Below are 57,671 nucleotides of genomic sequence, written 5' to 3'. Positions count from 1 at the left end.
CCTCGGTGCCGAAAATGGAGGCAGAGCCTCGGAATCTGCGTTACCATGCTCCAGCCTGGTAACGAGTAATTTTCTTGTGCAACAGGCCGGAGAGCCTGTTCACTTAATAATCGCCTCCAGCGCCGTATTGCCACGCTTCAACTAATCGGTGAAAATAGTATTGCTGTTCCGGTGCTAAATTTTTTACCTGCGGTTCTACTGCTTTCCCCAAAGGCTGCAATCCCGTATAAATTCCTAAATTTACATAATGAACCATCCAATCGAGCAAATTAGCTATTCCTACCTGCGGGATAATTTTCATAACTAATCCGGGATGGCTAATTGCTGTTTTAAACAGAGTTTGTGACAAAGCCGGAAACAGCACGATATCTTGAAGAAACGGTTTGAGTACGGGTTCTCCCAACTCTTCCATAACCTGAAAGACGGCAGCCAAAAGTTGATTGATTTGATTGGGGTCTATTTTTTGATTCATTGCAGCACTCATCGAACGCTGAAACAACCAGGTAACTGATAGATTCGGCTGGTAGGGTTGCAAAAGTGCGAGGGAATTTTTGCTGAGACTGTCGCTTGTCAAAGCTTCGTCAATTCCTAGAGTCAATCGTTTGAGGTGGCGTACCATTGCCCCGAAACCGCCGAAGCTGAGGGGAGATTGGCTACCGCTGCTGTCTCCGACTGGAAGTATGCGATTCCAAGGGGTTTTTAGAGGACTTTGGCGATAGCAGGGGAAGAATCCGTAGAGTGCTCTTTGGAATTTTAACTGTTCGAGTTCGACGTTTTGATATTGGGGAAGCAAGCGCAAATAGTCTTCAAATAATGTTTCTAAACTGAATCTTTCTGTGTCGGCGTCTATGTAGGTAAATAAGTAGGTGGTGCGGCCGTCTCTGGCTGGAAATGCTTCCCAAAAATATTGGCACTGATTTTGCATGGGGGTGAAGGATGCAAATATATCCCCAGTGTCGTTTTTGGGGTATCCTTGAGCGCAACTGCCGACTACTAAACATACGGCGTCGGGTTTTTTGCCTTGTCTTGCTTGGCGATCAATGGGCGAAAAATGTCCCATTGCGTCTAATAATAATCGGGTTTTAAATAAAGTTTTAGCAGCTTGTGCATCGGTATTTTCCGATTCTACAAGAACTCCATCTGGGTGAATTGTTGCTGTTTTAAATGGTGTATTTTCAAATAGTTGTCCTCCTGATTTTAGAAATCGCTGCTTGAGGGTTTCGAGGAGGTAAACTGGGTCTATTCCGATGTTTAGTACGTCGCGTACCCAAATGTCTGGGGTGTTGGCAAAGCTGATGCGGGCTGGGTTGTATTCGGTGGCTATTGCTTGTTCTATCTCTGCAACAGATAGCAAATTTAGTTCTAAGAATGCGTCTAATTCTTTGCGAGAAATGTTCCATTCTTGCTCGCGTCCTCTCAGGATGCCACGTTCGAGCAAGGCTACTCGCCAACCCCGCAGGACTAAGGCTGTACCGATTAATATTCCTAGGGTTCCGCCGCCGATAACTATGTCGAAGTCGAGGTTTTCGAGAGGTTGTTGGCTGTGCTTGACTGCTTGGGGTGCTGGTGCGGTGTTTTGTTTGAGGTTTTCCCAAAGTCGATCGACCTTTCGCAGGCCTCCGAGGGCGTCTCCTGGCATTTGGGAGAGGATTTGTTCGGTGAGGGACATCGGGTTTTAGTATTAAACAGTGGTGGATTTTTTATAATTTAGCTTAGATCAACGTTTCCGACAGTTTCAGGGCTGAGGCATGGGTGGCGAGAATCACGGAGTTTTTATAATCATACAGAGAAACCCGCTTTCTGAAAAAAACCGGGTTTCTACCTCTCGTTGGTAAGTCTGGGGAATTATCTTCAATCAGCCGTGCTTAATTCTTCAACTCGCAGCCGATCGCACAAAATTCGCTCGCACACTATACCACCCGTCTCCGCACTCCTGCAAACTTCTAACTGAGCTTCCGGCAGCGCTTCAAACAAAAAACGTTCCCCCGGAAACACCGTCCGCTCAAAATACCAATTAGGAATATTTGTAATTCTAGCGATTTGCACTTTGCTAGTATTATTAAGATACCAACACAAAATGCGGGATTGAGGTTCTGAAATTACCTGATTCAGTGTCAAATTCATGTTTTTAACTTGTTTGGGAAAGTGTGCGATCGAACAACCAGTGGCCTAAGCTTACTCTAGCATATCACCAGTTCAAAAAAAATTTTAAAACCTTTTTTTGAGTTAATTAATAAAGACCCCCGAGGCAACCTTGACGCCTTCCACCTGCTCCCAAGTAGGTGCAAAAGGCGGCATTGCTAAAGCGCAAGATTTCCATCCTCCCCGAACAGGTGCATTCAACAATTGACAGTGACCGACTGAACCTCTTTGCACTTTATAGTGACCGCAAAAATTACACTGAGAAGTCGGATTGCAGCCGCGCTCCTTAATTACCAGATTCGGCTTGCTGTGGATGTTGTTGCGTTCGAGGGTTAGAGTTTCCATCAAAGTATTTTTTAAATCTTCGCTCTCAAGTATGACAGCCGCATCTCAGTCCCTGCGTCTATCTCAAGGCTTAGTTCGCCTTTAAGATTTGTTTAGGGATCGATAGAAAATAGAGCATTTTTGACAAAATAAAGCTAGGGAGCAATTGAATTTGTTTCGGGTCGCATTGGCGGCCCCGGCTTTAGGAATGCTCGCGCTTGCCTGGGGATATACTTCCTCAGACAGAGCTAATTATCCTCGCCTAACTTGCTGAACAAATCGGCTAAAATTGTATTAGAAAATAAAAAACCTTCGGGATCGCTCAACCTCAAATTTCCCGACAATGGCAGTTTCGCGCCCTCACCTAAAGTTGCGTGAAGCGGAGCTATCCCGTAGGGAATAGCCCCATCCTCCGTCCTAATTTCCACCCATCCTTGCCGCCAGTAGGGCTGCAAACAACGCCAAATTTTATCAACCGTTTGCTGAGTAAACTTTTGAGTCAGCGCCGACAGGCTAACTCCTTCTGCTAAACGCAAACCTAGCATCAGCGTTTCTAACAAAATGTCATTTTCTGAGACTTGAAAATTTTGCTCAATTGCTGGGTAAATATCCTGCTGGGTTTCCCCCCCAATTTGAGGAGTAGCTGGGGAATTGAGGCCAGAGATCGATCGCACCCACTGATAATATTCTTGAGTTTTGCGAGGCCTTGTCAACCTGCGGCCTTCCACGTAACTCGCCGCCCCCATTCCCAAACCGTAATAAGGGCGATTTTCCCAATAAACGCGGTTGTGGCGGCACTGATAGCCATCGCGAGCGTAATTAGAAATTTCGTAATGTTCGTAGCCAGCCCCCGTCAGAATTTCCCTTGCTAAACGGTACATTCCAGCAGCGGTCTCATCTGCTGGTAGCGGCTGTGCGCCTGCTTCAAAGTTGCGCCCGAAAGCCGTTCCCTGCTCAACAATTAAGTCGTAACTCGACAGGTGAGTCGGGCTAATTTCCACCGCCGCTTTCAGGGAAGCTTCCCACTGTTCTAAAGTTTGGTGCGGCAGTCCCGAAATTAGGTCTAAACTGAAATTGACAATACCAGCCGATCGCACTATTTCTACTGCTTCAAAAATATCAGCGACTGAGTGCGATCGCCCGCAAGCTTGCAGCAATTCATCTTGAAAAGCTTGCACTCCCAAACTAACTCGATTTACTCCCGCCGCTGCATATCCCCGCAACTGTTCTAAAGTAAACGTACCCGGGTCTATTTCTATAGAAATTTCCGCCTCAGCAGCAATCCCAAATTTGCCGTCGAGAGTCTCTAAAATATTGCTCAACTGACTCACAGAAAGCAGCGAAGGCGTGCCGCCACCAAAAAAAACTGTTTTCAGAGATGCGCCTAAATTTGGAGTTTCTTCAATTTCTTGACACAGTACAGCCACGTATTGGACGATGGTGCCGGAATTCTCGCCATTTTTGCGATCGCCCACCACAAAAACCGGAAAATCGCAGTAGTAACAGCGGCGACGACAAAAAGGTATGTGCAGGTAAGCCGAACTGGGAATGCCGGAATTTGTCGCTTGCACACTTTTTTTTAATTCAAATGTTAAATAATCGGTGGTAGGGTTCATTACATTTCAAGCCGAAAGCGCCACTTCAAATCTAAAGTTTTAATTAAACAATCATGAATAATTATGTATATTATGACATTTTATTACCAAAAAAGCGCTGCGAACGATCGGCTCTTTTAATTTAACCTCGTACCAGTTTTGAGCGGCCAAAATTCCCCAACAGCCCGCAGGGCGGTCTATTCGCACCTCGTGCCTGCTTTCGGCGGGGCGCGCTAGATGCCGCTCGACTCCCTCGCACATCCCCCAAAGGGTACAACGGGTAAATATAAGTTTATAAAAATCCCTCAGTAAATATAGCGATATCCGACCAAAAGATGAACACAAGTATCAGCACTGGAAAGATATAATGTGAACAAATTCATTAACCTAGAACAATGTTAGATGCAATCATAATTATCTCATTCGTAATCGCAGGCGGAGGCATTGGCTATTACGGAGTCGAACTCCTGCCAAGCAACCTGCTGCTGCAAGTTACAAATATACAAGGTTTAAGTTCTGTACTAGGTTCCTTTGGAGCATTAATCGGCTTCGTGATGGGATTAGTAGCTCAAACAACCTACCGCCGGGTGGAAAAACAAGTCCGCGATATGCCAGTGGAGATGCTGCTGACGCGGGCGATCGGCTTAATCATCGGACTGCTAGTAGCGAACTTAATGTTGGCTCCGCTTTTCCTGCTGCCCATTCCCCGCGAGTTCGGCTTCATCAAACCTCTAGTCGCAGTCTTGGGAAGCGTAATGTTTGGCTTCACAGGCGTCAGTTTGACCGACACCCACGGCCGCGCTTTCTTGCGACTTATCAACCCCAAAAGCTTAGACACGGTGTTGGTAGCCGAAGGTACTTTCAAACCAGCAAGTGCCAAAGTTGTCGATACTAGCTGCATTATTGACGGCCGGATTGAAAACCTGCTAGAAACAGGTTTCCTCGAAGGTCAAATTATCGTGCCGCAATTCGTTCTCCAAGAACTGCAACTGGTAGCTGATTCCGGCAACGATCAAAAGCGAGTGCGCGGGCGCCGCGGCTTAGATGTACTCAACCGCATCAAAGAAACATATCCAGAACGGATTCAAATTCACTCGGCTGACTACGAAGATATTGCCACAGTCGATGCAAAATTAGTCCGATTTGCTTTGGATATCGACGGCATTTTGCTCACCAACGATTACAACTTATCGAAAGTAGCTACCGTCCAAAAACTGCCGGTTTTGAATATCAACGATTTGACTCATGCGGTGCGCCCCACTTATTTGCCCGGAGATACGATCGAACTAAAAATCCGCAAAGAAGGCAAAGAACCCTCTCAGGGAATCGGTTACTTAGATGACGGCACAATGGTTGTCGTAGAAGCAGGAAGCAGCTATGTCGGCGGCGAAGCCCGAGTCGTAGTCACCAGCGCCCTGCAAACTAGCGCTGGCCGCATGATATTCGCCCGCCCTCAAGAGTCCGTTATTGTTTGAAACTGAGTAACAATGGCCAGGGCAATCAGAATCAAATATTGCGATCGCTGTTCCCAATCTGCCCCGACTCTCTACCGCGCCCGGTATGACGAGTCGGGGCAGTGGTTTTTTTTGTGTCTTAAATGTTGGGGATCGGTAAGTAAAAACAATCCTTTTTACTTCTACGGCGGCACTTGGAAAGCCAGCAAGAAAAAATAGCAATTACCAGCTTCTTCTTCTTTTCTCTTCCTTCGCGTCCTTAGCGTCTTCGCGGTTCAATCATCTCAATATCTAATTCCGGATTATTCCATTGATTCTGGAGTAATTAAAATCAACTAATCTCGATCGCCTCTTCATACAATGTCTCGATCGCACAGCTAAAATTAACGCTAGCAAACTGAACTTCTTGCCCTTGAGTGTAAGGATAAAGCAGCCACAAACCCTCTACATTCCGTCGAAAACACTCTACACTAACTCTTTCTTGATTGATTAATACATACTCTTGCAAACTTTCAGAAGTGCGGTAATCAGCAAATTTATCGCCTCTGTCAAAAGCCGCTGTTGTCGCCGATAAAACTTCCACAATTAAGCGCGGGTAGCGAATGAAATCTTCCGCAGAATTTTTGTCTCCTTCATAACAACTCACCGCTACATCGGGATAGTAAAAAAAATTTGATGTCTCATTCCGAACTTTCATATCTGCCATGTAAGGCATACAACCACTTCCCCGAAGATGGTTTCTCAAAAGTACAGATACGTTCCCCATAATAATGACATGAGGTTTGCTTTCCCCTGCTTTTGCATAGATTTTCCCTTGCCTGTACTCGTGTTTGATGGGTCTGACTTTCTCGGTTGCTAAATAATCTTCAGGAGAGACGTAGGTGTCGCTTTTACTTGCAACCATATAATTTTAAGGTTGGTGAGGATTACACAATTATAGCCCAATACGCTTGGGTTAGCGCTTTCAGACGAATTTCATTTCACGCATTTATGAGAGTTCCAGACGTGTGAAAGAAAATCAGATTATTCTTATCTGAACCGTATTGTTTAATGTGTAGGTTTTCTCGCCACACATTCGATTCATGGGGAAATTGAATGCGATCGCAGAACCATCAAACAAACAACCTTGTGGGATTAAAAAATTTCTGTCAATGCGTAAATCCTAGCTTTGTTGATAACCTGAACTAATAAGTCTTATAAGAAATTCTGTATCTAAATATACACTTTTTGTATAAATCATGACATTTGTCAAGTTATTCTGACATTAAGGGCTATATTCCACAGCTTAGCTACAAAATTTGTAACCTCCAGAGTTGAGAAGGTACTCCAAGCTTTTACCAGGCTATGGGCTTTGGTTGTTGGCGTTGAGACTCCAGCTAAGTTCTCAGATTTTAGTCGTCCGTGAAATGTGATATGAGTTGAAATCTCTTAAATCCATGCCGAAATTAAAAGAATCTTTTAATCCCCCCCATACCGAACCAGCCGATTCCGCGATTCGTCTAAAGCAGCATAAAGACCTGTTTTCCTGGCTTTCGATCGCTGCGGGGCTAATTTTTCTACAGGGGTACATGATTGCTCCCCTGATTCCACGTTTGGCTGAAGTTTTTAATGTTCCGGTTCAGGAAATCGGCTTTATCGTTCCAGCCTATATGCTGTCCTATGCACTGATGGCATTATTCTTCGGTCTCCTGTCCGATCGCTTTGGTCGATGGTCTATTATTCGCATCTCGCTTGCTCTTTTTGTCATTTTCACCGCTTTAACTGCCACTGCTCAAAATGCTTCGCAGATGGCAAACTGGCGGCTATTAACCGGGATTGGAGCAAGTGGTGTGATTCCCCTTACGTTCGCCTTAATTGGCGATTTATTCCCGTTTGATCAGCGAGGTGCCAAGCTAGGATTGGTGTTTGCAGCAATGGAAGGGGGAATGGCAGCAGGCTCTGCGGGGGGAGCGATTCTTGAGCCATTTGTAGGTTGGCGATCGCTCTTTCTAGGTACTGCTGTGCTTGCTGCTGTTGTGCTTTGGCGACTTCATCCTTACGGCTCTTTATTTGATACACCAAAAGTCACCAAATTACCGCCTATTCGCCAAATCTTTAGGGGATACAGCCAGATATTAGCAACCTTTCGGGGAAAGCGTACATATGCTTATGTTCTGTGGAATGGTATCTACCACTCAGGGGTCTATACATGGCTAGGGTTGTATTTATCGCAACGGTACAGTATGGATGCCTTGAGCATTGGTTTAAACATTCTTGGGTACGGCATTCCCGGTTTATTGCTGAGTTCTTTCATTGGTCAAGCTGTCGATCGGTGGGGACGGCGTTGGCTCGTTCCAGCAGGGTTGGTCATGGCTGCTGTGGCTGGGATTGCAATGATTTTTGAGATTCCGCCAATGGGAACGACGATCGCAGTTCTTATTTTGTCTTTAGGGTATGACCTGACTCAACCGTTATTTGTCGGAATTGTGACCGATCTCGGAGATGACAACAATTTGGGCCAAACGATGGGACTGAAGGTATTTACTCTCTTTACTGGATTTGGTGTAGGCAGTCTCATATTTGGAGAGCTACTGCGCTTTGGGTTTGGGCCTTCTCTCGCTATCTTTGGTGGCATTCAGTTGATAACTGGTTTGATTGCAGTCCCACTATTCTGGCAGGAAGTCCCCTCTCGATTACGGGGTTAGCGACTGTTGCCCAAACCAATGTTGCATACATTAATACTGCTCAAATCATTGCGCTCACTGTTCTGTTGTAGACCATCTATAGAGCAATACGCTTGGGTTAGCCCTTTCAGACGAATTTCATTTCACGCATTTATGAGAGTTCCAGACTTTTGAAACACTCACCGCGCCTTCAGGCGCGGTGAGTATTTCAACTTTCCCCCAAAGTTTCAACGTCGCCGCGGGGCCGGAAGCCTCGCACTATTGCCATTTTGCGGTTGCGGTTTTTCTTGCAACTTCATCGTCAAACTAACCCGCTTTAACTTCTCATTCACCTCCAAAACCCGCACTTTCACAACTTGCCCGACTTTAACAATCTGTTTGGGGTCATCTACGAATCGATCGGCTAATTGAGAAACATGAACCAAACCATCTTGGTGCACTCCCACATCAACAAAGGCTCCAAAGTTAGCTACATTCGTGATTATGCCTTCTAATTCCATCCCAACTTGTAAATCGGAGATTTCTTTGATTCCTGCTTGGAAAGTGGCATATTTAAACTCGGCTCGCGGGTCTCTCCCCGGTTTTTCTAGTTCGGAAATAATGTCTCGGAGTGTTGGTTCACCCACTTTTTCTGTGACATATTTCTTGATATTTACAGTCTTGATTTTTTCCGATATTTGTGTTATTCCAGTCAGCGGCAAGTCTAAATCCTTGGCGATCGCCTGCACTACAGGATAACTTTCGGGATGAACTGCGGTATTGTCCAGGGGGTTTTCGCCGCCGCGAATGCGGAGAAACCCGGCTGCTTGCTCAAAAGCTTTTGGCCCGAGTTTGGGAACTTTCAGGAGTTGGCGGCGATTTTTAAATGCGCCGTTTTCGTTGCGGTAATTGACGATATTTTTGGCAACTGTTGCCGTCATTCCTGACACAAATGTCAGCAGTTCCTTGGAGGCTGTGTTTAAGTCAACTCCGACATAATTAACGCAGCTTTCGACTGTTTCGTCGAGTTTCTTTTTGAGCAGTTTTTGGTCAACATCGTGCTGGTATTGACCGACTCCTATTGATTTCGGGTCGATTTTCACGAGTTCGGCGAGGGGGTCTTGCAAGCGCCGTCCGATGCTGACTGCGCCGCGAACGGTGATGTCGAGGTCGGGAAATTCGGCGATCGCCACTTCGCTTGCTGAATAAATCGATGCACCGGATTCATTCACCATGACTTTAATCGGTTTTCTTTCCATTGCTGCCAAAACTTCCGAAACAAATTCGTCTGTTTCCCGGGAAGCTGTACCGTTGCCGATCGCGATTAATTCAATTTTATATTTTTCAATTAGATGCTTGACAATTTTACCAGCTTGCTGTCGCTGAGCCGCTGCTTGGTGGGGGAAAATTGCTTGATATTCTAAAAATTGCCCGGTTTCATCGAGGGCGGAAACTTTGCACCCCGTGCGAAATCCCGGATCGATCGCCAGTGTCGGTTTCATTCCCGCCGGCGCCGACAGCAGCAACTCGCGGAGGTTGGTTTCAAAAGTGGCGATCGACTCGATATCAGCGACGGCTTTGTTGTGCGATCGTACTTCCGTGATTAACGAAGTCTTCATCAGTCGGTTGAAGGCATCCTTCAAGGTCGATCGATAAAACTCTTTAACTTCCGGTATCCTAGTTCTAATTTCCTGAGATTCCAAATAAGCCATCACTGCGGATTCATCAAACGCCAGTTCCAAATCTAAAACCCCTTCCGTTTCCCCGCGAAACAGCGCTAACATATTGTGCGACTGAACGCTTCTCGCTGCAACTTGGTAATTGCGGTACATTTCAAATTTAGTGCTTCCTTCCGGGAAATCATCTTTAATTTTTGATACAAAAACTCCTGTTTTCATCAAAAATTCTCGCAAATAAGCCCGCAATTCTGCTTTCTCCGAAACCGCTTCCGCCAAAATATCCGCAGCACCTTTGAGAGCTTCTTCTGCTGTCTTCACTCCCTTTTCTTCCGAAATGTATTTAGCTGCTTCCGCCTCCAAGTCTGCTGGTTTAGCCGTCGGTAAGTTCAGACTTTTGATAAAATTTGCCAGCGGCTCCAAACCTTTTTCCCTAGCAATTGTCGCTCGCGTCCGCCGCTTGGGTTTGTAAGGCAGATAAAGGTCTTCTAGTTCGTTTTTTTGCAAACACGATTCGATTTTAGCTTGCAGTTCTTCAGTGAGTTTCCCCTGAGAGCTAATCGTCTCTAAAATCGATTTTTTGCGTTCTTCAATTTCCGTCAGATAGGTGAAGCGATCGGAGATGTCCCGCAACTGAATTTCATTCAGCAAATCCGTGCGTTCTTTGCGGTAGCGGGCAATAAACGGAATAGTTGCTCCCTCTGCGAAAAGTTCCAGAGCATTATTGACTTGAGACAGATTAATGGAAAGTTCTTGAGCAATCAGTTGAGGAATGTCGATCATAGTGCAGAATTTCGGAGCAGTCAATTTTAGATTTTAGATTTTAGATTTTAGATTAACTTCACAGACGAGAGGAAGAACAGGGATCATTCCGATTTTGTTAAAATCGTTTTCTAGGAGTGCGACAGTCCCGCACAGCAAAGCCGATATATCTCCCTTATAGCTCTCCGGCTTGCACTCCCGTGAAAGCCTCTTTGGGATGTTCCCGTGATGTTAGCATAAATGCAGTCATTTCTCAATATTATATGTTTCCTTTTAAATATCCTGTGCCGCAAACCGATCCGCCGCGATCGCCCAGAGAAACGCTGCCGACGATGTACGATTTACCCAGCGAAGACCCGGAGGAACCTGGTTTGCCTGACGAATTTCACGATTTGCAGCCGCAGTTGTTGAGCCTGACGTTTCGACCTCGGAATTATCCGGCTTCTGAAATATTTAGCGGCACCGACATGAACCTTTATTATGACGTGCATCACACTCTGTGGCACAAGCGGCCGGATTGGTTTGGAGTTGTGGGAGTTCCCCGACTTTACGATCGATCCGAACTGCGGATGAGTTATGTTACTTGGCAGGAAGGCGTGAATCCTTTTGTAATTGTAGAACTGCTTTCGCCGGGAACGGAAAAAGAAGATTTAGGCGACAATACCCAGGAGGAAAAGTTGCCACCTCTGTCGGTAAATACTGCCGGTAACGGGCAAGTTTTGGAGCCGGAGACGAAGGAGGAACCGCCGAGAAAATGGGAGGTTTACGAGCAAATTTTGCGGGTTCCTATTTATGCCGTTTTCAGCCGCTATACTAACAGGTTGCGAGTATTTGAATTGAAGGGCGGACACTATCAAGAATTAGAATTGCCCGATTCGCGAGTGTGGATTGCTGAGCTAAGTTTGGGCTTGGGTTTGTGGCAAGGAGAGTTTCAGGGAATCGATCGACTGTGGCTGCGCTGGTATGATGTTGATGGCAATTGGATTCTGACTGAAGCCGAACAGCAACGGCAGCGGGCCGAGTCAGCGGAAGCTCAATTGCAGTCTTTAATTCGGCGGCTGCGGGAATCTGGCATCGATCCCGATCGATTTTTAAACGGTTAAAGACGACTAACGTCCTGACTAAAAACTGGTTCGCAGTCAGGACTTGAGTTTTTTTTACTTCACAAGAAGACAGAAAGCCTCACTATACACAGGTTTTAAAATTTGATCAAAACTTGATTGGTTGCGGCTTGTTTGTTCGTTGCTGGTACTCTTTGGAGTCAAGTCATCTGCGTAGGGAGATTGATGCAAATAAGCTTTACCGACAGAACCGAAAAGTTGCAGTTTGTCAGAAATGACCGCTTGCATGGCATCAATAGCTTTTTCCATTATTTCCAACAAATCCGGATGTGGCTCAGAAATGTTACTTTTTAACACGTCCATATAAGCTTCGCGAACTTCCGTATTCACATTAAATTTCGATACTCCGAGTTTAATACATTGATGAATCATTGATTCCGGCAAACCGCTAGCCCCGTGCATCACTAACGGCACTGAAACAGCAGCCCGGATTTTTGCCAGACGCGGAAAATCGAGTTTTGGTTGGCTTAAATATTTGCCGTGAACGTTACCAATTGTTACGGCTAAAAAATCCACCTTAGTTTCTTTGATAAACTCTACTGCTGCTACTGGATCGGTCATCTTTGCGGCTTTCTCATCGATTGTCAAACCTTCTTCCCTGCCACTAATTCTGCCGATTTCTGCTTCAACTGCCGCACCGTTAGCGTGGGATAATTTAGTCATTTCCCGGGTAAATATTAAGTTTTGTTCGTAGGGCAAAGGAGAACCGTCGGCCATAATTGATTTGATGCCGGCGGCTAGACCGATGTGAATGTCTTTTTCTGAGGTGCCGTGATCTAAGTGTACTGCGATCGGCACTAAAGATGTGCGGGCTGCTTTGATGCACAGCGCGACTAAAGGCGATTTTCCGTATAGGAGGGCGCTGGGGTGAAGTTGCAGTATAGCAGGACTGTCCAGCGCTTCGGCCGCATTGATGACGGCTTTTACTCCTTCTAGGTTGTAGACGTTAAAAGCGCCGATCGCATAAGCCTTCCTCCGGGCCGTGTTCAGCAATTCGCGAGTGGAGACGAGCATAATAGTACCTGCTTTAAAAACTTTTCTGAATGTTGATCATTCTATCAAAGTTCAAGGGCAAGCTCAGCCTAATTGGTGTTTATTTTAATTGCGAATTCTTCGACTAGAATTTATTCTGAATGTCGATCATTCTCTCAAACTTCAAGGGCAAACTCAACTTAATTTGTGTTTATTTTAATTGCAAATTCTTCGGCTACGATTTATGTGAAGTGCATTTATTCTTGGGTTGGGTAAGGTGCGCTAGGCGCACCCTACTATTTGTTTGGTGCGCTAGGCGCACCTTACTCCTTAAGCGATTTACTATTTTTGTGCGTTACCAGCGTGCAAACCGCACTCTTTTACGGTCGCTTCTTCCCACCACCAGCGACCTTCGCGTTCGTGTTGGTTCGGCAATACCGGCTTCGTACAAGGTTCGCAACCAATGCTTACAAAACCGCGTTCGTGCAACTTGTTGTAAGGTACATCCAAAGCGCGAATGTATTCCCAAACCTCTGCTGAAGACCAGTTTGCTAAGGGGTTAAATTTAATTAATTCATGGTCGGGAGTTGAGAATGCACTGTCAACTTCAATGACCGGGATACCGTTGCGGGTACTGGGACTTTGGTCTTTCCGCTGACCAGTAATCCAAGCATCGAGAGTATTCAGTTTGCGGCGCAGCGGCTTGACTTTCCGCACGCCACAGCATTCTTTGTGGCCGTCTTGATAAAAACTAAACAATCCCTTTTCATCTACTAGGGCTTGTACTTCTGCTGCATCGGGAAACATTACTTCTAATTTAATGCCGTAATGTTTTCTGACTTGCTCCAAAAACTGATAGGTTTCTGAGTGCAATCGTCCGGTGTCTAGGGTAAAAACGCGGAAATTTTTGGTGATTTTTGAGGCAATATCGATCAGAACTACATCTTCAGCCCCGCTGAAAGAAATGGAGATATTGTCAAAATTTTCTAGGGCAAATTTGAGAATGTCTCGCGGTGTTTTTTGACTGTATTCTGCTTCTAGGGCGGCAATGTTGAGATTTCTTTGGATGGCAACCATATTTTCGGGTTTTCGGTGTTCTTTTCCTCTAGCCCTTTATTATAGCCGATCGCCGTCTCTCTCTCACCGACTAATTTGACAATCAAGCAATGTCGTCCGGGGTCCCCGGATTCATCAGTGGGAGCGCTTCTTCAATTCTAAAATCTAAAATCTAAAATCTAAAATCTAAAATCTAAAATCGATTGACCGTATTTTGCAGCAGTCTTTTCGGCTGGGCCCACAATCAAGCTCAAGGATGACGATCGCCTCCTGGTAGTAGTTGTGGTGAACCGAACACTCCTCGACTGGGTAAAATGGGACTGCCCCGCGGTCAATTTATTTTGCCCGAAAATTATAAATTACAGACAATAAAGTTCTTTAAATGTCATTGTTACCATCCTCAAATTGGGCTTCTATTATTAATTAAATAACAGCCCTAACTCAGCAATTTAGTGCTGTTTATTAAGTGAAAAATTTTCTCATTCCCAGTAGTAAGCGCGCCCTAGCTACTTTTAACTTGCTGTTATTTGCGCCAATTAAATAACTTAACCAGCACCACTTAGGCAAGGCACTGAACTAGATAATTGGGAACAAAGCTCAAAAAAATACGTAGAAAATCCCGCTTTGGTACCGCAATCGCTCCTTCTACTAAGAGCTGTTGGTTTCAACACAGCGAATCACCAAGAATTAATTACTAATTGCCGATTAATTTATTCAGAGCGATGCCGTTAGTCAAGTAAATTTTTATCGCTTTTTATCGCTAATAGCCAACCTTTACCTATACGATCGGCTATATTGTATCTGGAAGTACATTAATTTGTCCGCAAAGCGGTCTAATCTCATCGCCGCCGGTCGCGCCAGCTTCTGAATAAACGTAGTCCGCTGTCAATAACAGCCAGGAAGTGTGGAATCATGTCAAAAATTTTAGTAGTGGACGACGTTAAGAGCGAACTAGAAATCATCTGTCGCATTCTTCAAGATGCCGGACTAGATGTGATCCGGGCAGGCGACGGCGAAGAAGCGATCGCCATGATCCGCAAAACCCCTCCGGCTTTGGTCGTTTTAGATGTAGTGATGCCGCGCATGAACGGGTTTGAAGTGATTAGAGAATTGCGGGGCGATCGCGCAACTGCCAAATTGCCCGTAGTATTTTGTACTCATAAAAATACCGAGATCGATAAAGCTTGGGGAACTGATTTAGGGGCTGACGCTTACGTTAGCAAACCCTTTGAACCTCAGCAACTCGTCCACATCGTGCAGCGTCTGCTTTCGGCGTAAACAAAATATAAAGTCATCGGCAGCTTCCCAAAAAACATTATGCCGATAAACCCCGTTTTTTTAATAAACAGGGTTTTTGAACCCCATAAAAGTTTTATGTTTAATGATAGCGACCTGTTTATTTGCCCTACCCGTGATTTATTTAACCGCAACATTTGATGCACCCAAACTGATTTGGAAAAACTCGATCGGCGATCGACTTTAGGGTCACAGCAAAATTATAATTTTTAAGCTACACTATAAGCTAAAAATAAGCCATGAAAATAACGGCTCCCCCCGCTGGGGGGAATCAGACAAGTATAACAAAGCAATTTCTCCTGTTCGGTCAAGGAGGCAGTCTGTTCGGCATAGAATTAGAGGCAGTGCGGGAAGTCCTTTCCCTCAAGGAACAACCGATTTCCCTGGTTCCCAACACCCTGCCATTTTTGCTGGGATTAACCAACTTGCGGGGCGAAATCTTAGCAGTAGCAGACTTCGGACTGTTCGTCGCTATTGAGTCGGTTGACATCTACCACCCAAACAGCCGCATCTTAGTTGTAGAAGCGCCCGATCCACGAGACGTGAGATTGTTGTCGAGAATCCGCGTGGGATTAGCTGTCTCCCGCGTCGAAGGAGTTTTACCTCTCTATCCCGATCGCATTGTCTCAGCACTAGATGTCAGTCCCGACCTAGCTCCATTCTTAAAAGGTCTGTACAATTCCGAAGGACGCTTGCTAATGATTGTCGATGTAGAAGCGATCGCCCATTCCGAACGCTGGTAAAAATCCACCATACACATAAGTCTGCAACGGCTTTGCATCTATAAATTTAACTAACGATCGCCCGCATCCGATTTGCCCATCCTTAATTTTATGATCAAACTTCTCTATACTTGGATCGCAACAACTTTCACCTTGACATTGCCTGACTTCTCCCCATCGCTGGTAGCTGGGGCTGCTAATGTCATCATTTCTGGATGTTACTTTGCGATCGCCTGGCTAATCAGCTTAGGTTTGTGGCGAAACCGTCAATTCGGGTTCGACATCTTCGCCACAGTCACAGCAGCCATATTTTGGACCTGCGCTTTCGGCCACAGTGGCCACGCTGCCGAATACCTAGGACTGCCGCACTCTCCGGTGGTGCAAACTGTGTTCGATTGGATCACTGTAATTGCGGCGATCGCTTTTTTGAGTTTGTCCAACCGCTACGGCTTCTTAGTAGGTTCCACCCGCATCCTTAACGCTAAAAAAGAAACAGAACAAGCGCTGAGCGAAACTACCCAACGATTTCACGCAATCTTCGACCAAGCTTTTCAAGCGATCGCATTATTGGAGGCAGACGGTACTCTGATCGAAGCCAATCAGACAGCGCTAAAATTGCACGATTTGCAAGCATCAGAAGTGCTGGGGATGAAATTTTGGCTGACACCTTGTTGGGCATCATCGACCGCCAACCAGCAGCGCCTAAAAACAAACATTCAACAAGTTTCGGTCGGTAATTTTGTCCGGGAAGAATACGAAATCACCGGAGCTAACAATCAGGTAACAGTAATTGACTTGTCATTTAAGCCGCTGTTAAATGCAACAGGAGAAGTATTTCAAATCCTCGCAGAAGGTCGGGAGATTACCAAGCGTAAACAGGCAGAATCCGCCTTGCAGCAGCTAACCGCAGAACTAGAGCAGCGAGTGAATGAAAGAACCGAGCAGCTCCTGCAAACTAACACACAATTGGAACAGGAAATTCTTGATCGCACCGCAGTCCAAGAGCAATTAAAAGCCTCAGAACAATTCTTAAATAACATCCTCAACAGCATCCCAGACCCGATTTATGTCAAAGACAAACAGCACCGCTGGTTAATATTAAACGATGCCTTTTGTCAATACCTAGGTCACAGCAGAGAAGAACTAATTGGCAAATCCTACGACCAGTTTTTGCCCAAACAGGAAGCAGAGACATATCGAGAAAAAGACGAATCAGTTTTCTTGACAAATACCAGCACCGAACTTCAAAAAACCATTACAGACCGAGCAGGAAACACCCGCTTTGTCTCCGCCAAAAAATCTACCTTTATAGATGCCGACGGCAGACAATTTCTCGTTTGCGCGATTAGAGATATCACCAACCGCGTGCAAATGGAAGAACAACTGCGACACACACTCGCAGAAGCAGAAAGCTCCCAAAACTTGCTGCGGACAGTCATTGACGCTACGCCAGACTGCATTTTCGTCAAAGATCGAAACTTGCGCTACACCCTAGTCAATGCAGGTTTCGCCGCCGCCTTCGGCAAAACTAAAGCAGAAATTATCGGCAAAGACGACGCAGAAATCGGCATATCGGTCGATCGAATCTTCCCCAACTTCCACGCCCAAACCGATTCCGAGAACCAAATCCAAAACTTCCGGGCCAGCAACCAGGTCGCCCCCGTTTCCAACGACTTAGCGGCCTTAGCCGACGGCAAAGTACACAGCTTCGACACCCAGAAATTGCCCCTCAAAGATGCAGAAGGCAACATTTTAGGAATGCTCGGCTTGGCGCGCGACATCACAGCTCGCCGGAAATCTGAACAAGAACTATTGCGGTTCAAAGCAATTTTAGAAACCACAACAGACTGGGTAGGCATAGCCGACACCCAACAGCGCCCCATTTATCTCAACCGCGCAGCCAGAGAAATGTTGGGAGTTGGCCAAGACGGAGATTTAACCGGAATCAGCATTTCTGACCTGACATCCCCCAAAAGTATCGACACTATGGTGAACGTCGGCATCCCCGCAGCTTGCCGGGACGGGGCCTGGAGTGGCGAGACTGTTTGGCAGAGTTTAGACGGCGAAGAAATACCAGTTTCTCAAGTAATTATTGCTCACAAATCCGAGAACGGAGAAATTGAATTTCTGTCAACGATCTCCCGCAACATTACAGAACGCAAGCGCGCAGAAGAAGCCTTGCAGCAGAACTTGCAAATGCTTGACCTTGCCAGCGACGCCTTGATTGTTCGGGATATGGACGGCACGATTAATTATTGGAGTCAGGGAGCCGAACGGATGTACGGCTGGACAAAAAAAGAAGCCTTGGGGAAACTCACCCATACTCTATTGCACAGCATTTTTCCCCAGCGTTTAGCAGCTATTTCGGCACAGTTAGAAGAGCAGGATTATTGGGAAGGAGAAATAATTCACACCACCAATTATGATACCAAAATCACCGTCTTCAGTCGCTGGAATTTACAGCGAGACGAACAGGGAAAACCCAAAGCAATTTTAGAAACTAACAACGACATCACGGATCGCAAGCAAGCCGAAATCGAAAAGCAAAGATTGATTGCCATCGTAGAAAGCAGCTCGGATTTTATCGGCACGGCAACCATGGAGGGAGAGGCAACATACCTGAATGCCGCTGGACTTAAGCAAGTAGGATTGCAAAATATTGAAGAAGTCAAAAGCAAAAGTATGTATGACTTCTTCTCAGTAGAAGATGCTAAGATTTTCAAAGAAGAAATCGTGCCGGCTACTGTGCGAGACGGTTTTTGGCAGGGTGAATTCCGCTTGAGGAACTTTCAAACCGGCGAAGACTTTCCGGTTGACTTCACCCTATTTACAGTCAAACACCCAGAAACCGACGAGCCTATGGGGTTCGCAACAGTTACTCGCGACATCAGCGATCGCAAACGCGCAGAAGAGATGCTGCGCGATCGCGAAAGACTATTCCGAGCCATTTTCGACCAATCGTTCCAATTCATAGGTCTGCTCAAACCGGACGGCACCGTTTTGGAAGCCAACCAAACAGCCCTCGCCGCGGCAGGCCTGCGGAGCGAAGAAATAATAGGCACTCCGTTTTCCGAAACCCTGTGGTGGCAGATTTCCCCGGAAACCAAGCAACAGATACAAGAAGCGATCGCCCTCGCCGCGGCGGGCGAGGTAGTCCGTTACGAAGTGGATGTGCTAGTTGCCAACGGTGCAGTGGCTACCGTTGACTTCTCCATCAAACCCATCACCGACGACAGTGGCAAAGTCTTGATGCTAATTCCAGAAGGCCGCGACATCAGCGATCGCAAAGCCCTAGAACGAGAATTAGTTGTGCGTCAAACCCGCTTTGACGCATTTTTCACAGCCGCCCCGGCCTCAATGTGTATTTTTGACGAGCAGTTGCGCTTCGTGCAAGTCAACGAGAAATTAACGGCAACCACCGGCGTCTCAGTTGCCGAACACCTCGGTAAGACGGTGAGGGAAGTTATACCCGAAATGAGCGATACCCAAGAGCCGATGTTGCAGCAGGTTCTCGCCACCAACCAACCGTTGTTAAACCTTGAGGTGTCGGGATCAATCTTCAACGAACCGGGCGTCCTGCGAGATTGGCTGGCGTCATACTTTCCTTTGCCCGGATCTGACGGCAAACCCATCGGTATCGGGGCTGTGGCGATCGAAATTACCGATCGCAAAAAAGCAGAACTAGAGCGCGATCGATTTTTTACCCTTTCCCTAGACTTGCTTTGTATTGCAGATTTTCAAGGCAAATTCAAGCGCGTCAATCCCGCTTGGGTAAAAATCCTCGGCTACAACCTAGAAGAACTGGAAGACCAACCTTTTATCAATTTCGTCCATCCAGACGATCACGAACAAACCGTAGCCGAAACCGGCAAATTATCCAGCGGCGTCGAAACAATCGCTTTTGAAAATCGCTACCGCTGCAAAGACGGTTCCTACAAGTGGCTGTCGTGGAAAGCGCGACCTGAAGCCGAACAAAAGTTCATATATGCAGTGGCTCGCGACATTACCGAGAGCAAACACGCGATGGTGCAACTGGAAAAAACAACAGCCCAATTAGCCAGTTCCGAAGACCAATTTCGGCAGCAAAGCAATCTCTTGGAACTGCTAATAAACAGCATTGGCGACGGCATAATTGCTGCCGACGAAAAAGGCAATTTTCTTTTGTTCAACCCCGCCGCCGAAAATATGTTTGGCAAGGGTGCTACAGATGCTATTCCCAACGAATGGTCGGCAAAATACGGTTTATTCTTGCCCGATACGGTAACTCCCTATCCCCCAGCCGAAATACCTTTAGCGCGCACGGTTCGAGGAGAAGCCGTTGACGAAGTAGACCTTTTCACCCGCCACGCAGGCAAGCCAGAGGGCCTGTGGGTGAAAATTAACGGCCGGCCACTCAAAGACGAAACGGGGGCGCTTAAAGGAGGCGTAGTAGTTTGCCGCAACGTCACCGAACAAAGAGCATCCCAGCAGCAAATGCAGCAGTTGGCCGAGGCACAGGAACGCTTGCTGCAAGAACTCAAAACGCGGCAAAATGCCCTAGACGAATCTGCGATAGTCAGCGAAACTGATCTCCAAGGCATGATTACCTACGTCAACGACCGATTCATTGAAATCTCCGGTTACAGCATAGGAGAACTCCTGCACCGCAACCATCGCCTCGTCAATTCAGGCTACCATCCCCAATCATTTTTTGAAGAAATGTGGGTGACAATTTCTCGCGGTTTGGTGTGGAAAGGGGAAGTTAAAAACCGACGCAAAGATGGCTCGTTTTACTGGGTAGATTCGACGATATCTCCCATTTTTGATACCAGTGGCACAATAGTCAAATATATCGCCATTCGCTTTGACATCACCGAGCGCAAAGAAGCAGAAGAACGACTAGGAAAATTGGCAGCAGAACGCAAAGCTGAAGCTGATTCTTTGACGCAGCAAGTCCTTAAATTGTTGGGAGAAATTAAAGGCGCGGCTCAAGGCGACTTGACAGTTAGGGCGGAAGTGACAAACGACGTTTTAGGTGCTGTCGCCGACTCTTTTAACTTCTTAATCGGTTCTCTGCGGAAAGTTGTAACGGGAATTCAAACTTTAGCTGAACAGGTAACATCTGCCACGGGCGAGTCAATTAACAATACCAGTCAACTCACCCAACAGGCGGAAATTCAAGCAGCAAAAATATCTGCCATCATGCGGGAAATCGAGCGGATTGTGAATTCGATTCGCGACGTGCGAGATGTTTCGGTGCGCGCCGAAACAGTCGCCCAGCAGTCTTCTCACACCGCTGAAGTCGGCGGTATGGCTGTCGATCGAGCTGTCGAAGGCATTAACGGGCTGCGGTTGACGATCGCTTCTACCTCAAAAATGATGAAGCGTTTGGGCGAATCTTCGCAGCAAATTGGCAAAATTGTGACTTCGATTTCTCAACTTGCTTCGCAAACTAATTTATTAGCTCTGAATGCTACTATTGAGGCGGCGCGAGCCGGCGAACAAGGTTTAGGCTTTGCAGTTGTTGCCGAAGAAGTGCGGAAATTAGCAGAAAGATCCGCCGGCGCTACGGAGGAAATCTCGGAAATTGTCGGTACAATTCAAGAAGAAATCAGCCGCGTGATGAAGGCAATGGAATCCGGGACGCTGGAGGTAGTGGAAGGCACTAAGCTGGCAAGCGAAGCTAAAACTCACCTCAATGCCATTATCGAAGTTAGTCGAGAAATGAATGCTTTAGTGCAGAATATTACTATCGCATCTGCCAAGCAAACTGTTTCGGCTGAGGGAATTGCTAACAGTATGCAGCAAGTCAACGAGATTGCGAATACGACCGCACAAAAAGGTGCGGATGTCAAAGCATCTTTGGACGAGTTGTCTGGTTCTCTGGGCCAATTGCAAAAGTCGGTGGCGAATTTCCGCAGTTAGTCAGTTGACGGTTGACGGTTGACTGTTGACTGTTATAGGAATAACTAATAACTATCGTTGTTGCTGGGGCGGGTTGACAAATTTCCTGAATGCGAAGTTATAAATAATCGTGAACCCGCCCCGACAACAATTACAGTTAAAGAACGGGACATATATATAAAAAAACTGCCAACAGACAACAGTTAACTGTCAACAGACAACAGGCTCATATGAATGATCACGATTTAAACGAATTAATAAATGCTTTTACCGCAGAATGCGAAGAGTTTCTTCAGTCAATGGAGACGAATCTGCTGGCGATGGAATCGGCGGGTTTGAAAGAGCGACAAGCGGCAGTTAAAGAAATGTTTCGGGCGGCTCACTCGATTAAAGGTGCGGGTTCGATGTTGGGCTTTCAAAACGTGTCGGTCGCAGCTCACACGCTGGAGGACTGTTTTGTCATTTTGCGCGATCGCACAGACTTGTCGGCTCTGGAACCGACTACTGTGAGTGTTTTGCTGCAGGGGGTGGATGCTCTCAAAAAGATTACGATCGAATCAGTTCAACACTCCGATGTCACAACTCCGGATCAAACGGAAAACTTGGAGGCGATCGCCCAAATTTTCGATCAGTTCCAGGCTAAGTACGGCAAGTCAGAACCGTCGCCCGTCCCCGCAGCCAGCCAATCGCCCGCCCCGGAAACCCTGAAACTGATTTTTGAACATGAAGTGCCGCCACTCTTCAATCGCTTAGAAACCGAACTTTCCCAAGCTTCCGAGGCAGATTTGGCAAAAAGCGTCACCGCCCTCAACCAGGTTTACTACCAACTTTCGGGTTTGGCTGGAATGCTGCAATTGCCGGATTTTGGGAAAGTTGCCGCGCCCCTGAGAGATTTGATCGACTCTCCAAACTTGACTCTAGAACGGTTGCAATCCGAGGGTTGGGCGATCGCCCAAAACTTGCAAACCGCACGCCAACAAATACTGGAAGGAAGGGCGATCGACATCCCCGAAATCTTCCCCTCCCCCACTCCCCCCGACTCCCCCCGACTCCCCGACTCCCCGACATCCCCGGAAATCTCCCCCTCCCCGACTCTCCTCCCCTCTCCCTCTCCCTCCCCGACTCTCCCCGACTCCCCGACTCTCCCAGTCCCCAACCCGCAAAGGCCGACAATCCGGGTAGACTTAGAACGCTTAACTGAATTGGTGAATCTAGTCGGCGAATTAGTCATCAACCGTACAAATTTAGAACTTCAAGAATCCGAACTGCGTGGCGAAGTCAAGCGCATCCGCCGCAGTATCGTAGATTTGAACCAATTCGGCGGTCAGTTGCGAGAAGAATACGACAGACTGAGTTTTGCAGAGTGGAGAGGGGTAAACGGCAACTCTGGATTCGGAAAACTTGCAGCAGCAGAAACAGAATTCCCAATGATTGCTAACGGCAAATCCTCTCCTGCCCATGCTCACTTCGATATCTTAGAGATGGATCGTTATACAGAGTTCCACTCGACAGCCGCAGAAGTCATCGAAACTGCCCAAGCAATTTCTCAATCCGCCACCAAATTAGACACCTTAGCCATCAAATTCGAGCGCAGTACCGACCAACTGCGCCGCATTACCGAACAACTACGCAGCCGCGTCATGCAGTTGCGAGTCGTGAGTTTCAGCCGCGCCGTCGATCACTTGCCCAGAGCGCTCCGGGAGATGTGTCTCACATACGATAAAGAGGTCAACCTGCTGCTAATGGGAAGAGATACCAAAATTGACGAAAGTTTGCTCGATGCTTTGCGCGACCCCTTAATACACTTAGTGAGAAACGCTTTCGACCACGGCATCGAAATGCCCGAAGTTCGGAAAGCAAGCGGCAAGCCGGCCAGCGGTCAAATTGAAATAGAAGCCCGCCACCAAGGCGGCCAAACTATTATTACTGTTGCCGATGACGGCAAAGGCATTGACCCGGAAATCATTCGCCGTAAAATTGTCACAAAGGGTTGGGCTACGGAGGAACAAGCTCAAGAATTTTCCATTGCCGAACTCTACGATTTTCTATTTTGGCCGGATTTCAGCACTACAGAAGGGGTCAGCGACCTTTCGGGGCGGGGAGTTGGGCTCGACGTGGTGCGAACAAATTTGCGGACTGTGCGGGGGACTGTGAAGGTAGACTCTCGCCTGGGAAAAGGTACGAGTTTTATCATTAAACTGCCACTGCTACTGTCGATTACTGATGCTTTGATGGTGAAGACCGATCACAATAAAATAGCAGTGCCGCTGGATGCAGTCGAGGAAATTCTGCACATTAAAGCCTCGGAAGTTCACACCGCCGGCAATCAGCCGATGCTTTGGTGGCGGGAGGAATTTATTCGTTTGGTGAGGATGCAAGATTTGCTCGAATACAGTGTCGTCGGGCCCGATGCCCCCTCTCCTGACCCTTTGACCCAAGACGAAATTCCGGTTCTAGTTTTAGCTTCTACCGAAGGAATGCTGGCGGTGGCCGTGGAACGGCTGATCGGTCAGCAGGAAATTGTGGTTAAACCTTTGCCACCGCCTCTATCCAAGCCTCGTGGGGTTTTGGGGACTACTATTTTGGGGGACGGGCGCGTGGTGAATATTCTGGATGTGGACGATTTGGTGGGCCAACCTGGGGTAAATAGTTCGATCGCCGCTGTCTCCGGTAAAGTGCAGGAGATACCGGCGAGTGCGAGTCAGTCACCGCAGATTTTGGTAGTGGATGATTCCTATACAATTCGCCAGTTGCTGTCTCTGACACTGACTCGTGCTCGCTACCGGGTGGTACAAGCTAAAGACGGTGTGGATGCCCTCGAAAAGTTGCAAAATGGTCTTGATTGCAGTTTGGCGATCGTGGATATTGAAATGCCCCGGATGGATGGATTTGAATTGTTGCGATCGATCAGATCGACCGAGCGGTTTGCTAAGATTCCCGTAGCCATGCTGACATCCCGTAGCGGGGAAAAACATCGGCAAATGGCAATGGAATTAGGCGCAAATCAATACTTCACCAAACCTTACAGCGAAGCCCAACTTTTACAAGCTATCCCCAAATTAATCCACCAATCAATAATTTAATCCACAATCTCAAATTTCACATCCAATAAGATCTAATCTCAAACAAAACTTAGGTAAAAACTAATTGAATACGCGAATTATAGGGGTAATCTACGCAGCAGACGCACCTACTAAAATTAAATAATCTTCAATCTTAAATCAAAGAATTATTTAATTTCCATCTAAAATTAAATAATTCTTTGATTTAAAATCCAATAATTTTCAATCTAAAATCGAATAATTCTTCAATCTAAAATCTAAAATATAAAATCTAAAATCGCATGACTCACGCTAATTACAATCGCCGATTTCGCAGCAACAAACAAGCCACTGTTAGAATTGCCCCTAAAAAATTTGTTTCCTTTGAACTAGGAAATATTTACTATGCTGTTCCTATTGAACGAGTGGAGCGCATTGTTAAAAACTTTAATGCCTACGCCACTTTACCTAGCGGTAATAGTTTATTGCGGCACCAAGAAGAACTGATTACCCTAATTAATTTATCCAAAATATTTCCCCGCAGTCCAAGCATTACGGAGTGCAAATACCTGATTATTTGTACCTTAAATAAAAGCGATCGGTTGGGGATTCCCATTCCTGATATGCCAAAAATTTTGGAAATTACCGAAGAAAGCTTCTGCGAAATTCCGGCATTGTACCGTCAACAGCAACTGCCTCCGGTAATAGAAAAGTTAATTCGCGCACCTGATGGTTCCGAAGTTTTTTATCTGAATTTCGATCTATTTAACGAAATGTAGGATGTTAACTTTTCGAGGTATTATACCATATAAATGGTATTTTCGCAAAAAAAAGTTATTTATGAAAAAACTCACAATAATGTCGATCGCCCTACTAATTTTTGCAGCAACTCTTGAACTGCCGAAGGTGGGGCTGCAACTAAGTGCGATCGGGCAAATAGAAACACCCCAACCAATCCAAACACCCCAACCCATCGAAACACCCCAACCCATCCCAACACCCCAACCAATCCAAACACCCCAACCAATCCCAACACCCCAACCACAAACACCCCAACCAATCCAAACACCCCAACAAATCCAAACACCCCCAATCCAAACACCCCAACCAAAACCAGCCGACCCCACAAAGCTCGGCTACGTCTCCCCAGAATTTGCCGAAAATTTCTCCCAGCAACAAATCGACCAAATCAACGCCAACGTCGAAATGCTGCTGCTAACTCAAAGCTGCTCCCGCTGCGACCTCCGAGCCGTAAAATTAGTTAACATTAACTTAAAAAATCCCATCCTGACAGGAGCAGATTTATCAGATGCCAACCTCAGCGGTAGTCGCTTCGAGATATCAGATTTTGTCAACACCAATCTAGCTCGCACAGACTTAAGCGGAGCCGAATTAGTAGGAGCGAGAATCAGCAACGCTAACCTCAGAAAAGCTAACTTGACAAAGACAAATCTAGACGGTGCAGACCTGCGATTTTCCGACTTGAGAGATGCCAATCTTTCCGATGCCAACCTCCGCAATGCTAATATAGATGGCGCTAGTATCGATCGAGCAAGTATGGCCGGCACCACAATGCCAGACGGTCGAAAAAATCAATAATATAGCAGAAGGAAGAAGGGAGAAGACCCTTCGACTTCGCTCAGGGTCTTCTTCCTCCTTCCCTTTTCCTTCAATTCAAACAGCCAAAAACCTCTGAATCACCTCATCGCTTAATTCGCTAGTGCTTCCAGAAGCCACAATCCCCCCTTTTTGCATAGCATAATACCAGTCAGCTTGCCGCACAAAATGCAAATGTTGCTCCACCAACAAAACAGAAATTCCCCTAGTCGCAACCACACGGCGCACCGCAGCTTCAATATCTAAAATAATCGATGGTTGAATCCCCTCCGTAGGCTCATCCAAAACCAGCAATTTCGGCTCTCCCATCAAAGCTCTAGCAATAGCTAACTGCTGCTGCTGTCCCCCGCTCAAATCACCTCCCAGGCGATCGAGCATAGTTTTCAAAACCGGAAATAAATCAAAAATTTCATCAGGAACTTCAGGATTTTTGATTTTGGTTGGTTTCGCTTCCAAACCTAACAATAAATTTTCTTTAACCGTCAAACGGGGAATAATTTCACGCCCTTGAGGCACATAACCAATTCCTAATCTAGCCCGCTGGTGAGTCAACTTAGAAGCAATAGATTCTCCGCCAAAAGCAATAGTGCCACTGCGGGGTTGCAGCAACCCCATAATCGTTTTTAGCATAGTAGTTTTGCCCACACCATTGCGGCCGATCAAGCAAACCATTTGCCCCGCCATGACGCTTAAATCGACATCGCGCAAAATGTGACTTTCGCCGTAATAAACATTCAAATTAGAGATTTGTAGCATAGTTTTTAATTGGTAAGGGGGTCTGCAAATTGGTAGCAACTAACAAATAACTTCTTCCTTCTTCCTTTTTCCTGATATCCGTTACATCCGTTACATCCGTTACACAATCCGTTGCCGAACTTCCTTCCTCTTACTCTTCCGGTTTGCCCAAATATACCTCAATTACTCGATCGTCATTTTGCACCTCATCCATAGTCCCCTCACACAAAACCGCACCCTGATGCAACACCGTCACCTGCCGCGCAATTTGCCGCACAAACTCCATATCGTGTTCAATTACCAACACCGAATGACTTTCCGCCAGCGAAACTAGCAACTCTCCAGTTAACATCGTTTCCTCATCCGTCAAACCCGCCACAGGTTCATCTACCAACAACAAATCAGGAGATTGAGCCACCAACATTCCAATTTCCAACCATTGCTTTTCCCCGTGAGAAAGCAAACCAGCCGAAACATCAGCTTTAGCAACTAAACCAATTGTTTCTAATAAACCGGAAACCGTGCGTTTTTCAGCAGCCGAAGCAGGCTTGAACAAAGTCGAAAAAACATTTTTATGGCGGCTGCAAGACAATTCCAAATTTTCGCGTGGCGTTAAATTCAAGTAAACTCGCGGCGTCTGAAACTTGCGGCCAATTCCCAAGCGCGAAATCCTATCTTCCGACAACTTGCGTAAATTTTGTCCCTTAAATAACACCCTGCCCTCTGTCGGCTGCACCTTCCCGGTAATTGAATCGAGAAAAGTTGTTTTTCCCGCACCGTTGGGCCCAATAATAACTCGCAGTTCGCCCGCATCCATGCTGAAATTTAAACCGTTGATGGCTTTAAAACCATCAAAACTAACAGTCAAGTTTTCTATTTCTAATACTTTGCCATTCATAATTAAGAATTCCCTCACTAATGGACAACAACCCAGACCTATTGTAGGTGCAGAAGGTAAAAATTCTCCCTTATCAAGCAGATTTTCTCCGCTTCCGGGACACCATACTTACTACTTTTTTATAGCAGTTTACTCTACACTAAAACTGCTAGAACTGCTCGACACGGGAGGTGGAGCTGCCGCCATAATTCGCTCAGCTAACTTCGAGAGCGGCAGACTTTGCAAATACACTTTTCCAGGGCCAGTTAGCTTGACTAAAAACAAGCCTTCGCCGCCAAATAGAGCATTTTTAAACCCGCCCACAAACTGAATATCGTAATCTACAGTCGGCGCAAAAGCTACCAAACAACCAGTGTCCGCTCGCAACACTTCGCCAACACCCAAATTTTTCTCAACTATTGTTCCTCCCGCATGAACAAAAGCTAGCCCGTCACCCTGCAATTTTTGCAGAATAAAACCTTCTCCGCCAAAGAAACCGGCACCGAGCCGCTTGGTGAATGCTACCTCAATTTCAATGCCGTTGGCCGCACATAGAAATGAGTCTTTTTGACATAAAAATTTACCGCCAAGTTGGCCTAAATCTAGGGGAATTACTTTACCCGGATAAGGGGCGGCAAAAGCGACGCGGGCCTTGCGATTTCCGGCGTTGACAAAGGTGGTAATGAAAAAACCCGCTCCTGTCAGCATCCGTTTGAAACCTTGAAATAAGCCGCCGCCTGTGGATGTTTGCATTTGGATGTCCCCTTCCATGTATGTCATGGTTCCAGCTTCAGCCCTGACGCCTTCTTTGGGGTCGAGTTCAATTTCGATGAGTTGCAAATCGTCGCCGTAGATTTTGTAGTCAATAATATCTGCCATATGTTTCCCCTCAAGTTCAAGAACGAAGCTGTTTGCTAGGGATATCTAAGTAGGTGGACATATATATTACGTTTCCTCAGACAGAGATAAACGCAGCGTTTGCCAAGTCTATTGCGATTGCTTTGTTTGTCTGTTGTAGGTGACATTTATTTAGGTCAGCCTACTTATAAATTACACGATATTTTTGCACTCAATGTTCAAGTTCTTCTTTTTCGAGCTGCACTTGGGGGTCTTGTTCCAGGCTGGGGTAAGTAGATGCGTACTTCGGTCTTCTGAACAAGCTGCGGATTTGGTCGAAACCTTGATGTTGCAGCCATCCGACTAAGCCGTCGGGCAGCACTGTGACTACTATTAGGAATAGGGCGCCTTGGAAAAACAGCCAAACTTCGGGGAATTGTTCGCTCAAGAAACTTTTGCCAAAGTTGACTAGCAATGTTCCCAATATTGCTCCCGATAGTGTGGCGCGGCCTCCCACTGCGACCCAGATTACCATTTCAATTGAAAAGGCAATATCCATTGCTTTTGGCGAAATGATTCCGGTTTGTACCGTAAATAATGCGCCTGCAATCCCGGCTAAACCGGCGGAAATTGCAAAGACTAAAACTTTATATCCTGTGGGATTGTAACCTGAGAAACGCAGGCGCACTTCGTCGTCGCGAATTGCTACTAACAGGCGGCCGAAACGCCCGCTGGTCAGCCAGCGGCAGAGGGCGTAAGTTGCTGCTAAAAATAGTATGGTGAGAATGTAGAAAATATATTGAGTATCTCGGTCATTTACTGTGGCTCCGAACAAGGTTTTAAAGTCGGTGAGTCCGTTAGTTCCGTTAATCAGTTTTTGCTGACCGTTAAAGAAGTTGAAAAATACAATGGTTGCTGCTTGGGTAAGAATTGAAAAGTAAACGCCTCGAATTCGATTGCGGAATACTAAATAACCTAAAAGTGCGCCCAAGATGGCGGGGATGAGAACTACTGCTAATGCTGAGAAGGGAAATGAATAAAATGGTTGCCAAAACCAGGGGAGTTCGGTAACGCCGTAGAGGTTCATAAATTCTGGCAATTGACTGCTGGCGGTTGGGGGAATTTGCAATTTTAGGTGCATGGCGAAAGCGTAGCCGCCGATCGCAAAAAACACCCCATGCCCTAAACTAAGCAAACCTGTGTATCCCCAAATCAAATCTATGCCGAGGGCTGCAATTGCTAGTGCTAAAAATCGCCCTAATTGATTGAGGCGAACGTCGGGGAGTATTCCTGGGATGAGTAAGATGAATGTGAGGGCGATCGCGCTGACAATTACCGCTTCTTTTAGCCAGGGTTTTTGATGTTTGTTCTGCATTTTTCGCTACGCTCGCAGTTGTAATTTTTAATTTTCTACAGTCCGTCCTTTTTGCGGGAAAATCCCTCCCGGCTTCACTTGCAGAAAAGCCATAATTAAAGCGAATACCATTACTTTGGCCATGCTGGTTGTGGCGAAAAATGTGAAGAAGTCGGCTAAAGGCTTGACAGGAGCGAACATTAATGCTAAAGTTCCCGAACCGATCAGGTAATTGGCAGTGCCGATCGCGATCGCAGCAACTACACTCCCCACAATCTTGCCGACACCGCCCACAACCACCACCATAAAGGTATCGACTATATAATTTTGTCCGGTATTTGACCCTACCGAACCGATCAAACTAATCGCGCACCCAGCGACACCTGCCAACCCTGAACCCAAAGCAAAAGTCAGCGCGTCTACTTGTTCGGTAGGAATTCCCAAACACGCACTCATGCTGCGATTTTGCGTCACGGATCTAATCCGCAATCCCCACACCGACTTTTGCAAAAATAGGTAAATTCCCGCCAAACAAATTGCTGTTAGCACAATAATAAAAATTCGGGCATAGGGCAACTGAAAATTGCCCAGCGGTATGCCACCCCGCAACCATTTCGGTGCCGTTACGTCCACATTTTGAGCGCCAAACCAAGGTTGAGTTACTGCCAGTTTGTAAGTTTGCCCTAAAAAGGCGCTCACTGCCCAGGAAATACCCAAAGATAAAGGCAAAATTAGGGCGATAATTTTGTTACGAATGCGATCGAAATCCCTGCGAGATTTCAGCACCCGCAAACCGCCAAAAAACAGCAAACAAAATACCGCAATTCCAATTACCAGCACCCAACTAACGCTGCGGACAAACTGCTGCAAAATTAAACTTACGCCCCAAGTTGCCAGCAGAGTTTCTAGCGGCCGCCCGTAAAGATAGCGAATCACTCCGCGTTCGAGAATTAATCCTACCAATGCAGCTACTAAAAAAGCGAGGGGAATTGCAAATAAAATATAGGTTTCAAAAGCAAATCCTCCCATACCTTTGAAAACATTTTGCACCACGAAAGTTGTATAAGCCCCCAGCATCATCAACTCGCCGTGAGCCATATTAATCACGCCCATCAGCCCGAAAATAATGGCTAATCCCAAGGCTGCAATTAGTAGAACAGCGCCGATGCTAATGCCATTAAATAAACCGTCTAATATCGCCACTTTTGTAACTCCTGCATCAAGTCGGTTAACTTCGTCCGCGGATAATTAGGGGCTGGTTTTATCCCATTGGTGTCAACTTAGAACTAAAACCCTCTGTATATCTCGCTTGTCGCCGAGTCTCGATCCCCCTAAATCCCCCTTAAGAAGGGGGACTTTGAAGACTCCAGTTCCCCCTTCTTAAGGGGAGTAGGAGTTGACGAAAGAAGACTCCAGTTGCCCCTTATTAAGGGAGTAGGGATTGACGAAAGAATGCTCTTACTCCCCCCTTATTAAGGGGGGGCGGGGGGGATCTCCGGGTTTAAAGACACGTCCTAGGGGGATCGAAGATACGTTGTCAACGTTAAGAAAATTGGTATTACCTACTTATCAAGCTTTGAATTTTCCACCTTTTGCGGGGTCTGACCAATCGCAAGAAAAGCCTTTTGTTTCAGCGACAAACTGATTCCAAGGCACCGGCTTCACTGCTGCTGGTGTAGCAAAAGCGATGTTAAACAAACCGTCTTCTCTCACTTCGCCCAACCGCACAAATTTAGAAAGGTGATGGTTAACATCCATCGTTACTGTGCCCCCTGGCGCCTCAAAGGTTTGACCCAAAGCTGCTGCCCGCACTTTTTCCAAATCGTCGGCTGTCCCTGCTTTTTCGACGGCTTGCTTCCACAGGTAAACCATGATGTAAGCTGCTTCCATCGGGTCGTTAGTGACTCTATCGTTGCCGTATTTTGCCTTGAAAGCTTCCACAAATTTTGTATTGGCCGGAGAATCCACAGTCATGAAGTAATTCCAGGCGGCGTAATGGCCTTTAAGATATTCTACGCCGATCGCCTTTACTTCTTCTTCTGCAATACTGACAGACATTGACGGATACCTGTCCGGCCCCAAACCTGCACCCTGCAACTGTTTGAAAAATGCTACGTTGCTGTCGCCGTTGAGGGAATTGAAAATGACGCCCCCGTCTGGCAACGCTGCCTTAATTTTAGTAATAATTGGCGTGACTTCTGTACCGCCCAAAGGAATGTAATCTTCTCCAACTACTTCGCCGCCTTTTGCTGCTAGCTGTGCCTTGATAATGGTATTTGCCGTCCGGGGGAAAACGTAGTCAGACCCGACTAAGAAGAATCTTTTTCCTTTATTTTCTAGCAGCCAGTCAACTGCTGGTTCGATTTGTTGGTTCGGTGCAGCCCCGGTATAAAAGATATTCTTGGAACACTCTTGACCCTCGTATTGTACGGGATACCAGAGCATATGATTTTTTTCTTCAAATACCGGCAATACTGCTTTGCGACTGGCGGATGTCCAGCAGCCGAAGACGGCGACAACTTTATCTTGGTCGATCAATTTTTTGGCTTTTTCGGCAAAAGTCGGCCAGTCTGAGTTGCCATCTTCTATTACTGCTTCGATTTGTTTGCCGAGGACGCCGCCAGCTTTATTGATTTCTTCGATCGCTAATTGTTCGGCATCGACAACGCTTTTTTCGCTGATTGACATCGTGCCGCTCAACGAATGCAAAATTCCTACTTTGATCGTGTTTCCGCCACCTGCTGCTGGTGTTCCTGTTGAAGTTGGAGAAGGAGAAGCGGCGGGAGTTGCTGTTGGAGTGGGAGTCCTACAAGCTTTGAGAAATAAACTTGATGTTAGGGTAGCAGAACTGTATAAAAGAAATTTCCGCCGATCGAATCGCTTTGTCATTTTTTCTTGTTACTCTTGAATAGATGAGTCAGATGATTGAGAATAATAACACATAGCGACTTGATATTAAGACTCCCTTAATAAGATAGTTGTATTTTTGGATACAAAATTTATTATTAAGTAAATTAATGTTTAAGGAGAATTTTCAACAATTTACAGTACAGTCTCTCAAAACGGGTGGCGATCGCACTGCGCTTTGAGTACGATCGCACTTGTGTAAATCACCTTGATTGTCGAATAATAAATTATTTGTCGCTTTAACAAATTAATGTCGTCTGACTACGATGAGCTGAAGTCCTTGCTATCTAAGGATTAGAGCAGCTTTTCTCACACCGAAATTACAGCAGTCACTTGAACACGCTCATTATCGCTATTTAAACTTTTGACAACTTCTGTGTCGCTTCTTAAAAAACGGGACTTGCAAAAATTACGGCAGCGTCTAACAAATTAAGCTTGATTTTTTGAAAAAACAGCTTAAAATGTTGATTAGACAATCAAAGTCCTTTTCAGGCGTGCTGGTAATAGGAGATTGTACTCGATCGAACTCCGTTGAGGCGATCGCTCCCTTCAAAGCCATTGCAGGAAAGCCAGACGCTTTTTGGCGCGAGCACCCTCGATCAACTCTCCGAAAGCATCCCGATCACCTACCTCCGGCAATACAATTTTCCTAAGTTTTGGCTTCGCCTGGGCTGAAAGTCTCAACGCCGATCGCGTTTACATTGGCGTCAAAGCTTTAGACTATTCCGGCTATCGAGACTTTCGCCCCGATTATATTCAAGCCCTGCAAGAAGTATTGCGGCTAGGGACAAAACAAGGGAGAGAAGGCGAAGCAATTTCTATCTCAACACCGCTGATTGAGCTAAACAAGACAGAAATCATTAAATTAGGCAATAATTGGAGAGTGCCTTCGGAAAAAACTTAGTCTTGTGACGCCGACGGTGAAGTTACTTGTGGCGTTTGCGATTCATGTCAGTTACCACGGGCAGCGTTTAAGGAGTTAAGTTTACAATATCCGCTGCCTTACGCTGCTAACCCAAACACCGAGCAATAAAAATTTTGCCGCACTGAAGTTTAACCAATGGATAATCTATTTTAATGAAAGCTTATTCCAAATAGCTTATAATAGTTAGGCAATTTTCAACTGCCACTAAAAATCCTAAAAATTATGAAGCGGCGGCATTTTGTTGGGTTATCCCTATTGTTTGTAGCAAGCTGTTCTACAACAGTAAATCAATCTAATCGTAGTTCTTCCAATTTGACCCTAAGTGAACCAGAAACCCTTGAATTTGCCGTAACTGATGTTAAGGGAGCAGAAGATTTGCAGCAAAATTATCAAGCATTTCGGACTGTTCTTGGGGAAGTTTTAGAGAAAAAAATTGAATTGTTCCCAGTAGATAACTATATAGAAGCAGCCGTAGCTCTCCAGTCCGGTCAGCTAAAATTAGCTCTAACAGGGCCATCTGAATATGTGATTATGCGGGCGCGGACAAATGCTGTTCCCATCATTGCCATCACCCGCCCCGACTATCACTCAATTATTGCTGTTCCTGCCAATAGCGAGATTAAGTCAGCAGCACAGTTGAAAGGTAAAACCATAGCTATGTGGGAAATAGGTGCAACTGGTGGTCATCTAAGCCCGATTAAAATTCTCATGGATGCTGGCTTAAATCCCCAATCTGACTTCAAAATCTCAATGTTGGGAGAAAAGGGTTTGCAGGCTCTTAAAAAAAACCAAGTTGATGCCTTAGGAATTGGTGTGAATAGATACAACGATTTACTAAAAATAGATGGTTTATCGGCCAATGATTTTCGGATTATTGCCACCGGGAAACCCTTACCTAGTGACTTGTTTGTAGCTAGTAGTAACCTGCCTAATACTCTGGTTGAAAAAATCCGCCATCGCCTGGTAGAAAATCAAGAGAAGCTAATTCAAGCAATTTTAGTTGGAAAAGCTAATGATAAGTATCAAGGAGCTAAACTGGTGCCAGCAAACGACAGTGATTATAACATAATTCGTGAAGTTTATAAAGCCATTGGTCAGGGGAATGTCTTTTAAGGTTAAATTTTATCTAATGCCGACTTTGTAGTAGGGCTTAATCCTTAATTCATAAACTCTAGGGAATATTCCCCCTACTAAGCTGTTTGGCATTTAAAATACGATAGTAGGGTGCGGAGCGTACAGAAGTGTTTCCCAAGTCGGCGTAAGTGTTATAACTGACGCACCCTACAAGCCTCGTTAGTGGTTTAAATGCGTAACAGTTTACGAATAAGAGACTTTATGTGCATTTACTAATAAAATTGTTAAAATTTAGCTCAGGTTGCCAGGATGCAAAAATTTGAACAGGGAGAAAATGGGGCTGTAAGCTTCAACAATCTTACCCTCAATAGACGAAAAAATAAGGTTGCTGTGACTGAAGGCGATCGCGACATCAAAAATTCTCTCCGAAAAACTCCCTTGACTGCCATTAACCGCTTAATTTCTCGCTTAAGCATTGCCAAAAAAATTACTTATGGCTACTCCGTAGCAATTGGAATAGCCGTACTAGGAACCACAGGGGGAATGATCTGTGGAGACTATTACCAAAATCAAGCATTCCAAGCTTTAACCTTCGCCGACGAGCAACAAGATTTGCTCAGGGATTTAGAATATTCTGTGCAAGCAGTGCAGTCACATCCCAAACGGCTAATCTCTGTATTGGGAGATTCAATCTGGTTTGAATATGAAACTGCTAAGTTCTTGAAAGATGTTGATGTAGTCCAAAAAAATATTGCTGAACTAGCTTTTTTTACGGAAGAACATTCCACAAAATTAGCAGTAAAGTCGGTTGAGTTAAAAGGATTATTAAACGGCTACACAACTGCGACAGATTCGTATTCTCAATTGCTCAAATCTTTTTGGCAAGAAATAGAGCCCTCCTCACTAAAACCAGAGGAAGTTAAAGAGGCACAGCAGCAGGTATTGGATTTAATCAGAGGGGATAAAGCAGTTAAGCTGGATGTTAAGTTTGAGCGGCTGTCAGAGAGTTTGAGCTTGATGACACAAGTAGCTAAGGCACAGCAGAGACAAGCCTACATTAATTTTAATAAAGCTGAGGAATTGCGAGTCCAAATCATCGTAGTGAGTATGTTAGTATCAGTCGCGATCGCTATTTTTCTAGCCATCTGTACCAGCCGCGCGATCGCCCTTCCTCTCCAAGCGGTAACGAGGGTTGCTAAAACTATTACTCAACAAGCAAATTTTGATTTGCAAGTACCTGTTACTACAGAAGATGAAGTGGGAACCTTAGCCAAATCCATCAATCAATTAGTTGAATGGGTAGCAGAATACACCCATGAATTAGAGCTGTATCGCCAAACTTTGGAAGAGCGAGTAGAAGAAAGAACAGAAGAACTTACAGCAGCACTTTACCAACTTAAGCACACGCAAACCCAGTTAATTCAAACCGAAAAAATGTCTAGTTTAGGGCAGATGGTGGCCGGGGTAGCCCATGAAATAAACAACCCTGTTAACTTTATTCACGGCAACCTAGAATACGCCAACCAGTATATTATAGATTTGCTAAAGTTAATTCGTCTCTATCAGCAGGAATACCCGCAACCCACCGAGGCGATCGCAGAAGAAATCGCAGAGATAGAACTAGACTTTCTCACAGAGGATTTACTAAAACTGCTTGAATCTATGAAAATAGGTTCAGAACGCATCCGGCAAATAGTTTTGTCTTTGCGAAACTTCTCTCGCTTAGATGAATCTCAAATGAAATTAGTTGATATCCATGAAGGCATTGACAATACACTATTGATTTTGAACAGTCGCCTCAAGCAGGGAATTGAAGTTATCAAAAACTATGGAGAATTGCCAGAAATAGAGTGTTATCCAGCGCAGCTAAATCAAGTATTTATGAATATTCTAGTAAATGCGATAGATGCACTAGAAGAGTCAGGGAATAACTCTAAAAAAAGTAAAATTCCTCAGATTTTAATTCAGACGCAAAAGTTGGACAGTAGCCAAATTTTGGTGCGAATTAGCGATAACGGCCCTGGCATTTCACTCGCAATCCAAAGTAAGCTATTTGACCCTTTTTTTACAACTAAAGAACCAGGAAAAGGCACGGGCATTGGCCTGGCAATTTGCTACCAGATTGTGGAAAAACATCGGGGAAAAATAGAGGTAATTTCATCTTTGGGAGGGGGAGCAGAGTTTGCGATCGCACTTCCGGCCTCCTCTCAAACTTGAAGCTAGATATTGTCTATTATGATCACATTAATGTGTTAACGACGACACATAATTTGTTATTTGACATATGGAGAATAGCGGACTCGAACCGCTGGCCTCTGCGGTGCGATCGCAGCGCTCTACCAACTGAGCTAATTCCCCGGATTGAGTTTTAATTTAGCATTTTAGATGCGGGATTGCCGAATCTAAAAGGCTTACAGGTCTTGCTTGCTCTCACGTTCGCAGACCGTCACCTACACTAGCACGTAACTGCTAAAAAGGTCAAGTTTTTTCCGCAGCCGGCTCAGTGGGGGCGATCGAGCAAATTTGCGCCACTCTGTCCAACTCTAAATCAGCAAAATAGTCCACCGTCCAATTAGCTTGGCGCTGGATCATGTGAAACGGGTAAGTGTGAGTCACACCCGCTACCTGAATCCCCGCTTTTTTCGCCGCTTCAATTCCCGCAAAAGTATCTTCTAGCGCCAAACACTCGATCGGTTGCAGGTTAAATTCGGGATATTTCTGGTTGAGAAGTTCCACAGCCAATAGATAGCCGTCAGGTGCTGGTTTGCTCGCCCTCAAGTCGTCGCCTGCGACAATTAACTCAAAGTTTGCTGCCAAACCGGCCCGATCTAACACCCATTCTATCTCCGATCGCATTGCTCCGCTAACTACGGCCATTTTCAGTCCGGCGATCCGAATTTTGTCAATAAATTCTGCCAAACCGGGATAAATCGGCAGTTTCTCCAAAGTATCTATTTGAGCTTTGTAAGCTTGGGCCTTGCGCTGCAGCAGTCGATCGAGATATGTTTCTGTTAGATATCGTCCTCGGCGCTTGAGCAGTTCGGTAATGCAAGCGCGATCGCTCCTTCCCAAACAAATTTCTCGAAACTCCCCACGTTTGAGCTGGAGATTTTCATCGAGCATCAATTGATCGATTATTTTCTCGTGAATTGGCTCGTCATTAACAATCACGCCATTAAAATCAAATAAAACTGCTTTTAGAGTCATTAGTCATGAGTCATTAGTCATTAGTTTGCTAACAGTTAACAATTAACAGGCAACAGTTAATAGATCAAGCAGGAGCTGGAATGCCTGGTAAATCGCCATCAAAATCAGGAGTTCGATCGCCCAAATTCCACCCCCTTGCCACTCGCATCTGTTCCAAATCTTCCCCAGGCAAAGGTTTAACGCCCTGCGTCACCTGATGCACCCACCAGTGTTCCTGAGTTTGCACCGCCGCGAATCCAGCAGCCCCCGCCCAAGCATCGACGCAGCCAGCGGCGTAAGACTTAATATAAGGCTCTTCAAAGATATCAGTCAGCCACTCTGTCTGCCGCAAAGTTTTTTGATTTCCGTCCAAAATTGCCACTTGTCCCCCAACCTTCAGCAGTCGGAAGCTTTCTCGCAAAATTGCCCGCGATACAACAGGTGGCGTCTCGTGAAACAGCAAGGAAGCTGCGACTAAATCGAAGCTGCCATCGCCAAAAGCAACGCTTTCGGCATTTCCGTGCAACCACTGGATATTTAAGCCGGCTTTTTGCGCTTTCATTTCGGCAACTACCAGCATATAAGGCGACAAGTCCAGCCCGACAACTTCCGCTTGGGGAAAGGCTTGCTTGAGCATGAGCGTTGTCGAACCAGTGCCGCATCCCAAATCGATAATTCGGCGCGGTTTCACCCGCACAGCGTCAATTAAGCCTTGCCTGACGACTGTTTCGTGGGGAGGCAAAACATATTGCGTGATTGGATCGTAGGAAACCGCGGCACTGGGGTTGAGGTAGCCGCGTTTAATGCCGTGAAAGTTTTGGCTGCTGTAATATTCGGGATAAACTAAGTCGGGTTGTCGGTAGCGATCGCCCGCTGTTTCCCAATCGATGCCTTCGTAGAGTCGTTTCAGTGCTTCTTCGTCGATCGCCAGTCGAATCAGGGGCGACAAAAAGCGCTCGAAAATTGTATCCTTGCCAACAGCCATAAAACTCCTTTAACAAAAACTCTTCTCATTTTAGCCAAGGCCCGTCAACTTAGCATTAATTAAAACTTTTTGTCCCCTCCAACATCTTCCCTCGAACCTCTATCCCTTACCTCGGTTACAAACTCCGTGGGCTTCCATTCCCACTTCCTCCTGATACCTGTTTCCAAAAATAATGCAACTCTAGATAATATCCAAAACCTTGTATTATCAGGTCTTCCCAAATTTAAAATCTAAAATCTAAAATAGTCTTACTTCCCGTTACTAATAGGAACTTTTACCAAAAACTCCGTGCCGCAGCCCGGAGGTTGAGAAATTGTGATGCTGCCCCCGTGTCCATCCACTACAATTTTGTAGCTAATTGCTAATCCCAAACCAGTGCCTTTGCCCACCTCTTTAGTAGTAAAAAATGGGTTAAAAATTTGGTCTTTAACGCTGTCGGGAATACCGGGGCCGTTGTCGGCGATCGCCACTTTCAGAAATTTAGCGCCATGTTCGCGAACTACTCCCGTGGAAATAGTAATAATTTTATCCAGGCGATCGATCTCGTTCAAGGCATCGATCGCATTACTCAGCAAGTTCATAAACACCTGATTGAGCTGAGACGGATAGCACTCGACTGAAGGCACTTTCCCGTATTTCTTGACTATATAAATTCTATTTTTAATGCGGTTAGAGAGCAGCAGTAACGTATTTTCTATACCTTCGTGAATGTCCGCCAGCTTTTTGTCAGATTCATCAAGGCGAGAAAAGTTTCGCAAAGAAAGAACTATGCTGCGAATGCGTTCGGTTCCTATTTTCATAGAATCCAATATATGCGGCAAATCCTCCTCGATAAATTCTAACTCGATTTCTTCGGTAAAATCGGCGATTTCCTGGGGAACCTCTGGGAAGGCTTCTTTGTATAAACTTACCAACTCTAATAAATCTTTAGTATATTTGCTGGTGTGAGGCAAATTAGCCGAAATGAAGTTAACGGGGTTGTTGATTTCGTGCGCTATTCCAGCTACCATTTGACCGAGGGATGACATTTTTTCGCTCTGCACTAAATGAGTTTGAGTCTTTTTCAGTTCATTTAAGGCACTATTAAGTAGTTTTACTTGGTCTTGGGTTTGACTGTAAAGGTGAGCTTGAGTAATTGCGATCGCCAATTGGTCGGCCACGGCTTTTAACAGTTGGATTTCCTCCGTGCTCCAAAGCCAATGAGTAACGTGGCTGCAAATTAAATAACCCTGCGGCTGGTTTTGAGTCTGGACAGGTACGGCTAAATAGCTATTAGCTTTAAGTTCCGGAGGTTGAGTTACACCCTTCGCCCAAGTGTCGCTCGAAAGAATAATTGGTTCGCCTTGACCACTCCGTAATAACACATTTTCGAGAAAGTAAGACTCAAACTTTATGGCTTGTGTCGGAGAATCAGATGGGCAAGATTCCCACAGGATTTTTAACCTTTTGTTTTGCGGCTCGTACCAACCAAAAGCCGCCCGTTCTAGATGCAGCAAACTTACTACTTCTTCGACTGTACTTTGCACGATTTGGTCTAATTCCAGGGAAGCGCGAATGCGTCCTGCAATCCGGTTGAGCATGGCTTCCCGCTCCGCTTGAGCGCGATTGTTTTCGGAGGAATAAATTAGCCAAATTGCTGCTAGCATTGCCGGGATGAGCAGTCCGGCGACTACGGATGTCAGCAAATTTAATGCTTGTAGTTTGGATTCAATATTTTCGCGGGGAATTACTAAAGCCATCGACCAGTTAACTTCCTTGAGGGGTGCGTAGGCTACATACACCCATTTTTTGTCTATTTTTACCAGTTGGATGTTCGTCTGGCGGTCGATCATCTGCCGCGCAATTGTGGAGAGTGCGGGGTCTTGTGACTGTAAAAAGCTTGGGACCTCGCGGTCGATATTTCCGATTAAGTTATTGTTGGGATGAACAATTGGCACTCCTTGTGAATTGAGCGCAAAAGCATAACTATCGGAACCGTACTGCAAGCTGTTAGCGACAGATGTTACTCTGTCTAATTTAATGCTGCCCGATAGGACTCCAATTACTTGATTGGGAGCGGGAGGCAAAGCCCAAATAGGAGCTGAAATGATGATCGTAGAAACTTTTGTACTGCGGCCGATCAGCGGGTCGGAAACGTTTAGGTGTCCGGCCATTGCTTTTTGGAAATGTTGGCGGTCTTTGCTGTTCGCGCGGTTGCCTAGAGTGTTGATAAATGAGCCGTCTGGTTGAGTTAATGACAGGATGAAATACTCTTTTAACCTGTATATTTCTCCTTGCAACCGGGGTTCGACTAATTGCCAATTGAGAGTGCCAACCGTAGGATCGTAAGCAATGGTTTCTATTTCTGCTTTGCGGCTGCTGAGCCAGCGGTCGATTTCGTCGGTGCCTTTTTCGAGTTTTAATAGTGCTATTTGCTTTAAATTGTCGAGGATTAGTCCACGCACAAAAAAATAGCTGATGCAAGCAGTTGTGCTAATGGTTAAAGCGCTGGTGGTCAGAATTAGCAGGGTCAGCAAATGGCGGCGCTGCCGTCTGTGCTGCCAAAGACTGTGCGCTTGCTGCCACCGTGATTGAGCCGAATTGCTGATGTTTTGCCAAAAGCGGCGCAGCTTTTTTGTTTGTGGCGGCGGCGCAGACACAGATCTGGCTTGATTGGCTGGGTTTTGCATCATCAAATGTTCCCTCAGAGTCAACTTCATCAAACGGTCTTCGTCATTCGGCAGACTTAATATCAGGTAAGTAGTGAGACAGTTTAAGAAAAGAATGCAACTGTAGCCAAGATTCAAATCCTGGTAGCCATCAGTCATTCGCAATCTAAAATCTAAAATTTAAAATGGTATGACTTACATTCCTGACTGCAAACAATTTTTCTTATGGTTGGGCGCTCGCCTTCTATTTTGGCATCAATTTTATATTTCGACCTTCGGTTTACGTATTTGAGGTTTGTGCTTTACGATATCTTTAATATCTATCTCGTTTGTATAACAAAATAATTGTAAATAACACAGAGAAAATACGGAGTTTTTTAGATTAGCAATGTATTATAATGTATGAGTAAAACTCTCTTGACAGTTTTACCAATTTGTGCTGTGGTTTCAAGGAGAAATTTTTTCGTCTAAAGCTTTTTTAGCCAAGCGGGTTGCATAAACGGTGAGGGCGATCGTTGCTAGCAAACCAATGCCGTAGAGAGTCCACTCAGCAGCAGTGCGCGATCGCCCGCTAGATCCAAGTGCAGCCAAACTCCCGGCCAGGGAACCGATATAAACATACATGACTGTTCCGGGAATCATGCCGATCCAAGATGCCAAAAAATAGTCTTTTAGAGATACCTGCGTGACTCCAAAAGCATAGTTAAGCAAATTAAACGGAAAAATGGGAGAAAGTCGCGTCAGCAGCACAATTTTCCATCCTTCAGAGGCAACTGCGGAGTCGATCGCCTTAAATTTTTGATTGCCTTCTATCTGTTTGGAAACCCAGTCGCGAATTAAATACCGCCCTACCAAAAAAGCGCAAGTTGCGCCTAAAACCGAGCCGATGGAAACACAAATCGAACCGCCAACGACTCCGAACAAAACGCCAGAACCGAGAGTCAGCAAGGAACCGGGGATAAATAAAACCGTTGCTACAATGTAAATTAAAATAAAAGCTGCCGGGCCCCAAGGGCCGAGACTCGCGATCGACTCCAGCACATTTTTCAGAATTCCTTGAAAGTTGAAAAACTGGGTCGCTGCAATCAAAGCCACAGCTAAACCAATCCCTAAAATCAGCTTCCACCTATTTGATGGCTGCGGATTTTCATCGGGCGATCGCGAATCATTCATTACCTAAACTCCCCACTCATTCATTCATTGCATACACCATAAGGTTTGTAGTTGCGCTTTAGCGCTAAAAAACTTTGTAATAAAGCGCAACTTTTCCCTTAAATTAAATCAAAGTACCGCCGCAGCTAGAACCGCTACCCGCCGTACAGCCGTAACAATAAGCAGCCGTTTGCACCTCTTGAATCACATCTAAACTGCCAGATGCGAGCAATTTAGCAGTATTTATTTTTTCCCCATTGCCAGTTTTCGCCGGCAGATTTTCCATCTGGTTAAAATCGCAGTCGTAGACATTGCCCAAATAGTCGATCGACAATTCGTTACGACACATTAAATGTTCCAGAGTACCGGGATTAAAATTATCCTCCAAAAACCCGACATAAGGCTTGTGCAGTTTCTTATGTTCCAAATGAAACTTAGTCCGTCCCACCGGCAAATTAGTAATCGCGAACAATTGATTAAAACAAATCCCAAAATGTTCTGCTAAATAAACCTTGTAATCTTGCTCTAACTTGCCTTGTTCCGGTGTTAGCGAAAATTTGTCTGTTGTCGGCACTTGTGGATTGTACACCAAATCCAGACTTAAATTTGGGTTTTTCCCGTATCCCAACTGATTTAGCTTTTGCAGCGCCCGAATCGAACTGTCAAAAACACCGTTGCCACGCATTTTGTCCACATTGTCAGCTTGGTAGCAGGGAAGCGACGCCACAATTCTTAGTTGATGCTGCGCGCAATATTCGGGAATATCCTCAAAACCTTTTTCAAAGTAAATCGTCAAATTAGAACGAACAATTACCTCTTTACCTGCCGCCCTGGCAGCTTCTGCTAGCGGTTTAAAACCGTAAAGCATTTCGGGAGCACCGCCGGTGAGATCAACAGTTTTAATTTGAGGAAAGCGGCGAATAATTTCAATTAATTGGTCGCAAATTTCCGGGGAAAGTTCTTCTGTTCGTGTCGGGCTAGCTTCTACGTGGCAGTGAGTGCAAGCCAGGTTGCAGCGTTTGCCGAGATTAATTTGTAAAACTGTAATCTGCTTTTTAGTTAAAGCTGAGTGAAGTTTGTTTTTGAAAGGGGTGACTGCTGTCTGAATCATGTGCTAAACTTTTTAGTCTATGCTCGCAACGGATTTAGAGGCGTTCCGGCGGAACGCCTCTGATAATTTAGCACTAATTCTGTGGATGCGACAGCGACAAATTTTAACCTGTCGCTATAAAGTTAATTGAAACTCACATCTTGCACTATTTTTAAGAACAAACTTTCCGGCCTGTTCCACAAAGAGTGAATTTCTTGTGGGGAGTAGGGGTTGGGCCGGAGAGCCCGCCCGTACAAGGCTTATTGACAATACTGCAACTCAGTTAAAACTCACATCTTGCACCATTCTCGCTTAACAGGCTTTCCGGCCTGTTCCACAAGAAAATTTATCTCCTGTGGAACAGGCCGGAAAGCCTGTTCATAAAAAACTTGTTGAAAATGGTGCAAGATCTCAGTTAAAACCGACAAGACAAGGGTGATAATTTTGAGCCTAATCTTACTTTAGAGAGTCAACTAATGTTTCAACTCGTGCTTTAATTTCATCTCGCACGCGGTGAAAAGTTTCGATGGGTTGTCCGTCGGGATCGTCGAGTTGCCAATCTTCAAACACTTCTCGCAATACCCACGCTTCGGGTAAATTCACGCCGCAGCCGCACAGAGAAATTACTGCATCGTAGTCTTCTGCATTGAATTCGCTTAAGGGGTTTGATGTTTGATCGGTGATGTCAATGCCGATTTCTGACATGACTTGAATTGCTGTCGGATGAACTCTGCTTGATTCTAACCCGGAACTGGTGACTCCAATCTTGCCGGCTCCGATGGTTTTAGCGAATCCTTCTGCCATTTGCGATCGGCAGGAGTTTCTTTTGCAAACAAACATTACTTTTTTCATGGTTTTTGTTGATTGTTAGTTGTTAGTTGTTAGTTGTTAGCGCCCCGGCGGTTTCTAAGCGCCCGGTAATTCAAGGGCGCGATTTGCTAGTGCGATCGCCTCTTTAGCGGCTTGTTCTTTGCGTTCGCTGTAGCGATCGGTCAAATAGTCGGTTTGCTCCCGTAACAGCAAGGTAAACTTGTACAGTTCCTCCATTACGTCGATCGCGCGATCGCGAAAAGGCGAATCCTTCATCGTCCCATCTTCATTAAACTCCTGATAAGCCTTAGCAACCGAAGACTGATTCGGAATCGTAAACATCCGCATCCAGCGGCCCAAAATTCTCAAAGTATTGACCGCATTAAAAGATTGCGAACCACCGCTAACTTGCATCACCGCCAAAGTTCGGCCTTGAGTCGGTCTGACAGCCCCAATGCTTAAAGGAATCCAGTCAATTTGATTTTTCATAATGCCGGTAATATTGCCGTGCATTTCTGGACTCGACCAGACTTGACCCTCCGACCAAAGACTCAGTTCCCGCAATTCTTGAACCTTCGGATGGGTATCGGGAACGCTGCCGTAAATCGGCAGTTCTAGAGGATTGAAAACTCGAACTTCGGCACCGAAACCCTCAATAATTCTCGCCGATTCTTCCGCCAACAAACGGCTGTAAGAACGCTCTCTTAAAGAGCCGTATAGAAACAAAATTCTCGGTTTGTGCGTAAAACTTGTCATGATACTTTCAATTAAAATCCCGAAATCCGTTCGACAGTTCCCGATAAACTGCTACTGCTAATTGTGCTCCCCAAATCGGAGCAACCCAGTAAAGCCAATGGTGTTCCCAAATGCCGCCAACTAAAGCCGGGCCGAGCGATCGAGCCGGATTCATGCTCGCTCCGGTAATTGGCCCCATAAATGCGGCTTCCAGTCCTACCGTTAACCCAATTGCTATTCCTGCAAAACCGATGGGAGCGCGCCTATCTAATCCCGAACCTAAGATAACAAACATTAAGATAAACGTCAATACTGTTTCTAGGATTAGAGACTGTAACCAGTTACTGTTGAGAGGAACTGTTGCACCGAGATTTGCTACTTTTCCTAAAGTAATTAGCAGCACTTGAGAAGCTGCGATGGCCCCCGCACACTGGGCCAAAATATAGGGCAAAACACGTTTGCTTGGAAAAAAGCCGCTCGCCCAGAAAGCTAATGTTACAGCCGGATTCAGGTGGGCGCTGCTAATATGACCGGTAGCATAAATCATCGCGGCTACAACTGCTCCAAAGACAAAACTGATGCCTAAATGAGTAACAGCACCCTGGCTAATTTTGTTAACCATCACCGCGCCGGTGCCAGCAAAAACCAGAATAAACGTACCGACGAATTCTGCGATTGCTTCTCTCCTGCACTCTGGTGAGAACAAGCTGCTTGCTGTCTTATAAACTGACTTGAACATTGAGTCGATCCGTGATAAATTTACCTCTCTTGTTAGATTTTAGTTACCAATCTAGATTTACAGCTAACAAGCTAAAACATTTGACAGATGACCACTGATACCTAAAAAGTTGCCTGCTGCCTCAATAACTCCCCAATTGTCGAGTCAAGCTGAGCTTTTCCACCAAAAACTGTCCCCACCTTGCCATTGTAGAAGTGCTGATAAATTAGTTGATAGCCTTGTTTTGGTAAAGGAATATAACCCACAGAACTCACTAAGGTGGGAGCTTTATTCATATAGAATTCTACAAAGTTGCGTAGTTCTACTTTGTTTTGAGCCAAGTTGTAGTTGACATAGATAAATAGAGGTCGTGCCAGGGGCTGATACTGACCTTTTTCTACAGTTTCGCGGGAGGGCAACACTGCTCCTTTGCCTCTGTCAATACCTACAGCTTTCAATTGACTTTGGTTGTCTTCGTAATAGGAAAATCCAAAGTAACCTAAAGCATTTTCATCTTTACTAACTCCTTGCACTAAAACTGTATCGTCTTCACTCGCTGTATAGTCGGTGCGGCTGGCTTTCGCAGTACCTACTGTTGCCTCTGTGAAGTAATCAAATGTACCGGAATCTTTGCCTGCACCGTAGAGGGTTATCGGTCGGTTTGGCCAATTGGGTCGAATCTGATTCCAGCGGGTAATTTTTCCTTGGGCGGCGGGTTCCCAAATTTTTTTCAATTCCTCTACAGTAATGTCTTTAGCCCAGTCATTTTTGGGATTGACTACTACTGTGAGCGCGTCAAAGGCGACAGGTAATTCGTAGTAGCGGATGCCAGCTTTCTTGCAGGCTTCCATTTCCTCCGGGCTGATGGGTCGCGAGGCGTTGCTGATGTCAGTTTCGCCCGCACAAAACTTTCTAAATCCGCCGCCCGTGCCGGAGAATTCAACAGTAATTGATGCTTTTTTGGGATTCGTATTTTGATATTCTTTTGCCATCGCATCCGTAATTGGATACACGGTGCTGGAACCGTCTATTTTAATGCTTTGCGATTCTGGCGACTGGACTTGTCCGCAGGAGTTGAGAAGCCCGATCGCACCTATGGTCAAAGCAATTATACTTAGTGCGGAAACCTTGGGCTTTTCTGCTGGGTTCATTGACCTCACCCAATGCCATAACTAAGGGGTACACTGGAATCATATCAATAAAAATTGATATGTCAAGTATGAGGGAAGACAAACAGGCAATAAACCCATTAAGAAATGTTGATGGGTTAATCTGCGTCAGAACAAGGGCGCGCCGGCAGGATCTGGCTGAAGCGGCGGTATTCCGCGAGGTACTGTTCGAGGGCGACAAACTGGGCTAAATTGATGCTGTAGTAAATCCAGCGGCCTTCTTGGCGGCTGCGGACTAAAGCTGCATCCTTCAAGGTTTTGAGGTGAAAAGAGAGTTTAGGCTGAGGGACTCCAAGCCGATCGCACAATTCGCAAACGCACAACTCCTGTTCTCGCAGCAACTCCAAAATCTGAATCCGCAGGGGGTCAGAAAGAGCGTGAAAGCCGGAGGAGACAAGTTTTTCCGAAATCTGTCGTTGTGAAATGCGATCGGGCGCAGCCGTAGAATTTTTAACCATCAATTATTTTGAAAACATCCATACAAAACATCATAGTTTCTCAAGTTTCATCCCAGAAAATCAGTGCATTCACCATCGACAGATCCTTGGGAGTGGATATTACTTCGGAGTCTGTACCCGGGCCGGCACATCAGTGAGTCCGGCTTTTTGCATCAGCGAAATCACCCCTATAGATAAAATTCCCCCAATAATTGCCCCGACAACTACCAGGATAATAAAGACTTTTTGCAGAGTTTTTTTAGTTGCCGGGTGGTACTGTTTCGGCAATGCTTCACCTTGCTCGTCAACTTCTTGCTCCAAGGGGTCTAGCGGATTGGAGGGATTTGAGTTAAAGGGATTGGGGGCTTGATTCATGATTAGTTTGGGTTAAAGGAGATTGACAACTATTTTAACTTGCGATTTAGCCTCGCAGCTTAAATAATACATTCTGGTTTTACTGAATACTCTATAAATTTTATTAAGATTGCTAAAATACGGATTAACCCGGTTTATTGAATAAACCGGGTTTTTCTACATACTAAAAGTTTTATGTCACGCTTCTGCTTTTGACAGGCGATCAAGAGAAATTGTTGCCGCCTTAGATACTTGAGAATTACTATCTTTTTCTAAGTATTTTAAAGCCGAAACGCTCTTAACACTCGGCAAATTGCCCAAAGCTTCAGCCAGCCTCTGGCGAATCAGCCAATCTTCCGACTGAGCAAAATTGAGGATGCGATCAATCGCCCCAATTTCCTTAATTTCCCCCAAAGCCGAAATTGCCGCCTGCTGAATCACCACTTGCTCGCTGTCGAGAGCTTTCAGCAGCACATCGCGAGCCCGGGGATCTTTAAGATTCCCCAGAGAAACAGCAGCACTGAAGCGCACCAGCCATTGAGTATCTTCGTAAAAAGCCCGCACCAAAGCATCAAAAGCTCGGATATCTTCCAGATAGCCCAAAGCACCCGCAGCGTCAGCGCGAATGCCGTAATCTGGGTCTGTTTCTAGCAATTTGACTAGAATGGGATAGCACTCTGCTGTCGGTTTGACCCCAAGAGCAAACACAGCCATCGATCGCACCTGCAAACTTTCGTCGTTCAACACCTTTTTAATCAAAGGCACCGCCTCTGCAGCAGGCACGTTCCGCAAGTTGGCCAAAGCCACCATTCGATCGGCTGAATTTTGGCTTTCTAACTTGGCTGCAATTTGCTCTAAGCTTAAAGTTGTCATTATGGATAAATCTTGTAGTAAAACTTTACATTCGGGTTATTTTGATTATAGGGGAGTCTCAGGGGAAAAGCAGGCAGTAAAAACCGCCCAAGGATTTGAGATCAGTAAGATTGCGGATTAGTGACACCATTAATCTAAAGCTCAGATTGTATAGAAATAATCAATTAGAAAGTCTATTATTTAAATCCCAAGCACAGGCGAGGTGTTTCTGCCGTTCCCTAAGGCTTTGCCCGATAGTTAGCCGCCCTCTGACAACCTGCAATCAACTATGCCGTTCTACCACCCGCCCTTTTACTCCTCAGCCTTAGAACAAGCGATCGATCGCTACCCCCTAACTGCCGGGCCAGAAACTTCCTTAGCAGTGGCGATCGCCCTGATGAGTCAGTTGCAAAACAGTTGTCCCCTAGTCAAAACACCTGTACCCTCAGACCGGGGGGTGATGACCGAAACATCCGCGCCGGAAAAGGTGCGTGCCCGCTGCGTGTTCGTCGTGCAGAACCAGCAGACTATTATCACAGGCAACTTATCCGACAACCCCAGCCGCGGGCTGTTAATCGGCATATTAACTCCCGCCGACCTAGTGAGGCTGATAGCTTCTGGCACAATAGACAGCCAGCACAAAGTAGGTCTGCACAAAATACCAATTTCCGAAGTGATGTCTCCGTTGCCTGTCTCCCTCACAGAATCCGATGACCAAGACGTGTTTACCGCTTTATCCTTATTTCGCCAGCACAAGATTCGCTATTTGCCGATCGTCAATCAATTTCGCCACTTGGTAGGAGTGCTGACACGGGAAAGAATTCGCCAAGTATTGCAGCCTTCAAACATTCTTAAATTGCGGCGGGTAGCAGAATTAATGACTACGCCAATTACAGCGCCCCACACCGCCTCGCTGCTGAGCATAACCGAACTGATGTCAGAGCATCAAGTCAGTTGTGTCGTGATTACAAAAAACAAAGAATTAACAATGGAGAAGCCCAAAGATGACTATACCTCCATTTTTCACTATTCTTTTCACCAACCCCTGGGAATTATTACCGAATATGACCTTGTGCAGGCACAGTTTCTTGAACTAAATTTCCAGCAAACCCCAGCTCAAAAAGTCATGAGAACTCCCCTGCAATTTCTTCAACCTTCCGATTCCCTATGGACGGCGCACAAAGAAATGGAGCAGCAACAAGTGCAGCGGTTGGTCGTGTGCGGGGGACGCGGAGAACTGTTGGGAATTATTACTCAGACCAGCTTGCTCAGAGTCCTCGATCCCACCGAAATGTACCGAGTTGTCAAACAGTTGCAGCAGTCGGTTTATCAACTCCAAGCCGAAAAAGTGGAACTGTTGCAAAGCCGCAACGCCAAACTAGAACAGCAGGTGCGGGAACGGACTGCAAAACTCCACGAACAATTGCAGCGCGATCGGCTGTTAACTCACATTTCCTTGCGGATTCACCAATCCTTAAACCTCGAAGAAATTCTCAACGCCAGCGTCGATGAAGTCCGCCAAGTTTTGCAAGCTGACCGAGTAGCAATCCTGCATTTAGAGTCCAGCAATTACGGCATTGTAGTGGCAGAATCCGTTGCCGAAAATTGGCTTTCAATCTTGGGAGAAATCCTGCCGGATAATATTTGGCAAGAATCTGCTTCGGTGATCGAACAGGAAATTTATGCCGTCCCCGACATCGACCAAGCCTGTTTGAGCGCCGAAAAATATGCGCGGTTCCAGCAAGCGCAAATCAAAGCTTATTTGATTGTACCAATTTTGCAAGACGGCAATTTGTGGGGGATGATGTGTGTTCATCAGTGTTCCCAATCCCGTCAGTGGCAACCTTCTGAAGTGGATTTGCTGCTGCAACTGGCAACTCAAATCGCGATCGCCATTCAGCAAGCCCAACTCTATCAGCAAGTCCAAAATCTCAACACCGACCTCGAACGCCAAGTCCAAGAACGCACCGCCGAATTGCAACAAAAAGTTCACGAACTCCAGCATTTAAACGTCCTCAAAGATGAATTTCTCAGCACAGTTTCTCACGAACTGCGGACGCCTTTAGCTAATATAAAAATGGCTATTCATATGCTGAGAGTTTCTCCCACACCAGAGCGACGCCAGATTTATCTAGAAATTTTAGAAACAGAATGTACTAGAGAAACAGATTTGATTAATGCTTTGCTAGATTTGCAGCGGCTCGAAGCTGCAACTTGTCCGATCGACCTCGAACCAGTAGACTTAGAAGTCTGGCTGCCTACTATTATCGACCCGTTTTACACCCGGGCCCACAACCGTCACCAGGATTTACGAGTAGAGTGCGATCGCCACCTCCCCACGATCAGTTCCAACCGCGCTAGTTTGGGACGAATTTTAGCCGAACTCCTCAACAATGCCTGCAAATATACGGCCAATGACGGCGAAATTTCTCTGAAAGTCGAGTGCAAAAACGGAGACGGCGAACAAGGAGGACAAAGGAAAAATTCGCGACAAGCAAGTGCTGTGGCTTCACAAATCCAATTTACACTCAGCAATCAATCGTCGATTTCCATAGAGGAATTGCCTCGAATTTTTGAGAAATTTTATCGAGTTCCCAACGCCGATCCTTGGAAACAAGGAGGTACAGGTTTGGGTTTAGCTTTGGTTCAAAAACTTGTCGAACAGTTGCAGGGAAAAATTGAGGTTGAAAGCAGGAATGGCTGGACTAATTTTATAGTCACATTTCCTACCAACCCGGATGGAAATTAGTCCGCCATCAGTCAATTTTAGATTTTAGATTTTACATTTTAGATTTTAGATTTCGGCCTAAGAGGTTCGCCGAGCGCTTAGTCAAGCCGCGCTCAGTCGAACGATTTTCGATTTTCGATTTCCTCCACAGAGGAATCTGGGAGTTTGAACAAGAGTCTAAAACTTTGGGAGTTCCATGACTCCTGTCAGGGGCTTGTATCCTTTTTTTTGGGGTCAGCTTTTTTGGGTGTCACTCTTTTTTAGGAGCTAGTTTGCGGATACGAGACGGTGCTGGTGTCAAATTCAAATATTCATTTTTATCTTCAACAACTGATGATCTAGATGCTGGATACTTCTTGCGTTTAGAGGCATGATTCGCAACTGTGCCCAAGCATGGTATGCCAAAATTTTCTAATTGACTGAAAACTTTTTGGACTAAAGAAAAGGGAACCTGGCGAATTGCTACAACCATCAGTATTCCATCGGTGCGCGCCGCTAAAAAATTCGTATCTTTACTGTCCGCCAGCGGCGGCGTATCGTAGATAACTAAGTCAAATTTTGCCTGAAGTTCTTCCATTAAATACTGCATCTGAGATGATGCCAGCCGTCTGGCAGTACCAGGCTCCGGGAGACCGGCAGTTAATACAAAAAGATTATCTGCTAGATGCGATCGTTGGATAATTTCATTTGGTTCGTTTTTATTGTCGAGCAAGTTGCTCAATCCCTTGACATTAGGCACTTCCAACAGCAAGTGCAGGCTGGGGGAATGCAAATTCGCGTCTACTAACAGCACTCGCTGACCCGCCAGCGCTGCCACGTGAGCTAAGTTTAAAGCAACGGTAGATTTGCCTTCGCCAACTGTAGCCGAACCAATTGCCAAAGAGCGAATCGTTCGATTTGAAGAAAGAAAGCGGATATTAGTATAAAGAGAGTCAAAAGCTTCTATAAATTCCGCAGCAATTTTCTTATTACCCTCTTTTCCTTCAAGATAAGCATAGGCATTAGCAATAGAAGGCGGCAATTTTCTAGCATTTTTGTCAAGAGGAATTGCTCCCAATAAAGGCGATTCAACAGCATCTTTAACGTCATCAGCACAGTAGAAAATATTGCGGAACTTTTCAATGAGGATAGCCGATCCCAGACCCAAAACTAGCGCTCCAACAACTGCCATCAAAAATTTGTTTTTAGCTTTCGATGGAACTGTCATCAACTCGCCCTTCTCATCTCGCGGTATCCGTGGTTCAGAAATTATTTCCCAAGGTACTTGGCTTTGAGCTGCTTGGACGCGCAGATTTTCCCGCTGGCTTAAAAGTTGATCACGGGTGCGGGCGGCTACTTCTAATTGCTGTTGCAGTTCGTTGTAGCGGCGGGCTATGCTGGGGAATTCTGTTGCTTGCCTGTTTAAATTGTTTTTAGTTTGGGTGATTGCTTGAAGGCGAGATTCTAAGACTTCAACTTGGTTAGCAGTATCAACCAATTGTTTAATCAAGCCTATGCGAATAGAATTTTGAAAATTCTGAACTTTAGAATTAGCTTGGGTGCCTACTAAATTTTGCCCCAAAATTCGATCAGTTTGCTGGTTGAGCAAAGCTACTAAATTTGCCCGCTTGCGCTCTAAAGCTTCCACTATAGGGTTAGCAGATTTAAAACGAGCTGTTTCTACAGCAATCTGCCCTTCTACTTCCTTAACCTTGGTCAGCAACTCTTTATATTGAGGTTCTTCGCTTAAAGCTGAAGCGGCAATAGCTTCATTGGGTGTAAAATCTAATTGTTTTTGCAAGTTAGCGTACAGCGTTTTCTGTTCTTCCAGTAGCCTTTGAGTTTCTAACTCTAAAGTTTCTACGGTGCGAACTTGCGCGATCAATTGCGCGCCTTGTTCTTGAGGGTTGGTAATCTTTTGCTGCTGCTGTATAACCTGTAACTCCGACTTCAGGTCGTTTACGCGCTTATTGAGTCCCGGAAGCTGGTCTTCAATAAATTTAACACCTTCACCAATCCGAGTCTTGCGTTCATCAAGACTGTACTTTAAATATTTCTTTTTAGTTTCTTGTAAAACGAACTCAACAAATTCAGGCTCATTCCCCAGGAAGCGAACTTCCAAAATTTTAGTCAGCGTCATCTGATCTTCTCCCATCCGCACAACGACTAATTCTTTTTGAAGAAGTTTCTCGGTAAATTTTGGATATCGTTTTTGGACTTGTTTAACAATAGCCGACAGCATCTGAGGACTCTGGAGAATTTGAAGTTGAGTTGCGTAGTCCAAACTAAAAAAATCTCGATTAGGTACTCCTCCCCCCTCGGTGCGATTGGCGAGGGCAGCGGGGTCAGCAATTCTGGCCTCCGTTGTCACGGGTTCCACTAGCATCCGAAAATCGCCTTGATATGTTTTCTTGCCTCCTTTGATCTGATAATAAGCTCCAGCGCCTACTAGACCTATAATCCCAATAATGATTAGGGCTTTTCGCTGAAAAGTCCTCAACAACGGTTTTAGATTCAATCCTTTCTGAGGCTGCGCGCTTAACTCTTCTCCCTCGTCAACGGAAAATTGCTGCACCTGTCGGCTCTGGTTGCTAATGGGTACGATATGAGCGTCCTGTTCTCTTTCCATGTTGACCTCTTTGATATTTTGGGGGTAAAATCAGCTTTGTTCTGCGAGCCTTCTAGTTGATACTTTGAGCATTGGCTTAAGGATATCACAGGAGATTCTTGGTTGGTCGAGCCCAATTCCTTCTAATAGTTCTCACGACTTTCACATAGTATACAAAAATAACTAAATCCCTATGCTGTGCCGGCTGCAAAAGTTATTTTACAACTTCTGGAGAGTTGTATCGGACTGCATTTGGATCTGCTGCGTTGTGCTTGTATGTAGGGTTTCCGGGCGACGAAGCACACTTTTTCCGGTGTCGCTCAGCTTCGCGGTAGGGGGCGCAATAACTTTACCAAACTTTTACAATTGACTGTAACACCTCAGCCGTCGCTTGCGCTGGTATTGCTTTGTAATCTATGACCTTTTTCGGTTCGCAGTCCACGGCAGAAGCATATGTTAACTTACTCGTTAACTGACAGGCTAAAACGTTTGGCATTTTCCATGTAGATATAATTAGTAACATTCAGCAAATTTTTGGAACGGCAACTAATCGAATCAATTTCCGAGAAAAATTTGTCTCTTCTTTTAATTATAAACTTTTTGAGTAGCTGGATGACTGTGGAAGTTTATAGACTTACTCGTCGTCGCCACTATATCACACACTACTCTCAATAGTCCGCGACAGACATAAAATTTAATAATTTGTGTTCTCAAACTCGATCGACATCTCGAACAACTCAAGCCTTGTGGGTTTGTCTACCGGGGTGGATGGCGCTACGCGATTTATATTTTTTAGTAAAAAAAACTAAGTTTCTGGGTTGCGGGACTCTTACTAAAACTATCGCTTTTGTTCGCCCTCCAAGCAAGCTATAGCAATCCTTTCGGTAAAAGCGCAACAGGCTTTTTTTTGAACTAACCGATGAAAGAGGATGATACACATTCTTAAGACAAAAAAAGAGTTAGCACCTGATGGGAGGATTGCTATTGATATCGCCCGACTTAGCTATTTGTAGTTGTTATTTTTTGATGTTACTAATTACCAAATACTAATTACAGGTTACGAATTTTGTGCTTTTCTTTCTCGAAGTTTCAACAAAATTTCTGCATGAACTTCGCGGGTTATCGGATAAAAATATGTGAGAATCATGCCAGCAATTAAAGCAATTGTGGGCAGTGGCCCGATCGCAACTCGAATGGCAAAGAGCGCAGAATCTGGCTGTACGGGTGCCGGCTGTCCGGGAACTGTAGAGAGAAATCCAGCTCTTTCTAATGCTTGGCCTACCAACCACAAACCCCCTGCCAATCCGATTTTTTGTAGCAGTACCATGAATGAATAGAAAATGCCTTCGCGTCTTTCTCCGGTTTGCAGTTCGTCGAGTTCGATCACATCCGGTATCATCGACCAAGGTATAAGATAAGCAGTGGAAACTCCGACACCTGCCATGACGGCTAGCAGGTACATCTGGACTACTTGTCCTGGTTGCAGGAAAAACAGTCCAGCTTGGGCAATAATCCACAAACTCATGCCCATAAAATATACGGCTTTTTTGCCGTATCTTTCGCTGACTTTACTCCAAACAAATAGCATGATTAATGCAGTGCCTTGAACTGCGATCGCAACCAAGCTAAAAACGTACTGGGGCTGTTGCATCCAGTTAACAACAAAGTAGGGAATAATAGTAGCAGTCAACTGCACTCCCAGCCAAGAAAAAAGATAAATTCCAATTACGTACAAAAAAGGGCGATTGCTAAATGCAATCTGCAACTGTTCTTTCAGTGGTAAGGATGTAGAATTATCTAGTTCTGCGTTTTCTAATAGTTGGGCGGCGACGCGCTTGCGAGTTCCCCAAACGCACCAGTACAAAGGCAAGACAGAGATAACTGCACAGATTGCACCTAATACAAAATATTGTTGATTCGGGTTGTTGGGAAATACAGCAAAGATAATTAGAGCTAAGATTAATGAAAAGATGCTGCCGCCAATTGAGAAAGCAAAGCGAAAACTATTAAGGCTAGTGCGTTCGTTGTAGTCTTGAGTAAGTTCTGGAGTCAGAGCAGTGTAGGGAAGATTGACAGCCGTGTAAGCGGTGTTGAACAAAATGCTGATCGCAACATAGTACCAAAATAACACTGTGTGATCCCTGCTAGGTACAATCCACTGCAATAAGAAGAATATGCCGAAGGGAATGCCACCATATATTATCCAAGGATATCGGCGGCCCCAAGGGTGAGAAGTGCGATCGCTCAAAACCCCCACAATCGGGTCGTTTATCGCATCCCAAACCTTGCCAACTACCAAAATATTGCTGGCTAAGCCGGCAGGTAAACCAGCGACATTGGTAAAGAAAACTAGGAGGTAAAATGCCAAAACATTAGCGGTAATTGCTGGGCCGAGGTCGCCGGCACCATAAGCTAATTTTGTTGAGAGGCTGAGTTTTTGTGTGGCGGGATTGTTGGCGGCTGCTTGAGGCGGGGAAGTGTTGCTCATAAACTTTGATTTCGGGGCTATTTTGCAGGTGGGGGCTTTGTAGTAGGAGTATAACTCGCGCTAGACCCAAATACTCAATTTTTTGTAGCGATCGGGATTATTCTGAAGAATTGGTAATTGATAATTGATAATTGATAGGTTGGTGGGGGCAGGTTTACGAGATTATTTGTCTTAGGCAATTATTCTGGGTAAAACCTGCCCCTACTTAAGGAAACAGTTGGGAAATCTGAACTTCTATGTCTGGAAATGCCAGCATTGACAAAACATCATCTTCATTAAATACTGTTTCTTGTCGGTAGTTGGCCTCGCCCGGTTCGCGAAAAACATAAACTTGCCGCGTGTTAACATCAAGTATCCAATAATCAGTAATTCCCCCCTTAGCATAAGCCGGTGCTTTCCGCTTGCGGTCTGTTTCTAAAGTCGTGTCAGCTATTTCTATTAATAATAAAATATTGTCTGGTGCGGGATGAAAATTTTGGTACAGCCGAGGGGCGATTTGCACGCTCAGCAATATCAGGTTCGGGTTCTGAATTTATACTTAGAGCGATCGGGTCTTGGATGCGAATTAAAGCAAGTCCTGCCAGCAGACTTCTTAGATAGGGCTTGCTGAATAATCGATCGCACATCAAGAATAAGAGCGATCGATATATTCAAGCTCGATTAAAGATAAGTTTTTTCGGCATTGATTTCACCCAATTATAATTGTAGATTATCTTCAAC

At 45.4% G+C, this 57,671-nt stretch carries 42 protein-coding genes, 1 tRNA gene and 1 pseudogene; 14 read left to right on the top strand and 30 right to left on the bottom strand.

Annotated features, from left to right (window positions below):
* Positions 1–103: 103 nt before the first annotated feature.
* The 4 genes from QUA70_RS10320 to hemW all read right to left on the bottom strand — a co-directional run bounded on the left by QUA70_RS10320 (position 104) and on the right by hemW (position 4,082).
* Positions 104–1,669, bottom strand: a complete 1,566-nt coding sequence (locus tag QUA70_RS10320; protein WP_333346722.1) for an FAD-binding oxidoreductase — start codon at positions 1,667–1,669, stop codon at positions 104–106.
* A 182-nt stretch (positions 1,670–1,851) separates the two neighbouring features.
* The gene (locus tag QUA70_RS10315) at positions 1,852–2,124 is read right to left on the bottom strand and encodes a DUF1830 domain-containing protein (protein ID WP_333330704.1); all 273 of its coding nucleotides are present in this window, start codon (positions 2,122–2,124) and stop codon (positions 1,852–1,854) included.
* A gap of 102 nt (positions 2,125–2,226) precedes the next feature.
* Positions 2,227–2,487, bottom strand: a complete 261-nt coding sequence (locus QUA70_RS10310) for a hypothetical protein (protein WP_333330701.1) — start codon at positions 2,485–2,487, stop codon at positions 2,227–2,229.
* 227 nt (positions 2,488–2,714) lie between these two features.
* Positions 2,715–4,082 (bottom strand): radical SAM family heme chaperone HemW, encoded by a 1,368-nt coding sequence (hemW, locus tag QUA70_RS10305; protein WP_333330699.1) that lies wholly within the window; start codon positions 4,080–4,082, stop codon positions 2,715–2,717.
* Between the two features lie 374 nt (positions 4,083–4,456).
* Between hemW and QUA70_RS10300 the strand changes: the two genes are divergently transcribed.
* Together QUA70_RS10300 and QUA70_RS10295 are read left to right on the top strand one after the other, a co-directional pair.
* Positions 4,457–5,536 carry a PIN/TRAM domain-containing protein gene (locus QUA70_RS10300; protein WP_333330696.1) on the top strand — a complete coding sequence of 360 codons (1,080 nt, stop codon included), beginning with the start codon at positions 4,457–4,459 and terminating at the stop codon, positions 5,534–5,536.
* A 12-nt stretch (positions 5,537–5,548) separates the two neighbouring features.
* Positions 5,549–5,734, top strand: coding sequence for a hypothetical protein (locus tag QUA70_RS10295; protein ID WP_333410394.1), 186 nt, complete (start codon positions 5,549–5,551; stop codon positions 5,732–5,734).
* Positions 5,735–5,846: 112 nt separating this feature from the next.
* On the opposite strand, the gene QUA70_RS10290 is transcribed toward QUA70_RS10295, so the two are convergent.
* Complete coding sequence (locus tag QUA70_RS10290) at positions 5,847–6,419, bottom strand: Uma2 family endonuclease (RefSeq protein WP_333346724.1); 573 nt, start codon at positions 6,417–6,419, stop codon at positions 5,847–5,849.
* A 532-nt stretch (positions 6,420–6,951) separates the two neighbouring features.
* On the opposite strand from QUA70_RS10290, the gene QUA70_RS10285 reads away from it, so the two are divergent.
* A complete protein-coding gene (locus QUA70_RS10285; protein ID WP_333346727.1) occupies positions 6,952–8,199 on the top strand; it encodes an MFS transporter in 1,248 nt (415 codons plus the stop codon).
* A gap of 206 nt (positions 8,200–8,405) precedes the next feature.
* On the opposite strand, the gene QUA70_RS10280 is transcribed toward QUA70_RS10285, so the two are convergent.
* Entirely contained in the window at positions 8,406–10,616 is a 2,211-nt protein-coding gene (locus QUA70_RS10280; protein WP_333346730.1) for a Tex family protein, read from the bottom strand.
* A gap of 242 nt (positions 10,617–10,858) precedes the next feature.
* Between QUA70_RS10280 and QUA70_RS10275 the strand changes: the two genes are divergently transcribed.
* Positions 10,859–11,698 carry a Uma2 family endonuclease gene (locus QUA70_RS10275; RefSeq protein WP_333346732.1) on the top strand — a complete coding sequence of 280 codons (840 nt, stop codon included), beginning with the start codon at positions 10,859–10,861 and terminating at the stop codon, positions 11,696–11,698.
* A 54-nt stretch (positions 11,699–11,752) separates the two neighbouring features.
* Here the strand turns inward: QUA70_RS10275 and QUA70_RS10270 are convergent, their stop codons facing one another.
* Both QUA70_RS10270 and QUA70_RS10265 read right to left on the bottom strand, forming a co-directional pair.
* Positions 11,753–12,730, bottom strand: a complete 978-nt coding sequence (locus tag QUA70_RS10270; protein WP_333346735.1) for a class II fructose-bisphosphate aldolase — start codon at positions 12,728–12,730, stop codon at positions 11,753–11,755.
* A 300-nt stretch (positions 12,731–13,030) separates the two neighbouring features.
* The gene (locus QUA70_RS10265; RefSeq protein WP_333330680.1) at positions 13,031–13,765 is read right to left on the bottom strand and encodes a phosphoadenylyl-sulfate reductase; all 735 of its coding nucleotides are present in this window, start codon (positions 13,763–13,765) and stop codon (positions 13,031–13,033) included.
* An 891-nt stretch (positions 13,766–14,656) separates the two neighbouring features.
* Between QUA70_RS10265 and QUA70_RS10260 the strand changes: the two genes are divergently transcribed.
* From QUA70_RS10260 to QUA70_RS10235, 6 genes are all read left to right on the top strand, one after another.
* Positions 14,657–15,022, top strand: coding sequence for a response regulator (locus QUA70_RS10260; protein WP_333048274.1), 366 nt, complete (start codon positions 14,657–14,659; stop codon positions 15,020–15,022).
* Between the two features lie 257 nt (positions 15,023–15,279).
* Positions 15,280–15,783, top strand: a complete 504-nt coding sequence (locus QUA70_RS10255) for a chemotaxis protein CheW (protein ID WP_333330677.1) — start codon at positions 15,280–15,282, stop codon at positions 15,781–15,783.
* A gap of 90 nt (positions 15,784–15,873) precedes the next feature.
* A complete protein-coding gene (locus tag QUA70_RS10250; protein WP_333346738.1) occupies positions 15,874–21,666 on the top strand; it encodes a PAS domain S-box protein in 5,793 nt (1,930 codons plus the stop codon).
* Positions 21,667–21,875: 209 nt separating this feature from the next.
* Positions 21,876–24,728 (top strand): hybrid sensor histidine kinase/response regulator, encoded by a 2,853-nt coding sequence (locus QUA70_RS10245; RefSeq protein WP_333346741.1) that lies wholly within the window; start codon positions 21,876–21,878, stop codon positions 24,726–24,728.
* Positions 24,729–24,988: 260 nt separating this feature from the next.
* On the top strand, positions 24,989–25,465 hold the full coding sequence (locus tag QUA70_RS10240) for a chemotaxis protein CheW (RefSeq protein ID WP_333346744.1): 477 nt from the start codon (positions 24,989–24,991) through the stop codon (positions 25,463–25,465).
* Positions 25,466–25,526: 61 nt separating this feature from the next.
* Entirely contained in the window at positions 25,527–26,285 is a 759-nt protein-coding gene (locus QUA70_RS10235) for a pentapeptide repeat-containing protein (RefSeq protein ID WP_333346748.1), read from the top strand.
* 75 nt (positions 26,286–26,360) lie between these two features.
* On the opposite strand, the gene urtE is transcribed toward QUA70_RS10235, so the two are convergent.
* From urtE to urtA, 6 genes are all read right to left on the bottom strand, one after another.
* Positions 26,361–27,059, bottom strand: coding sequence for an urea ABC transporter ATP-binding subunit UrtE (gene urtE, locus QUA70_RS10230; RefSeq protein WP_333330663.1), 699 nt, complete (start codon positions 27,057–27,059; stop codon positions 26,361–26,363).
* Between the two features lie 130 nt (positions 27,060–27,189).
* Positions 27,190–27,936 carry an urea ABC transporter ATP-binding protein UrtD gene (urtD, locus tag QUA70_RS10225; protein WP_333330660.1) on the bottom strand — a complete coding sequence of 249 codons (747 nt, stop codon included), beginning with the start codon at positions 27,934–27,936 and terminating at the stop codon, positions 27,190–27,192.
* A gap of 129 nt (positions 27,937–28,065) precedes the next feature.
* The gene (locus tag QUA70_RS10220) at positions 28,066–28,794 is read right to left on the bottom strand and encodes a TIGR00266 family protein (RefSeq protein ID WP_333330658.1); all 729 of its coding nucleotides are present in this window, start codon (positions 28,792–28,794) and stop codon (positions 28,066–28,068) included.
* 190 nt (positions 28,795–28,984) lie between these two features.
* On the bottom strand, positions 28,985–30,127 hold the full coding sequence (urtC, locus tag QUA70_RS10215) for an urea ABC transporter permease subunit UrtC (protein WP_333330655.1): 1,143 nt from the start codon (positions 30,125–30,127) through the stop codon (positions 28,985–28,987).
* A 27-nt stretch (positions 30,128–30,154) separates the two neighbouring features.
* A complete protein-coding gene (locus QUA70_RS10210) occupies positions 30,155–31,309 on the bottom strand; it encodes an ABC transporter permease subunit (RefSeq protein WP_333346752.1) in 1,155 nt (384 codons plus the stop codon).
* 366 nt (positions 31,310–31,675) lie between these two features.
* Positions 31,676–32,995, bottom strand: coding sequence for an urea ABC transporter substrate-binding protein (gene urtA / locus QUA70_RS10205; protein WP_333330649.1), 1,320 nt, complete (start codon positions 32,993–32,995; stop codon positions 31,676–31,678).
* 609 nt (positions 32,996–33,604) lie between these two features.
* On the opposite strand from urtA, the pseudogene QUA70_RS10200 reads away from it, so the two are divergent.
* From QUA70_RS10200 to QUA70_RS10190, 3 genes and pseudogenes are all read left to right on the top strand, one after another.
* Positions 33,605–34,046, top strand: a pseudogene (locus tag QUA70_RS10200) (7-cyano-7-deazaguanine synthase); the annotation flags it as partial.
* 114 nt (positions 34,047–34,160) lie between these two features.
* The gene (locus QUA70_RS10195; RefSeq protein ID WP_333330646.1) at positions 34,161–35,051 is read left to right on the top strand and encodes a phosphate/phosphite/phosphonate ABC transporter substrate-binding protein; all 891 of its coding nucleotides are present in this window, start codon (positions 34,161–34,163) and stop codon (positions 35,049–35,051) included.
* A 270-nt stretch (positions 35,052–35,321) separates the two neighbouring features.
* The gene (locus QUA70_RS10190) at positions 35,322–37,229 is read left to right on the top strand and encodes an ATP-binding protein (protein ID WP_333330643.1); all 1,908 of its coding nucleotides are present in this window, start codon (positions 35,322–35,324) and stop codon (positions 37,227–37,229) included.
* A 68-nt stretch (positions 37,230–37,297) separates the two neighbouring features.
* On the opposite strand, the gene QUA70_RS10185 is transcribed toward QUA70_RS10190, so the two are convergent.
* The 13 genes from QUA70_RS10185 to QUA70_RS10125 form a co-directional block, all read right to left on the bottom strand.
* Positions 37,298–37,370, bottom strand: a tRNA-Ala gene (locus tag QUA70_RS10185).
* A gap of 120 nt (positions 37,371–37,490) precedes the next feature.
* Positions 37,491–38,219, bottom strand: a complete 729-nt coding sequence (locus QUA70_RS10180; RefSeq protein WP_333330641.1) for an HAD family phosphatase — start codon at positions 38,217–38,219, stop codon at positions 37,491–37,493.
* A gap of 64 nt (positions 38,220–38,283) precedes the next feature.
* Complete coding sequence (locus tag QUA70_RS10175; RefSeq protein ID WP_333330638.1) at positions 38,284–39,183, bottom strand: methyltransferase domain-containing protein; 900 nt, start codon at positions 39,181–39,183, stop codon at positions 38,284–38,286.
* 248 nt (positions 39,184–39,431) lie between these two features.
* Complete coding sequence (locus QUA70_RS10170; protein ID WP_333330635.1) at positions 39,432–41,990, bottom strand: ATP-binding protein; 2,559 nt, start codon at positions 41,988–41,990, stop codon at positions 39,432–39,434.
* A gap of 288 nt (positions 41,991–42,278) precedes the next feature.
* The gene (locus tag QUA70_RS10165; protein ID WP_333346754.1) at positions 42,279–43,004 is read right to left on the bottom strand and encodes a TVP38/TMEM64 family protein; all 726 of its coding nucleotides are present in this window, start codon (positions 43,002–43,004) and stop codon (positions 42,279–42,281) included.
* Positions 43,005–43,107: 103 nt separating this feature from the next.
* Positions 43,108–44,094 (bottom strand): arsenosugar biosynthesis radical SAM (seleno)protein ArsS, encoded by a 987-nt coding sequence (gene arsS, locus QUA70_RS10160; protein WP_333346757.1) that lies wholly within the window; start codon positions 44,092–44,094, stop codon positions 43,108–43,110.
* Between the two features lie 435 nt (positions 44,095–44,529).
* Positions 44,530–44,925: an arsenate reductase, glutathione/glutaredoxin type gene (arsC, locus tag QUA70_RS10155; protein ID WP_006633827.1), complete on the bottom strand. Its 396-nt coding sequence runs from the start codon at positions 44,923–44,925 to the stop codon at positions 44,530–44,532.
* 54 nt (positions 44,926–44,979) lie between these two features.
* Positions 44,980–45,639 carry an arsenical resistance protein ArsH gene (arsH, locus tag QUA70_RS10150; RefSeq protein ID WP_333346760.1) on the bottom strand — a complete coding sequence of 220 codons (660 nt, stop codon included), beginning with the start codon at positions 45,637–45,639 and terminating at the stop codon, positions 44,980–44,982.
* Between the two features lie 7 nt (positions 45,640–45,646).
* Positions 45,647–46,357: an MIP/aquaporin family protein gene (locus tag QUA70_RS10145; RefSeq protein WP_333330624.1), complete on the bottom strand. Its 711-nt coding sequence runs from the start codon at positions 46,355–46,357 to the stop codon at positions 45,647–45,649.
* Between the two features lie 101 nt (positions 46,358–46,458).
* On the bottom strand, positions 46,459–47,487 hold the full coding sequence (locus QUA70_RS10140) for a PstS family phosphate ABC transporter substrate-binding protein (protein ID WP_333346763.1): 1,029 nt from the start codon (positions 47,485–47,487) through the stop codon (positions 46,459–46,461).
* Between the two features lie 116 nt (positions 47,488–47,603).
* Complete coding sequence (locus QUA70_RS10135; RefSeq protein WP_333346766.1) at positions 47,604–47,963, bottom strand: metalloregulator ArsR/SmtB family transcription factor; 360 nt, start codon at positions 47,961–47,963, stop codon at positions 47,604–47,606.
* Between the two features lie 99 nt (positions 47,964–48,062).
* The gene (locus tag QUA70_RS10130) at positions 48,063–48,317 is read right to left on the bottom strand and encodes a hypothetical protein (RefSeq protein WP_333330615.1); all 255 of its coding nucleotides are present in this window, start codon (positions 48,315–48,317) and stop codon (positions 48,063–48,065) included.
* 177 nt (positions 48,318–48,494) lie between these two features.
* Positions 48,495–49,169: a HEAT repeat domain-containing protein gene (locus QUA70_RS10125; protein ID WP_006633833.1), complete on the bottom strand. Its 675-nt coding sequence runs from the start codon at positions 49,167–49,169 to the stop codon at positions 48,495–48,497.
* Positions 49,170–49,437: 268 nt separating this feature from the next.
* On the opposite strand from QUA70_RS10125, the gene QUA70_RS10120 reads away from it, so the two are divergent.
* Complete coding sequence (locus tag QUA70_RS10120) at positions 49,438–51,897, top strand: CBS domain-containing protein (protein WP_333330610.1); 2,460 nt, start codon at positions 49,438–49,440, stop codon at positions 51,895–51,897.
* 229 nt (positions 51,898–52,126) lie between these two features.
* Here QUA70_RS10120 and QUA70_RS10115 read toward each other — a convergent pair whose 3' ends face one another.
* From QUA70_RS10115 to QUA70_RS10105, 3 genes are all read right to left on the bottom strand, one after another.
* Positions 52,127–54,484, bottom strand: a complete 2,358-nt coding sequence (locus QUA70_RS10115) for a polysaccharide biosynthesis tyrosine autokinase (protein WP_333330608.1) — start codon at positions 54,482–54,484, stop codon at positions 52,127–52,129.
* A 1,036-nt stretch (positions 54,485–55,520) separates the two neighbouring features.
* A complete protein-coding gene (locus tag QUA70_RS10110; protein ID WP_333346770.1) occupies positions 55,521–56,951 on the bottom strand; it encodes an MFS transporter in 1,431 nt (476 codons plus the stop codon).
* 205 nt (positions 56,952–57,156) lie between these two features.
* A complete protein-coding gene (locus QUA70_RS10105) occupies positions 57,157–57,453 on the bottom strand; it encodes a Uma2 family endonuclease (protein ID WP_333330602.1) in 297 nt (98 codons plus the stop codon).
* Positions 57,454–57,671: the final 218 nt, after the last annotated feature.

Origin of the sequence: Microcoleus sp. LAD1_D5, assembly GCF_036702115.1 — a bacterium.
Taxonomy (GTDB): Bacteria; Cyanobacteriota; Cyanobacteriia; order Cyanobacteriales; family Microcoleaceae; genus Microcoleus.
This window is presented reverse-complemented; position numbering and strand designations above follow the sequence as displayed.

Bases quoted from the DNA above. Each gene is read 5' to 3' on its own strand.
- QUA70_RS10320 (WP_333346722.1), bottom strand. From the start codon at position 1,669: ATGTCCCTCACCGAACAAATCCTCTCCCAAATGCCAGGAGACGCCCTC.
- QUA70_RS10315 (WP_333330704.1), bottom strand. From the start codon at position 2,124: ATGAATTTGACACTGAATCAGGTAATTTCAGAACCTCAATCCCGCATT.
- QUA70_RS10310 (WP_333330701.1), bottom strand. From the start codon at position 2,487: ATGGAAACTCTAACCCTCGAACGCAACAACATCCACAGCAAGCCGAAT.
- hemW (WP_333330699.1), bottom strand. From the start codon at position 4,082: ATGAACCCTACCACCGATTATTTAACATTTGAATTAAAAAAAAGTGTG.
- QUA70_RS10300 (WP_333330696.1), top strand. From the start codon at position 4,457: ATGTTAGATGCAATCATAATTATCTCATTCGTAATCGCAGGCGGAGGC.
- QUA70_RS10295 (WP_333410394.1), top strand. From the start codon at position 5,549: ATGGCCAGGGCAATCAGAATCAAATATTGCGATCGCTGTTCCCAATCT.
- QUA70_RS10290 (WP_333346724.1), bottom strand. From the start codon at position 6,419: ATGGTTGCAAGTAAAAGCGACACCTACGTCTCTCCTGAAGATTATTTA.
- QUA70_RS10285 (WP_333346727.1), top strand. From the start codon at position 6,952: ATGCCGAAATTAAAAGAATCTTTTAATCCCCCCCATACCGAACCAGCC.
- QUA70_RS10280 (WP_333346730.1), bottom strand. From the start codon at position 10,616: ATGATCGACATTCCTCAACTGATTGCTCAAGAACTTTCCATTAATCTG.
- QUA70_RS10275 (WP_333346732.1), top strand. From the start codon at position 10,859: ATGTTTCCTTTTAAATATCCTGTGCCGCAAACCGATCCGCCGCGATCG.
- QUA70_RS10270 (WP_333346735.1), bottom strand. From the start codon at position 12,730: ATGCTCGTCTCCACTCGCGAATTGCTGAACACGGCCCGGAGGAAGGCT.
- QUA70_RS10265 (WP_333330680.1), bottom strand. From the start codon at position 13,765: ATGGTTGCCATCCAAAGAAATCTCAACATTGCCGCCCTAGAAGCAGAA.
- QUA70_RS10260 (WP_333048274.1), top strand. From the start codon at position 14,657: ATGTCAAAAATTTTAGTAGTGGACGACGTTAAGAGCGAACTAGAAATC.
- QUA70_RS10255 (WP_333330677.1), top strand. From the start codon at position 15,280: ATGAAAATAACGGCTCCCCCCGCTGGGGGGAATCAGACAAGTATAACA.
- QUA70_RS10250 (WP_333346738.1), top strand. From the start codon at position 15,874: ATGATCAAACTTCTCTATACTTGGATCGCAACAACTTTCACCTTGACA.
- QUA70_RS10245 (WP_333346741.1), top strand. From the start codon at position 21,876: ATGAATGATCACGATTTAAACGAATTAATAAATGCTTTTACCGCAGAA.
- QUA70_RS10240 (WP_333346744.1), top strand. From the start codon at position 24,989: ATGACTCACGCTAATTACAATCGCCGATTTCGCAGCAACAAACAAGCC.
- QUA70_RS10235 (WP_333346748.1), top strand. From the start codon at position 25,527: ATGAAAAAACTCACAATAATGTCGATCGCCCTACTAATTTTTGCAGCA.
- urtE (WP_333330663.1), bottom strand. From the start codon at position 27,059: ATGCTACAAATCTCTAATTTGAATGTTTATTACGGCGAAAGTCACATT.
- urtD (WP_333330660.1), bottom strand. From the start codon at position 27,936: ATGAATGGCAAAGTATTAGAAATAGAAAACTTGACTGTTAGTTTTGAT.
- QUA70_RS10220 (WP_333330658.1), bottom strand. From the start codon at position 28,794: ATGGCAGATATTATTGACTACAAAATCTACGGCGACGATTTGCAACTC.
- urtC (WP_333330655.1), bottom strand. From the start codon at position 30,127: ATGCAGAACAAACATCAAAAACCCTGGCTAAAAGAAGCGGTAATTGTC.
- urtA (WP_333330649.1), bottom strand. From the start codon at position 32,995: ATGACAAAGCGATTCGATCGGCGGAAATTTCTTTTATACAGTTCTGCT.
- QUA70_RS10195 (WP_333330646.1), top strand. From the start codon at position 34,161: ATGAAGCGGCGGCATTTTGTTGGGTTATCCCTATTGTTTGTAGCAAGC.
- QUA70_RS10190 (WP_333330643.1), top strand. From the start codon at position 35,322: ATGCAAAAATTTGAACAGGGAGAAAATGGGGCTGTAAGCTTCAACAAT.
- QUA70_RS10180 (WP_333330641.1), bottom strand. From the start codon at position 38,219: ATGACTCTAAAAGCAGTTTTATTTGATTTTAATGGCGTGATTGTTAAT.
- QUA70_RS10175 (WP_333330638.1), bottom strand. From the start codon at position 39,183: ATGGCTGTTGGCAAGGATACAATTTTCGAGCGCTTTTTGTCGCCCCTG.
- QUA70_RS10170 (WP_333330635.1), bottom strand. From the start codon at position 41,990: ATGACTGATGGCTACCAGGATTTGAATCTTGGCTACAGTTGCATTCTT.
- QUA70_RS10165 (WP_333346754.1), bottom strand. From the start codon at position 43,004: ATGAATGATTCGCGATCGCCCGATGAAAATCCGCAGCCATCAAATAGG.
- arsS (WP_333346757.1), bottom strand. From the start codon at position 44,094: ATGATTCAGACAGCAGTCACCCCTTTCAAAAACAAACTTCACTCAGCT.
- arsC (WP_006633827.1), bottom strand. From the start codon at position 44,925: ATGAAAAAAGTAATGTTTGTTTGCAAAAGAAACTCCTGCCGATCGCAA.
- arsH (WP_333346760.1), bottom strand. From the start codon at position 45,639: ATGACAAGTTTTACGCACAAACCGAGAATTTTGTTTCTATACGGCTCT.
- QUA70_RS10145 (WP_333330624.1), bottom strand. From the start codon at position 46,357: ATGTTCAAGTCAGTTTATAAGACAGCAAGCAGCTTGTTCTCACCAGAG.
- QUA70_RS10140 (WP_333346763.1), bottom strand. From the start codon at position 47,487: ATGAACCCAGCAGAAAAGCCCAAGGTTTCCGCACTAAGTATAATTGCT.
- QUA70_RS10135 (WP_333346766.1), bottom strand. From the start codon at position 47,963: ATGGTTAAAAATTCTACGGCTGCGCCCGATCGCATTTCACAACGACAG.
- QUA70_RS10130 (WP_333330615.1), bottom strand. From the start codon at position 48,317: ATGAATCAAGCCCCCAATCCCTTTAACTCAAATCCCTCCAATCCGCTA.
- QUA70_RS10125 (WP_006633833.1), bottom strand. From the start codon at position 49,169: ATGACAACTTTAAGCTTAGAGCAAATTGCAGCCAAGTTAGAAAGCCAA.
- QUA70_RS10120 (WP_333330610.1), top strand. From the start codon at position 49,438: ATGCCGTTCTACCACCCGCCCTTTTACTCCTCAGCCTTAGAACAAGCG.
- QUA70_RS10115 (WP_333330608.1), bottom strand. From the start codon at position 54,484: ATGGAAAGAGAACAGGACGCTCATATCGTACCCATTAGCAACCAGAGC.
- QUA70_RS10110 (WP_333346770.1), bottom strand. From the start codon at position 56,951: ATGAGCAACACTTCCCCGCCTCAAGCAGCCGCCAACAATCCCGCCACA.